General features: G+C 63.1%; 35 protein-coding genes and 2 pseudogenes (1 of these 37 running past the window's edge). 17 read left to right on the top strand and 20 right to left on the bottom strand.

Annotated elements, in window-relative coordinates:
• From QRN36_RS18890 to QRN36_RS18835, 13 genes and pseudogenes are all read left to right on the top strand, one after another.
• Nucleotides 1-854, top strand: partial view of a non-ribosomal peptide synthetase gene (locus QRN36_RS18890; protein ID WP_285425453.1) — the 3' portion only. It extends 8,875 nt beyond the left edge of the window; only the last 854 of its 9,729 coding nucleotides appear in the window; its start codon lies beyond the left edge, outside the window; the stop codon is at nucleotides 852-854.
• Nucleotides 854-17,071 carry a non-ribosomal peptide synthase/polyketide synthase gene (locus QRN36_RS18885; protein WP_285425452.1) on the top strand — a complete coding sequence of 5,406 codons (16,218 nt, stop codon included), beginning with the start codon at nucleotides 854-856 and terminating at the stop codon, nucleotides 17,069-17,071. Before QRN36_RS18890 ends, QRN36_RS18885 begins: the two co-directional genes overlap by 1 nt.
• The gene (locus tag QRN36_RS18880; RefSeq protein WP_285425451.1) at nucleotides 17,064-18,473 is read left to right on the top strand and encodes an aspartate aminotransferase family protein; all 1,410 of its coding nucleotides are present in this window, start codon (nucleotides 17,064-17,066) and stop codon (nucleotides 18,471-18,473) included. The genes QRN36_RS18885 and QRN36_RS18880 overlap by 8 nt, the downstream gene beginning before the upstream one ends.
• A 169-nt stretch (nucleotides 18,474-18,642) precedes the next feature.
• Nucleotides 18,643-20,844 carry a TonB-dependent siderophore receptor gene (locus QRN36_RS18875; RefSeq protein ID WP_285425450.1) on the top strand — a complete coding sequence of 734 codons (2,202 nt, stop codon included), beginning with the start codon at nucleotides 18,643-18,645 and terminating at the stop codon, nucleotides 20,842-20,844.
• A gap of 483 nt (nucleotides 20,845-21,327) precedes the next feature.
• Complete coding sequence (locus tag QRN36_RS18870; RefSeq protein ID WP_093459280.1) at nucleotides 21,328-21,528, top strand: MbtH family NRPS accessory protein; 201 nt, start codon at nucleotides 21,328-21,330, stop codon at nucleotides 21,526-21,528.
• Between the two features lie 37 nt (nucleotides 21,529-21,565).
• A complete protein-coding gene (locus tag QRN36_RS18865) occupies nucleotides 21,566-22,552 on the top strand; it encodes a TauD/TfdA family dioxygenase (protein ID WP_373568770.1) in 987 nt (328 codons plus the stop codon).
• Nucleotides 22,553-22,563: 11 nt separating this feature from the next.
• Nucleotides 22,564-23,397, top strand: a complete 834-nt coding sequence (locus QRN36_RS18860; RefSeq protein WP_285425448.1) for a formyltransferase family protein — start codon at nucleotides 22,564-22,566, stop codon at nucleotides 23,395-23,397.
• Nucleotides 23,398-24,204, top strand: coding sequence for a siderophore-iron reductase FhuF (fhuF, locus tag QRN36_RS18855; protein ID WP_306470473.1), 807 nt, complete (start codon nucleotides 23,398-23,400; stop codon nucleotides 24,202-24,204).
• 124 nt (nucleotides 24,205-24,328) lie between these two features.
• Nucleotides 24,329-25,153 (top strand): annotated as a pseudogene (locus QRN36_RS27650) (cache domain-containing protein); the annotation flags it as partial.
• Nucleotides 25,154-25,516: 363 nt separating this feature from the next.
• Nucleotides 25,517-26,011, top strand: a pseudogene (locus QRN36_RS27645) (methyl-accepting chemotaxis protein); the annotation flags it as partial.
• Between the two features lie 204 nt (nucleotides 26,012-26,215).
• Nucleotides 26,216-26,956: a gluconate 2-dehydrogenase subunit 3 family protein gene (locus QRN36_RS18845; RefSeq protein WP_285425446.1), complete on the top strand. Its 741-nt coding sequence runs from the start codon at nucleotides 26,216-26,218 to the stop codon at nucleotides 26,954-26,956.
• 2 nt (nucleotides 26,957-26,958) lie between these two features.
• The gene (locus QRN36_RS18840) at nucleotides 26,959-28,734 is read left to right on the top strand and encodes a GMC family oxidoreductase (RefSeq protein ID WP_285425445.1); all 1,776 of its coding nucleotides are present in this window, start codon (nucleotides 26,959-26,961) and stop codon (nucleotides 28,732-28,734) included.
• A 12-nt stretch (nucleotides 28,735-28,746) separates the two neighbouring features.
• Nucleotides 28,747-30,108 carry a c-type cytochrome gene (locus QRN36_RS18835; RefSeq protein WP_285425444.1) on the top strand — a complete coding sequence of 454 codons (1,362 nt, stop codon included), beginning with the start codon at nucleotides 28,747-28,749 and terminating at the stop codon, nucleotides 30,106-30,108.
• A 167-nt stretch (nucleotides 30,109-30,275) separates the two neighbouring features.
• Here QRN36_RS18835 and QRN36_RS18830 read toward each other — a convergent pair whose 3' ends face one another.
• From QRN36_RS18830 to QRN36_RS18800, 7 genes are all read right to left on the bottom strand, one after another.
• On the bottom strand, nucleotides 30,276-31,508 hold the full coding sequence (locus tag QRN36_RS18830) for a sugar MFS transporter (RefSeq protein WP_285425443.1): 1,233 nt from the start codon (nucleotides 31,506-31,508) through the stop codon (nucleotides 30,276-30,278).
• Nucleotides 31,509-31,671: 163 nt separating this feature from the next.
• Nucleotides 31,672-32,019, bottom strand: coding sequence for an L-rhamnose mutarotase (locus tag QRN36_RS18825; RefSeq protein ID WP_285425442.1), 348 nt, complete (start codon nucleotides 32,017-32,019; stop codon nucleotides 31,672-31,674).
• Nucleotides 32,016-32,792, bottom strand: coding sequence for an SDR family oxidoreductase (locus tag QRN36_RS18820; protein ID WP_285425441.1), 777 nt, complete (start codon nucleotides 32,790-32,792; stop codon nucleotides 32,016-32,018). Before QRN36_RS18820 ends, QRN36_RS18825 begins: the two co-directional genes overlap by 4 nt.
• Entirely contained in the window at nucleotides 32,789-33,670 is an 882-nt protein-coding gene (locus QRN36_RS18815) for an amidohydrolase (protein ID WP_285425440.1), read from the bottom strand. The genes QRN36_RS18820 and QRN36_RS18815 overlap by 4 nt, the downstream gene beginning before the upstream one ends.
• A gap of 104 nt (nucleotides 33,671-33,774) precedes the next feature.
• Complete coding sequence (locus tag QRN36_RS18810) at nucleotides 33,775-35,052, bottom strand: L-fuconate dehydratase (protein WP_285425439.1); 1,278 nt, start codon at nucleotides 35,050-35,052, stop codon at nucleotides 33,775-33,777.
• A 183-nt stretch (nucleotides 35,053-35,235) separates the two neighbouring features.
• On the bottom strand, nucleotides 35,236-36,081 hold the full coding sequence (locus QRN36_RS18805; RefSeq protein ID WP_285425438.1) for a fumarylacetoacetate hydrolase family protein: 846 nt from the start codon (nucleotides 36,079-36,081) through the stop codon (nucleotides 35,236-35,238).
• Nucleotides 36,082-36,237: 156 nt separating this feature from the next.
• Complete coding sequence (locus QRN36_RS18800) at nucleotides 36,238-36,978, bottom strand: SDR family oxidoreductase (protein ID WP_285425437.1); 741 nt, start codon at nucleotides 36,976-36,978, stop codon at nucleotides 36,238-36,240.
• 226 nt (nucleotides 36,979-37,204) lie between these two features.
• Between QRN36_RS18800 and QRN36_RS18795 the strand changes: the two genes are divergently transcribed.
• Nucleotides 37,205-37,966, top strand: a complete 762-nt coding sequence (locus tag QRN36_RS18795; protein WP_285425436.1) for a FadR/GntR family transcriptional regulator — start codon at nucleotides 37,205-37,207, stop codon at nucleotides 37,964-37,966.
• A gap of 38 nt (nucleotides 37,967-38,004) precedes the next feature.
• On the opposite strand, the gene QRN36_RS18790 is transcribed toward QRN36_RS18795, so the two are convergent.
• From QRN36_RS18790 to QRN36_RS18745, 10 genes are all read right to left on the bottom strand, one after another.
• The gene (locus QRN36_RS18790; protein WP_285425435.1) at nucleotides 38,005-38,838 is read right to left on the bottom strand and encodes an oxidoreductase; all 834 of its coding nucleotides are present in this window, start codon (nucleotides 38,836-38,838) and stop codon (nucleotides 38,005-38,007) included.
• A gap of 275 nt (nucleotides 38,839-39,113) precedes the next feature.
• A complete protein-coding gene (locus QRN36_RS18785) occupies nucleotides 39,114-40,439 on the bottom strand; it encodes an MFS transporter (protein ID WP_285425537.1) in 1,326 nt (441 codons plus the stop codon).
• A gap of 342 nt (nucleotides 40,440-40,781) precedes the next feature.
• A complete protein-coding gene (locus QRN36_RS18780) occupies nucleotides 40,782-41,063 on the bottom strand; it encodes a hypothetical protein (RefSeq protein WP_285425434.1) in 282 nt (93 codons plus the stop codon).
• Between the two features lie 100 nt (nucleotides 41,064-41,163).
• On the bottom strand, nucleotides 41,164-41,901 hold the full coding sequence (hutC, locus tag QRN36_RS18775) for a histidine utilization repressor (RefSeq protein WP_285425433.1): 738 nt from the start codon (nucleotides 41,899-41,901) through the stop codon (nucleotides 41,164-41,166).
• Nucleotides 41,902-42,036: 135 nt separating this feature from the next.
• Nucleotides 42,037-42,876 (bottom strand): amino acid ABC transporter ATP-binding protein, encoded by an 840-nt coding sequence (locus tag QRN36_RS18770; protein ID WP_285425432.1) that lies wholly within the window; start codon nucleotides 42,874-42,876, stop codon nucleotides 42,037-42,039.
• 62 nt (nucleotides 42,877-42,938) lie between these two features.
• Complete coding sequence (locus tag QRN36_RS18765) at nucleotides 42,939-43,610, bottom strand: amino acid ABC transporter permease (protein ID WP_093459262.1); 672 nt, start codon at nucleotides 43,608-43,610, stop codon at nucleotides 42,939-42,941.
• Entirely contained in the window at nucleotides 43,607-44,266 is a 660-nt protein-coding gene (locus QRN36_RS18760; RefSeq protein WP_285425431.1) for an amino acid ABC transporter permease, read from the bottom strand. The genes QRN36_RS18765 and QRN36_RS18760 overlap by 4 nt, the downstream gene beginning before the upstream one ends.
• Before the next feature lie 204 nt (nucleotides 44,267-44,470).
• Nucleotides 44,471-45,307 (bottom strand): transporter substrate-binding domain-containing protein, encoded by an 837-nt coding sequence (locus QRN36_RS18755; RefSeq protein ID WP_285425430.1) that lies wholly within the window; start codon nucleotides 45,305-45,307, stop codon nucleotides 44,471-44,473.
• A 104-nt stretch (nucleotides 45,308-45,411) separates the two neighbouring features.
• Nucleotides 45,412-46,788 carry an FAD-binding oxidoreductase gene (locus tag QRN36_RS18750; protein ID WP_285425429.1) on the bottom strand — a complete coding sequence of 459 codons (1,377 nt, stop codon included), beginning with the start codon at nucleotides 46,786-46,788 and terminating at the stop codon, nucleotides 45,412-45,414.
• A gap of 4 nt (nucleotides 46,789-46,792) precedes the next feature.
• Nucleotides 46,793-47,980, bottom strand: a complete 1,188-nt coding sequence (locus QRN36_RS18745; RefSeq protein WP_285425428.1) for an alpha-hydroxy acid oxidase — start codon at nucleotides 47,978-47,980, stop codon at nucleotides 46,793-46,795.
• A gap of 368 nt (nucleotides 47,981-48,348) precedes the next feature.
• Here QRN36_RS18745 and QRN36_RS18740 point away from each other — a divergent pair, with 368 nt between their 5' ends.
• The gene (locus tag QRN36_RS18740) at nucleotides 48,349-49,329 is read left to right on the top strand and encodes an isopenicillin N synthase family oxygenase (RefSeq protein ID WP_285425427.1); all 981 of its coding nucleotides are present in this window, start codon (nucleotides 48,349-48,351) and stop codon (nucleotides 49,327-49,329) included.
• 139 nt (nucleotides 49,330-49,468) lie between these two features.
• Here the strand turns inward: QRN36_RS18740 and QRN36_RS18735 are convergent, their stop codons facing one another.
• The gene (locus QRN36_RS18735; RefSeq protein ID WP_285425426.1) at nucleotides 49,469-50,665 is read right to left on the bottom strand and encodes an amino acid aminotransferase; all 1,197 of its coding nucleotides are present in this window, start codon (nucleotides 50,663-50,665) and stop codon (nucleotides 49,469-49,471) included.
• 337 nt (nucleotides 50,666-51,002) lie between these two features.
• Here QRN36_RS18735 and uvrB point away from each other — a divergent pair, with 337 nt between their 5' ends.
• The gene (gene uvrB, locus QRN36_RS18730; protein WP_093459255.1) at nucleotides 51,003-53,018 is read left to right on the top strand and encodes an excinuclease ABC subunit UvrB; all 2,016 of its coding nucleotides are present in this window, start codon (nucleotides 51,003-51,005) and stop codon (nucleotides 53,016-53,018) included.
• 60 nt (nucleotides 53,019-53,078) lie between these two features.
• Here the strand turns inward: uvrB and QRN36_RS18725 are convergent, their stop codons facing one another.
• Nucleotides 53,079-54,569, bottom strand: coding sequence for an MDR family MFS transporter (locus QRN36_RS18725; RefSeq protein WP_285425536.1), 1,491 nt, complete (start codon nucleotides 54,567-54,569; stop codon nucleotides 53,079-53,081).
• Between the two features lie 49 nt (nucleotides 54,570-54,618).
• Nucleotides 54,619-55,674 carry an HlyD family secretion protein gene (locus QRN36_RS18720; RefSeq protein ID WP_093459253.1) on the bottom strand — a complete coding sequence of 352 codons (1,056 nt, stop codon included), beginning with the start codon at nucleotides 55,672-55,674 and terminating at the stop codon, nucleotides 54,619-54,621.
• A 239-nt stretch (nucleotides 55,675-55,913) separates the two neighbouring features.
• Between QRN36_RS18720 and gltX the strand changes: the two genes are divergently transcribed.
• A complete protein-coding gene (gene gltX, locus QRN36_RS18715) occupies nucleotides 55,914-57,395 on the top strand; it encodes a glutamate--tRNA ligase (protein WP_285425425.1) in 1,482 nt (493 codons plus the stop codon).
• The last annotated feature ends 276 nt before the right edge of the window (nucleotides 57,396-57,671 follow it).

Raw genomic sequence — 57,671 nt, 5'->3', positions numbered from 1 at the left:
CCGATAACAACCGTTTGTATGTACTGGATTCCAGCCTGCAACTGGCGGCGCCGGGTGTGGTGGGTGAGTTGTACATCGGCGGCATCGGTGTGGGTCGCGGTTATGCCGCTCGGCCCGGGCTGACCGCCGAGCGTTTCCTGCCCGATCCTTTCGGCGAGCCGGGCGCACGCCTGTATCGCAGCGGCGATCTGGCCCGCTGGAATGCCGACGGTGTACTGGAGTACGTCGGCCGTGCCGACTTCCAGGTGAAGATCCGCGGCCAGCGCATCGAGCTGGGCGAGATCGAAAGCGTGCTGCTGGCGCAACCGGCCGTGCGCGACGCGGTGGTCAGCGCGCAGCCGACTCCCCACGGTCCGCAACTGGTGGCGTATGTGGTCGGCGAGCCGCAGCAGCGTCTGTCGGCCGACGTGCTGAAGACCGCGCTGGCGCTGGAGCTGCCGGCGTTCATGGTGCCGGCCCAAGTGATGCTGCTCGAACGCCTGCCGCGCAACGCCAACGGCAAGCTCGACCGCAAGGCGCTGCCGGCGCCTGATTGGCAGGCCCGCCGTTTCGAGGCGCCTCGCGGCGAGCGCGAAGAGATTCTCGCCGAGCTGTGGCAAAGCCTGCTGAAAGTCGAGCGGGTCGGTCGCGACGACAACTTCTTTGAACTGGGCGGGCATTCGCTGCTGGCAACACGGCTGTTGTCGCGCATTCGCGAGCGCCTGGGCGTGAGCATTCCACTGGCCCAGGCCTTCGAGGCCACCACCATCGCCGCGCAGGCCGCCCTGATCGACACCTTGCAGGGGCAGACCCTGACACTCGACCGGCTCGATGCCCTGGACGAGTTAATGAATGAGCTGGAGGAAAGCAACTGATGTCGCAACCGAGCATGACTTCGCAAAGCAAGCTGCAGGCACTGGCTACCCGCTTCCTCAGCCTGGGCGCGGCCCAGCGCCGGCTGTTTCTGGGCAAGCTGCGCGAACAGGGGCTGGATGCGTCGGCCTTGCCGATTCCTTCGGGCGTGGCCGGCGAGCGCAGTCCGACGTCGTTTTCCCAGCAACGCCTGTGGTTCCTCGAACAGCTGGAACCGGGTAACAGCACTTATCACCTGCCGGGTGCGCTGCGGCTCGAAGGCACGCTGGACATCGCAGCCGTGCAGTCAGCGTTCGAGCGCGTGGCTGAGCGGCACGCCAGCCTGCGCACGGTATTTGCCACGGCCGAAGACGGCACGCCGGAGCAAGTGATTCAGCCGCGCCAGGCGTTGCCCTTCGAGCAGCTCGAGGCCGCTGACGAAGAGGCGTTGCAGCGGCTGGCGGATGCCTTCGCCCGTCGCCCGTTCGATCTGGCGCAAGGGCCGCTCTGGCGCGTGGCACTGGTCAGGCGCGCTGTCGATGAGCATGTCTTGCTGGTCTGTCTGCATCACATCATCGCTGATGGCTGGTCGATTCAAGTGCTGTTGCTCGACTTCGTTCAGGCCTATCGCGCCTCGCTTCAGGGTGACGATCAAGCGCTGCCCGCGCTGGCCCTGAACTACGCCGACGTTGCCCTGTGGCAGCGAGCATGCCTGGACGCAGGTGAGGGTGATCGCCAGTTGGAATACTGGAAGCAGCAGCTCGGCGATGAGCCGCCGGTACTGGAACTGCCCGCCGACCGGCAGCGCCCCGCACGTCAGAGTTTTCGCGGCGCGCGCCTGCCGTTCAGCTTCGAAGCGGCGTTGTCCGGTCGCCTGCGTGAGCTGGCGAAACAGCGTGGGGTGACCGTGTTCACGGTGATGCTGGCGGCTTATCAGGTGCTGCTGCAGCGCCTGAGCGGCCAGACCGATCTGCGCATCGGCGTACCGATTGCCGGTCGGCAGCGCGCCGAAACCGAAGGCTTGATCGGCTTCTTCGTCAACACCCAGATCCTGCGCGGCGAGGTCAGCGCCGGCGCCACATTCAATCAGATCATCGACAACGTGCGCGTCACATCCCAAGGCGCGCAGGCCAATCAGGACCTGCCTTTCGAGCAGTTGGTCGATGCCTTGGCGCCTGAGCGCAGCCTGAGCCACAACCCGCTGTTCCAGGTGCTGTACAACCATCAGCAACGTCAGGACGAAGCCCTGCAGTTGATGCCTGGCCTGAAGGCGACCCTGATGCCGCTGGACAGCGGCAGCGCGCAGTTCGATCTGGCTTTGCACACGTGGGAAAACGCCGCGGGTGAACTGGCGGGTAACTGGAATTACGCCACCGACCTGTTCGAGCACGCCAGCATCGAGCGCCTGCATCAGCGTTTCGTGCAGCTGTTTGCGCAGCTGCTCGAACAGCCCGACGCGGCGATTGGTGACTTCGAACTGCTCGATGCGCAGGACCGCGCGCAACTGGCGCAGGCCAACGACACGGCGCGGGATTGGGCTGCGGATGATTGCGTTGTGCATCGCGTCTTTGAACGCCTGGCGCAGCAGCACCCGGACCGCGAGGCCCTGCGCTGTGGCGATCAGGTGCTGACCTATCGGCAACTGGATCAGCGTGCGAATCAGCTGGCGCATTACCTGCGCGGGCAGGGCGTGGGCCGGGAATCGCTGGTCGGCGTTGCGGCGTTGCGCTCCGTCGAGATGGTTGTGGCGCTGTACGCCGTGGTCAAGGCGGGTGCTGCGTATGTGCCGCTGGACCCGGAATACCCGCTGGATCGTCTGCGCTACATGCTCGAAGACGCCGGTATTGCGCTGCTGCTGAGTCATGATGCAGTCATCGACGATCTGCCGGCCGTAGACGGTTTGCAGGTGCTGAATCTGGATCGTCTGGATCTCGCCGATCAGCCCACCACCGCGCCGAACGTCGAAATCCATCCCGAGCAGCTGGCGTACATGATCTACACCTCGGGTTCGACCGGTAAACCGAAGGGCGCGGGCAACACCCACGCTGCGCTGTTCAACCGGCTGGCCTGGATGCAGGACGCTTACGCCCTCGACGCGTCCGATGCCGTGCTGCAAAAGACCCCGTTCAGCTTCGACGTCTCGGTCTGGGAGTTCTTCTGGCCGCTGATGGTGGGCGCTCGGCTGGTCATGGCCCAGCCGGGCGATCATCGCGATCCGGCGTTGCTCACTGCGTTGATCGAACAGCATCAGATCAGCACGTTGCACTTCGTGCCGTCGATGCTCGCTGCGTTCATGGCCCAGGATGATTTGTCCGGCTGTGCCTCGCTCAAACGCATCGTCTGCAGCGGTGAAGCGCTGCCCGCAGACCTTGCCCGCGACACCTTGCAGCGGCTGCCGAACGCGGGCCTGTTCAACCTCTACGGCCCGACCGAAGCGGCCATCGACGTCACCCACTGGACCTGCCGCGATGAGTCCGGCGCTGGCGTACCGATCGGGCGCCCGATTGCCAACCTGCACATCCACATCCTCGACAGCCGCCTGAACCCGCAACCGATCGGCGTGCCGGGCGAGCTGTACATCGGTGGCGCCGGCCTGGCCCGGGGATACCACCAGCGCCCTGGCCTGACCGCCGAGCGTTTTGTCGCGAGTCCCTTCGGCCACGGCGAGCGGCTGTATCGCACCGGCGACCTGGCCCGCTGGCGTGCCGACGGCGCGGTGGATTACCTCGGTCGGCTCGGTCACCAGATCAAGCTGCGCGGTCTGCGGGTGGAAATCGGCGAAATCGAATCGGCGCTGCTGGACCATCCGGCGGTGAGCGAAGCGGTCGTGGTCGCGCGTCAACTCAGCACCGGCATGCAGCTGGTCGGCTATCTGGTCCTGGAAAGCCTGGGCGCCGATGCCTTCGACGAAGAACAGCTGCGCAGCCAGTTGAAACAGCGCCTGCCGGACTACATGGTCCCGGCGCATCTGGTCACGCTGGAACAATTCCCGCTGTCGGCCAACGGCAAGCTCGATCGCAAGGCATTGCCCGAACCTCAGTTGCAACAACGCGCCTTCGAAGCGCCACTGGCCGGCGTGGAAAGCGCATTGGCCGAGCTCTGGCAGGACCTGCTCAGCGTCAAGCAGGTGGGGCGTCAGGACAACTTCTTCGAGCTGGGTGGCGATTCGATCCTCAGTCTGCAGATCGTCTCCCGCGCCAAGAAACGCGGGATTCAACTGTCGCCACGGCAGATGTTCGAGCGCCAGACCATCGCCGAACTGGCGCAGGTCGCTCAGGTGCTGGACCGCGACGCAGCGGTGGCGCAGGCGCGCATCGAATTCAACCGCGACATCCCGCTGACGCCGATTCAGCACGGGTTCTTCGAGCAACCCATGAGTCGCCGCGCCCACTGGAACCAGTCGTTGCTGCTGACGCCGGGCGAAGCCCTGCAAGTGCCCGCTCTGGCGCAGGCGCTGCACGCGCTGATCAGCAGGCACGATGCCTTGCGCATGAGCTTCGTGCGTCTGGACAACGGTCAGTGGCAGCAGCGTTATCGCCCTGAAACTCATCCGGATGCTGATCGCGCAGAACCCGTCGATGCGCTGCTGTGGCAGCGTGAAGTGAGCGCCGATCAGCTGACCGAAGCCTGCGACGAAGCCCAGGCCAGCCTTGATCTCAAGGACGGTCCGTTGCTGCGCGCTGTGCATTTCAAACTGGCCGACGGCGGCGAGCGTTTGTTGCTGGTGGTGCATCATCTGGTGGTGGATGGCGTGTCCTGGCGCGTCCTGCTCGAAGACCTGCACAACGCCTACCATCAGGCCCAGGCCGGTCTGGATATCGATCTGGGCGACAAGGGCCTGTCGTTTCAGCGCTGGGCCAATCGCTTGCTGGACTTCGCCTACAGCGATGCCGTTCTGGCCGAAGCCGATTACTGGCGCGACCTGCCTGCCGCGCCGCCACTGCCGTGCGCCAACCCGAGGGGCAGTGCGCAGCAGAGTGTGGTGCAACAGCTTCAGTTGCAGCTGGACGAGGCGCACACTCAGGCGCTGCTCAGCGAAGCGCCGGCCGCCTATCGCACGCAGATCAACGACTTGCTGCTGACCGCGCTGACGCGGGCGATGGCCTACTGGAGTGGTGAATCCCGCGCGTTGATCGCGCTCGAGGGGCATGGTCGCGAGGACCTGTTCGAGGGCCTCGACCCGTCGCGCACCGTCGGTTGGTTCACCAGCCTGTACCCGGTCAGCCTGCAGGCCCACGACGATCTCGATGCGGCGCTCAAACACACCAAGGAAACCCTGCGCGCGGTGCCTCATGGCGGCCTTGGTTATGGCTTGCTGCGTTACCTGCGCGGTGAAGCCTTGCCGGCGCTGGACGGCTGCGTGCTGTTCAACTACATGGGCCGTGTGCAGGACAGCAGCGGTCTGTTCATGCTCGCCGAGGAGAGCAGCGGCGCACAGCGCGCCGCCGATGCGCCTCTGGGCTGTGAGTTGTCCATTGACGCCCAGGTGCGCGATGGCCGTTTCAGCCTGACGTGCAGCTACAGCGGCGAGCGTCACGAGGCGGCCTCCATTCAACGCCTGCTCGATGCCTACGCCGACGCACTGGACGAGGTCATCGAGCACTGCCGCAGTCATTCGGCGGTGACGCCGTCGGACTTCCCGTCGCTGGACCTGACTCAGGCGCAACTGGATGCATTGCCGGGCGCGGCGCGCGACATCGAGCAGCTGTACCCGCTGACGCCCATGCAGCAAGGCCTGCTGTTCCACAGCGAGCTGGCCCAGACCCAAGGCGCCGATGATGCCCGAGATCTGTACATCAACCAGGTGGCGCTGGACATCGATCACCTCCCGCTGACGCGCTTCAAATCGGCGTGGGCCGCTGCCGTTCAGCGTCACCCGATTCTGCGCGCGTCCTTCCTGCGTCTGGCCGGCAGCCAACAGCCCGTGCAACTGATTCGTCGTGATGCGGCGCTGGTGGTTCGCGAACTGGAACTGCGCAGCGGCTCGCGGGCGTTGGCCGAGGTGCTCGCGGCGGAGCGGGAAACGCCGTTCCACTTGCACGAAGCGCCGCTGATGCGCGTGCTGCTGGTGCGTCAGAACGAAACACTGTGGAAACTGGTGTGGACCTTCCACCATATCCTGCTCGATGGCTGGAGCAGCGCGGCGGTGCTGGGCGAAGTGATCCAGACGGCCATGTCCGACACTGCGCCGATGCCTGCCGGGCACTATGGCGATTACGTGCAGTGGTTGCTCAGCCGCGATGCGCAGCACAGCGCGAATTTCTGGCAGCAGCATTTGGCCGGATTCGAGCAGCCGACCCTGATGGCCGCAGCCCTGACCGCGCCGACGTCGGCCACCGGCGAGCCACTGCCCGCGCAGGTGCTGGTCAGGTCGATGGACCTGGACAGCGCGCTTTTGCACAGCGCAGCCCGTCGTCAGCGCGTGACCGTCAACACGCTGATACAGGCGGTCTGGGTCTTGCTGTTGCAGCGTTACACCGGGCAAAAGCGCGTCGCGTTCGGCGCCACGGTGTCGGGCCGTTCGGCGCAGGTGCCGGGCATCGAGCGCATGCTCGGCCTGTTCATCAACACGCTGCCGCTGGTGCAGGCGCCGGAATCGCAGCAGAAGGTCGGCGACTGGCTCAACGCCTTGCAAGCGCACAACCTTGAACTGCGTGAACACGAACACACGCCGCTGTTCGAAGCGCAGCGCTACGCCGGGCACGCCGGGCGTGACCTGTTCGACAGCCTGGTGGTGTTCGAGAACTACCCGGTGGATGCCGTGCTGCGCGACAAGCAGGCAGGCGGCGTCAACCTTGGCTCGGTGGAGTTGAGCGACAAGACCCACTACCCGTTGAGCCTGGCGGTGGTGGCGGGGGAGCGGGCACACATCCACGTCAACTACCACAGCAACGTGTTCAGCGCGGACCAGATCGACCGTCTGTGCGGCCATTTCCAGAAACTGCTGGATGGCCTCTGCCGCTTCCCCGAGGCGAGTGTCGGCGATCTGTCGATGCTCACCGAGCGTGACGTCAGTGAGATGCACGCCTGGAACCGGCCGCCGTTCTCGCCCTACGCCGATCGCCCGATCCACGAACTGATCGCCGACCACGCCCGTCTGCGTCCCGACGCCATCGCCCTGGTGCATGGCGAGCAGCGCCTGACCTTTGCCGAGTTCGATCGTCGTGCCAACCAGCTCGCTCATGCCCTGAGGGCGCGCGGCATCGGCACCGAAGTGCGCGTGGCCATTGCCATGGAGCGCGGCGTCGACCTGTGGCTGGCGTTCTTCGCGGTGCTCAAGGCCGGCGGCGCGTACATACCGCTCGATCCGGATTACCCAACCGAACGCCTGCGCTACATGCTCGAAGACGGCGGCGTGAAGCTGCTGATTTCCCACGACGCGGCACTGGATCGCGTGCCGGTGGGCGACGTGCCGCTGCTCAATCTGGATCAGCTGGACGTCTCGGCTGAACCGCACTCCGCGCCGGAGGTGGTGATTCATCCGCAGCAACTGGCTTACCTGATCTACACCTCGGGGTCGACCGGCAAGCCCAAAGGCGCGGCCATCGCCCACGGCGACATCTCGATGCACATCCAGACCATCGGCGAGCGTTACCGCTTCACCGCGGAAGACCGCAAGTTCCACTTCTTGTCGATCAGCTTCGATGGCGCCCACGAAGGCTGGATGATGCCGATGTGTTACGGCGCCCGCGTGGTGCTGCGCGATCAGGAGCTGTGGAGCGTCGAGCAGACCTACGACACGCTGATTCGCGAAGGCATCACCGTCGCGTCGTTCCCGCCGAGCTACCTGCGCCAGTTGTCCGACTGGGCCGGGTTGCAGGGCAAGGGCCCCGGCGTGAAAACCTACTGCTTTGCCGGGGAAGCGTTCAGCCGCGAAATGCTGCGCGACGTCATCCGCAACCTGCAGCCGCTGTGGATCATCAACGGCTATGGCCCCACCGAAACCGTGGTCACGCCGACGCTGTGGCTGGCCGCTGCGCAAACGGCCGATTTCAGCACTGCGTACGCGCCGATCGGTGATCTGGTGGGCGACCGTCAGGGTTACGTGATGGACGCCGACCTGAATCCATTGCCTCAAGGCATCGCAGGCGAGTTGTACCTGGGCGGCGCAGTGGCGCGGGGTTATCTGGATCGTCCGGGCGCCACCGCCGAGCGCTTCCTGCCGCACCCGTTCCGCCCCGGCGAGCGCCTCTACCGCAGTGGCGACCGCGTAAGGCTGAACAGCGAAGGACTGCTGGAATACCTGGGCCGCATCGACCACCAGATCAAGATTCGCGGTTTCCGCATCGAAGCCGGTGAGATCGAAGCGGCGCTGAAGGGCTGCGACGGCGTGCGTGAAGCGCTGGTGATCGTCCGCGAGGGGCCGAGTGGCAAGCGTCTGCTGGGCTATGTCGGTGGCAACGAGCTGCACGAAGAATCGATCAAGCAACGACTTCAGCTGACCCTGCCGGAATACATGATCCCGGCACACATCGTCGTCATGCCGCGTTTGCCGCAGCTGCCGAACGGCAAACTGGACCGCAATGCATTGCCCGATCCGCAAGTCAGTTCCAGCGATTATCAGGCGCCGCAGAATGCCCTGGAACAGCAGTTGGCGTCGCTCTGGCAGATCCTGCTGGGCATCGACGCGGTAGGCCGCAACGATCATTTCTTCGAACTCGGCGGCCACTCGCTGCTGGCGATGCAGTTGATCTCGCGCCTGCGTCACGAACACGACGTGAGCGTGCCGCTGCGGGCGCTGTTCGAAGCGCCGCGCCTGGCCGATTTTGCGTCGCGCATCGCACAGCTTGACCCCGCCGACGAACAGCCGGGCAAGCCGCTGGAGCTCATGGCCCGTCACGCCACGAGCGCGGTGCAGTCGTTCGCGCAACAGCGCCTGTGGTTCCTCGATCAACTGCAACCGGGCGGCCATGCCTACAACCTGCCGGGCGCGGTGCGTCTGCGGGGTGAACTCGACGAAGCGGCGTTGCAATCGGCATTCGACGCGCTGACCGAACGGCACGAAGTGCTGCGTACACGGTTTGTGGCGGGCGATCAGGTGCCGCTGCAACAGATCGAGCCCGCCCGTGCCGTGCAGATCGAGCGCATCGACCTCAGCGCGCCGGGCACTCTGGAAGCCGATCAGGAAGCGGCGTTCAGCGTGTTGGCGCAGGATTTCGTCAAGCGTCCGTTCGACCTCTCCCACAACCCGCTCTGGCGCGTGGCGCTGGTGCGCATGGGCGCGGGTGAACAGCGCCTGCTGCTGTGCTTGCACCACATGATCTCCGACGGCTGGTCGGTGCGGGTGCTGTTGCAGGAGTTCAGCGAGCTGTACCGCGCCGCCGTTGAGCATCGCGAAGCGCAGTTGACGCCGTTGCCGGTGCAATACGCCGACTTCGCGGTCTGGCAGCGCGAGTGGCTGGCGGCGGGCGAGGGCGAGCGTCAATTGGCCTACTGGAAACAGCAATTGGGTGACGAGCACCCGGTGCTGGAGCTGCCGACCGATCGTCCGCGTCCGGCGCAGCAGAGCTATCAGGGTGATCGCCTGCTGTTCAGTTTCGATGGCGACTTCAGCCAGCGCCTGCGCGCTTTCGCCAAGGCCCGGGGCGTCACGCCGTTCATGGTGATTCTGTCGGCGTATCAGGTGTTGCTGCATCGCCTGAGCGGGCAGAACGATCTGCGCATCGGCGTGCCGATTGCCGGGCGCTCACGCCTGGAAGTGGAAGGCCTGATCGGCTTCTTCGTCAGCACTCAGGTGCTGCGCACCGAGGTGTCGGCTGAGCTGTCCTACGACGAGGTGCTGCAGCGCGCCAAGGCGCTGACGCTGGGGGCGCACGCCCATCAGGACTTGCCCTTCGAGCAGTTGGTCGAAGCCCTGCAACCGCAGCGCAGCCTCAGCCACAACCCGCTGTTTCAGGTGGCTTACGACCATCAGCAACGTGATTTCGAGCCGCTGTCCGGACTGCCTGGTGTGCAGGCCGAGGTGCTGCCCCTGGACGATGGCAGCAGCCAGTTTGATCTGGCGCTGAACACTCACGAAGACGCGGACGGTCCGCTCGGTGGCTCATGGAATTACGCCACTGACCTGTTCGAGCACGCCAGCATCGAGCGCCTGCATCAGCGTTTCATGCAGCTGTTTGCGCAGCTGCTCGAGCAGCCCGACGCGGCGATTGGTGATTTTGAACTGCTCGATGCGCAGGACCGCGTGCAACTGGCGCGGGCCAACGACACGGCGCGGGATTGGGCTGCGGATGATTGCGTTGTGCATCGCGTCTTTGAACGCCTGGCGCAGCAGCACGCGGACCGCGAGGCCCTGCGCTGTGGCGATCAGGTGCTGACCTATTGGCAACTGGATCAGCGTGCGAATCAGCTGGCGCATTACCTGCGCGGGCAGGGCGTGGGCCGGGAATCGCTGGTCGGCGTTGCGGCGTTGCGTTCCATCGAGATGGTCGTGGCGCTGTACGCGGTGGTCAAGGCGGGCGCTGCGTATGTGCCGCTGGACCCGGAGTATCCGCTGGATCGTCTGCGCTACATGCTCGAAGACGCCGGGATTGCGCTGCTGCTGAGTCACGATGCGGTGATCGACGATCTGCCCGTGATCGAAGGATTGCAGGTGCTGAATCTGGATCGTCTGGCTTTGGACGATCAGCCCACCACGGCGCCGAACGTCGAGATTCATCCCGAGCAACTGGCTTACATGATCTACACCTCGGGTTCGACCGGTAAACCAAAAGGCGCGGGCAACACCCACGCTGCGCTGTTCAACCGACTGGCCTGGATGCAGGACGCCTACGCCCTCGACGCGTCCGATGCCGTGCTGCAAAAGACCCCGTTCAGCTTCGACGTCTCGGTCTGGGAGTTCTTCTGGCCGCTGATGGTGGGTGCGCGTCTGGTCATGGCGCAGCCGGGCGATCATCGCGATCCGGCGTTGCTCACCGCACTCATCGACCAGAACCGGATCAGCACCTTGCACTTCGTGCCGTCGATGCTCGCCGCGTTCATGGCCCAGGATGATCTGTCCGGCTGTGCCTCGCTCAAGCGCATCGTCTGCAGCGGCGAAGCGCTGCCCGCAGACCTTGCTCGCGACACCTTGCAGCGGCTGCCCAACGCGGGCCTGTTCAACCTCTACGGCCCGACCGAAGCGGCCATCGACGTCACCCACTGGACCTGCCGCAACGAGCCGGGCGCTGGCGTGCCAATCGGTCGCCCGATTGCCAACCTGCACATCCACATCCTCGACAGCCGCCTGAATCCGCAACCGATCGGCGTGCCGGGCGAGCTGTACATCGGCGGTGCCGGCCTGGCCCGGGGTTATCACCAGCGTCCCGGCCTGACCGCCGAACGCTTCGTCGCGAGCCCCTTCGGCCACGGCGAGCGGCTGTATCGCACCGGCGACCTGGCCCGCTGGCGTGCCGACGGCGCGGTGGATTACCTCGGCCGGCTCGATCACCAGATCAAGCTGCGCGGTCTGCGGGTGGAAATCGGCGAAATCGAATCGGCGCTGCTGGATCATCCGGCGGTGAGCGAAGCGGTCGTGGTCGCGCGTCAACTCAGCACCGGCATGCAGCTGGTCGGCTACCTGGTCCTGGAACGCCTGGGCGCCGAAGCCTTCGACGAAGAACAGCTGCGCAGCCAGTTGAAACAGCGCCTGCCGGACTACATGATCCCGGCGCATCTGGTGACGCTGGAGCGATTCCCGCTGTCGGCCAACGGCAAGCTCGATCGCAAGGCATTGCCCGAACCTCAGCTGCAACAACGCGCCTTCGAAGCGCCACTGGCCGGCGTGGAAAGCGCATTGGCCGAGCTCTGGCAGGACCTGCTCAGCGTCAAGCAGGTGGGGCGTCAGGACAACTTCTTCGAACTGGGCGGGCATTCATTGCTCGGCATTCAACTGGTGGCGCAGATCCGGCGCGACCTCAAGCGGGAGCTGCCGCTGCGGGCGCTGTTCGAATCGCCGATGCTGGCAGATCTGGCCCATTACCTCACCACCCGCGCCGAGCAGGCCGCCATGCCCGTGCTGCTGCCGCGAAGCGAGCGTGAGTTCGCGCCGCAATCGTTCGCGCAACAGCGCCTGTGGTTCCTTGCGCAACTGGAACCGGAGAGCGCGGCGTACAACCTGCCGTGCGTCTTGAACCTCGACGGCACGCTGCAGCTCGATGCCCTGCAACGCAGCTTCGACGCACTGGCTGCGCGCCATGAAAGCCTGCGCACGTGCCTGCTTCCCGGTGAGGCCGGCGTTCCCTTGCAGCGCATTCTGCCCATCGGCAGCGTCACCGTCGCTCGCCACGATCTGCGTGAGCGCGTCACCGCGCAGGAAGATTTCGTCGCGCTGGCCCACGCTTTCATGAACCAGCCGTTCGACCTCGATGCCGAGCGCGCGCCCTGGCGGGTCGCTCTGGTGCAGCTCGCCGATGATCAATGGCGTCTGTTGCTGTGCATGCACCACATCATTTCCGATGGCTGGTCGGTGCAAGTGATGCTGGAAGATTTCGCCGCGCTGTATCGCGCTTTCTCGCGCGGGGAAGACGCGCAGTTGCCGCCGCTCAACGTGCAGTACGCCGACTACGCCAGCTGGCAGCGCGAGTACCTCAGTGGTCGCGAACGCGAGCGTCAGCTGAACTGGTGGCGCGAGGCGCTGGGTGACGAGCAGCCGGTGCTGGAGTTGCCGGCTGACCGGCCACGTCCGGCCGAACGCGACGGCAAAGGCGGGCGGCATGCTTTCGTGCTGCCGCAGGATCTGACCGACCAGTTGCGGCTGACCGCCCGGGCGCAGGATGCCACGCTGTTCATGCTGTTCCTGGCCGCCTTCGACACGTTGCTGTATCGCCTCAGCGGTCAGCGCGATCTGCGCGTCGGTGTGCCGGTGGCGGGGCGTGCCGAGGTGCAGACTCAAGGCCTGATCGGCTTTTTCGTCAACACCCTGGTGCTGCGTGCGCAGGTCAGCGGCGATCAGCCGTTCAACCGGCTGCTGGCGCAGGTCAAGGACAACCTGCTGGGCGCCCATGCTCATCAGGATTTGCCGTTCGAGCAATTGGTCGAGGCGCTGCAACCGGCCCGCAGCCTGAGCGTCAACCCGTTGTTCCAGGTCAGCTACAACCATCAGCAGCAACCGGACATGTCGCTGCTGCAGTTCGACGGCCTGAGTATCGAGGCGCAACAGTGGGACATCAAGGGCGCGCAGTTCGACCTGGTGCTCGGCACTTTCGAACATCAGGACGGCCGCATCAGTGGTTATCTGGACTACGCCACCGACCTGTTCGACGCCTCGACCGTAGAGCGTTTGTTCGGCCAGTTGCTGACCGTGCTGCGCGCCGTTTGTGCGCAACCGCAGACCGCCATCGGCGACCTGCCGCTGCTCAGTGAGGTCGACCTCGCCGCGCTGGACCAGTGGAATACGCCGCCGTTCTCGCCCTACGTCGATCGCCCGATCCATGAACTGATCGCCGACCACGCGCGTCTGCGTCCTGACGCCATCGCCCTGGTGCATGGCGAGCAGCGCCTGACCTTTGCCGAGTTCGATCGTCGCGCCAACCAGCTCGCTCATGCCCTGCGCGCGCGCGGCATAGGTACCGAGGTGCGCGTGGCCATTGCCATGGAGCGCGGGGTCGACCTGTGGCTGGCGTTCTTCGCGGTGCTCAAGGCGGGCGGCGCGTACATCCCGCTCGATCCGGATTACCCGACCGAACGCCTGCGCTACATGCTCGAAGACGGCGGCGTGAAGCTGCTGATTTCTCACGACGCGGCGCTGGATCGCGTGCCGGTGGGCGACGTGCCGCTGCTCAATCTGGATCAGCTGGACGTCTCGGCTGAACCGCACACCGCGCCGGAGGTGGTGATTCATCCGCAGCAACTGGCCTATTTGATCTACACCTCGGGTTCGACCGGCAAGCCGAAGGGGGCAGCGATTGCCCACGGCGACATCTCGATGCACATCCAGACCATCGGCGAGCGTTACCGCTTCACCGCAGAAGACCGCAAGTTCCACTTCCTGTCGATCAGCTTCGACGGCGCCCACGAAGGCTGGATGATGCCGATGTGTTACGGCGCCCGGGTGGTGCTGCGCGATCAGGAACTGTGGAGCGTCGAGCAGACCTACGACACGCTGATTCGCGAAGGCATCACCGTCGCCTCGTTCCCGCCGAGTTATCTGCGCCAGTTGTCCGACTGGGCCGGGTTGCAGGGCAAGGGACCCGGCGTGAAAACCTACTGCTTTGCCGGCGAAGCGTTCAGCCGCGAAATGCTGCGCGACGTCATCCGCAACCTGCAGCCGCTGTGGATCATCAACGGCTATGGTCCGACCGAAACCGTGGTCACGCCGACGCTGTGGCTGGCCGCTGCGCAAACGGCGGATTTCAGCACCGCATACGCGCCGATCGGTGATCTGGTGGGCGACCGTCAGGGTTACGTGATGGACGCCGACCTGAACCCGCTGCCTCAAGGGATTGCAGGCGAGTTGTACCTGGGTGGCGCAGTGGCGCGGGGTTATCTGGATCGTCCGGGCGCGACGGCCGAGCGCTTCCTGCCACACCCGTTCCGCCCCGGCGAGCGCCTCTACCGCAGTGGCGACCGCGTAAGGCTGAACAGCGAAGGACTGCTGGAATACCTCGGCCGCATCGATCACCAGATCAAGATTCGCGGTTTCCGCATCGAAGCCGGTGAAATCGAAGCGGCGCTGAAGGGCTGCGAAGGCGTGCGTGAATCGCTGGTGATCGTCCGCGAGGGGCCGAGTGGTAAACGCCTGCTGGGCTATGTCGGTGGCAACGAGCTGAGCGAGGACAGCCTGAAACGACAACTGGCAAGCACGCTGCCCGAATACATGGTGCCGCATCACATCATCGTCATGGCGCGTCTGCCGCAGCTGCCGAACGGCAAACTTGATCGCAATGCGCTGCCGGATCCGCAGCTCAACAGTCAAACGTTCGAAGCACCGCAAGGCGAGCGTGAAGAGCAACTGGCGCGGGTCTGGCAGCAATTGCTGGGCGTCGAAGCCATTGGGCGCTCGGACAGTTTCTTCGAGCTGGGTGGCGACTCGATTCAATCGCTGGCGGTGATCACTCGCTTGCGTCACGTCGGCCTGAAACTGGTGCCCAAGGACGTGTTCAGCCATCCGCGGCTCAAGGATCTGGCGCTGCGTCTGAGCGTGGTCGAGGCGAGTGCCGCGGTGCTGATCGATGAAACCCCAAGGGGCGAGGTGCCGCTGACGCCGATTCAGGCGCATTTCTTCGAACAGCCGATGACCCATCGTGCGCACTTCAACCAGGCGTTGTTGCTGGACGTCCAGCGTCCGCTAGAAGCCGATGTGCTGGAGCGTGCGCTTGAGGCCGTCCAGCGGCATCACGACGCGCTGAACCTGAGTTTCAGTCAGCACGCCGATGGGCGCTGGCAGCAGGTCTACCGCGAAGCGCCGGCGGGCGACAGCCTGTGGGTCCGCGAGGTGGCCGATGACGCCGCGCTGTCAGGGGTGTGCGAACAGGCGCAGCGCAGCCTCGATCTGGAGCACGGCCCGTTGCTGCGATTGGTACTGGCGCAGCTGCCTCACGGCCAGCGTCTGTTGCTGGTGGCTCATCACCTGGTGGTCGACGGCGTGTCCTGGCGTGTGCTGCTGGAGGATCTGGCCCGCGCGTATGCGCAATTGGCTTCGGACAGCGCCGTGAACCTGGGGCCGAAACCCGGCAGCTACCAGCGTTGGGCGCAGCAACTCGCGCTCGCGGCACGCACGCCGGAACGTGAAGCCGAGGCCGGACGGTGGCTGGCGCAGATCGGCCAGGGTGATGACGCATGGCCGGTGGACGACGCCCAGGGCCGCGCGACGCAGCAGGACCTGGAGCAGTGCGAGCTGTTGCTGGACGCGGACATGACCCGTCGTCTGTTGCGTGAAGCGCCAGCGGCGCTGGATGCGCGAATGGACGAAATCCTGTTGGCGGCACTGGCGCAGGCCCTCAGCGGCTGGAGCGGTCAGACCGGCCACCTCGTCGCGCTCGAAGGCCACGGTCGCGGAGCGCTGTCCGAAGCCTTGGACGTCGGGCGTACGTTGGGCTGGTTCACCAGCCTGTTTCCGCTGCGCGTCAAAGCAGCGCAGGACATCCGGCACACCCTGCAGAACGTGCGCGCCACCGTGCGCGGTCTGCCGGACAAGGGCGTGGGTTTCGGTCTGCTGCGTTATCTGGGGACCGATCGGGTTCGCCAGCAACTGGCTGCTCTGCCTGAACCCAAGGTGGTGTTCAACTACCTCGGCCAGTTCGACCAGGATCTGGGCGATGGCCGTTTTGCACCGGCGAATCTCTCGGCCGGTGACCTGATCGACCCGTCCACGCCGCTGAATCGCGAGCTGGAAATCAACGGTCAGGTGTTCGCCGGGCAGTTGGGTCTGACCTTCCGCTTCAGTGGTCAACGCTATCAGCGCCAAACCATCGAGCGCCTGCAGGCCGCCTACCGCACGGCGCTGGTTGAGTTGCTGGACAGTCTGCCCGTGCCTGAAGACGCCCCGGCTCACACGCAACCGGTCTTGCGCAATGGCGCGCCGAATCCGCTGATTCGCCTGAGCAGCGGTGCCAGCGACAAGCCGCCGGTGTTCTGCGTACACCCGGTCAGCGGCACGGTGGTGGGTTACTACGCCCTGGCGCGGCGCCTGTCCGCCCAGTGGGATGTGTGGGGCATCCAGAACCGTCAGGTGCTCGACGGCAATTGGCGCGACAGCTCCATCGAGCAAATGGCCCGCGACTACGTCAAGGCCTTGCTCGAACACCAACCTGCCGGGACCTACCGCCTGATCGGCTGGTCGATGGGCGGGACCCTGGTGCTGGAGATGGCCCGTCTGCTGGTGCGTCTGGGCAAGCGCGTGGCCTTCGTCGGCCTGATCGACGGCTACGTGCCGGGCGCCGGTCAGCCGCGTCCTCCGGTGCCGGAATCGACAGCGCCTGCGGTGGGCGGTGATGACGACAGCCAGGCCGACGAGCACTGGCAACAACTGCTTGGCGTCGAGCGGCACATGCGCCAGCTGGCCAATCAATGCCGGGAAATCCACACCTCGGGCGTGCCGGTCTACGCCTGGTGGGCCGAGCGGTCCCCGGAAAATAACGATAACGCACCGGCTCTTCTGGAGCAGGGCATGGGTGGGCGCCTGCAGGTTTCGGCCTGGATCGACGCCGACCACCTTTCGATCGTCCGTGATCAGCAGTTCATCACTCAGCTTGCCGAGTCCCTCGCGCAGGTCAACGAACGCCCTCAGTCACATGATTTCCAGGAGCAGGAATATGCATAGCCCACACAACGTGACGCCGATCACCGAACTGACGCCGGATGCGGCGCTGGCCCACGCCGACTACCAGTTCGCGCCGACCCCGCGGCTGGAACGTCAGGCCGCCGTGGAGTCCAACGCCCGCAGCTACCCGCGGCGGATTCCGCTGGAGCTCAAGCGTGCCCAGGGCATTCACGTGCAAGACAGTCAGGGGCGCTGGTTCATCGATTGCCTGGCCGGCGCCGGTACGCTCGCCCTTGGCCATAACCACCCGGAAGTGGTGCAGTCGATGCGCAGCCTGCTCGACGGGCAACGCCCGCTGCACACGCTGGACCTGATGACCGAGGCCAAGGACGACTTCATCAACGAGCTGTTCGCCTTGCTGCCGCCGGCGTTCGCCAAGGACGCACGCATCCAGTTCTGCGGGCCCGCGGGCACCGATGCGGTGGAAGCGGCACTGAAACTGGTGCGCACCGCCACCGGGCGCAGCAATCTGATGGCGTTCCACGGTGCCTATCACGGGATGACCCAAGGCGCGCTGGGGCTGATGGGCAATCTCGGGCCCAAGGCATACCTGGATGGCCTGGCCTCGAACGCCCAGTTTCTGCCGTTCCCGTACGACTACCGCTGCCCGTTCGGCGTCGGTGGCGAGGCCGGTGAACGCATCGGTCTGCACTACATCGAAAACCAGCTGAGCGACCCCGAAAGCGGTGTGCTGCCGCCGGCCGGCATGATCCTCGAAACCTTGCAAGGGGAGGGCGGCGTAGTGCCGACGTCGGCCCACTGGCTGCGCGAAGTGCGCCGCATCACCCGCGCCGCAGGCGTACCGCTGATCCTTGACGAGATCCAGTGTGGCGTGGCGCGGACCGGCAAGCCGTTTGCCTTCCAGCACGCCGACATCGTTCCCGATGTGCTGGTGCTGTCCAAGGCCATCGGCGGCAGCCAGCCGATGGCCGTCGTGGTGTACAACAAATCGCTGGACGTCTGGAAACCGGGCTCTCATGCCGGGACATTCCGGGGCAACCAGTTGGCGATGGTGGCCGGGTCCACCACCTTGCGCATCGTGCGCGAGCAGCAACTGGACCTGCATGCCGCTGCCATGGGGGAGCGCCTGGGCAACCACCTGCGCGCCCTGCAGAAGGACTATCCACAGATGGGCGATGTGCGCGGCATGGGGCTGATGCTGGGCGTCGAAATGGTTGACCCTGAAGGGCGCCCGGACGTGCTCGGTCACTTCCCGCAGAACGGCGAACTGGCTTCGAAAATCCAGCGTCAGTGCCTGCAACGCGGCCTGATCATCGAGGTCGGCGGCCGTCGCTCTTCGGTGATCCGTTTCCTGCCCCCTCTGATCGTCACCACTGCGCAGATCGACCAGATCGCCGACATCTTCGGCGCCGCCGTCCACGCCGCCGTTCATCAACGCTGACCCCTACGTTTGTAACAGCAATGACACCAGGGATGGCTTTTTGCTGTTACACGTAATATTAATAGTAATGAGAATGTTTCTTTGTTACATTTTTCACGCTTTTTTGACACGTTTGGTCAAACTTTGAGGCGAGTGCCTCGTGTGATTTTCAAAGGGAGGGGGCGTTCGGATGGCTAGCAACAACAAGGGACAATTCAGGGTAAAAGCCTTGGCAGCGCTGGTTGCCACGGTCGCGTGTCAGGGGTTGGCATGGGCTGAAGAGGCACCTGCCACGCCCGCGAAGCGATCAACGATTCAATTGCAGAACTCGGTGGTGAGCGGTGAAGCGCCGGTGCAAGAACAGGACGTCGGTTACCAGGCCAAGAACAGCACCGCGGGCACTAAAACCAGCACTCCATTATCAGAAACGCCGCGTTCTGTATCGGTGGTGACACGTCAACGCATTCAGGACCAGGGCTCGCAGACCCTCACCGACATCCTCGGTTATGTGCCGGGTATTTTCGCGCCGCCGTTTGCGGTCGGCGACGGTCTGGCCGGCGACCTGTTTTCCATCCGCGGTTACAACGCCACCGACTACGGCTACGGATTGCTCAAGGACGGCCTGCGTCTGCAAGGCAACCGTTATGACACCACCACCGAGCCCTATGGTCTGGAACGCACCGAAGTGTTCCGTGGGCCGAGTTCGATTCTGTACGGTGAAAACGCGCCGGGTGGCCTGGTCAACCTGGTCAGCAAACGGCCGACCGAAACCGCGCAGGGCGAAGCCAAGTTCAGCTATGGCAGCAACAATCGCCGTCAATTGGGCCTGGACGTGTCCGGCCCGCTGACCGATGACAACCGCATTCTGGGGCGCATCGTCATGCTGGGTCGCAATGCCGATACCCAGGTTGACTCGGTACCGGACGACCGTCTCTACATCGCCCCCTCGATGACCTTCAATTTCGATGAAGACACCGCCCTGACGTTGCTGTCGTCGTACCAGCGGGATCGCACCAAGCTGCTGCTGGGCTATCCGGCCGCAGGCACGTTGCTGAACAACCCGAACGGCAAGATCGGCAAGGACCAGTTCAACGGCAACCCGAACTGGGACGACTTCGAGCGTGAGTCCTGGACGCTGGGGTATGAGTTCAGCCATCAGCTCAATGAAAACTGGCAGTTCCGGCAGAACTCGCGCTACATGGAGTCGCGCGTGGATCGGCATGAGACCTGGCCCGGGAACTTGAGCAATGGCGGGTTTGGCAGCACCATCGTGGGTTATCAGTCTTACGATCGTGACAACAAATCCATCGCCTATTCAGTGGACAACCAGTTCGAAGGGCACTTCACCAACGGCGCGCTGGAGAACACCGTGTTGCTCGGTGCGAGCTATGATCGTACCTCTTACAATCAGGATTGGGCCGCAGGGGTAGGAGCGGGCTTCGACGTCTTCAATCCGGTGTTCCCACCTGGTAAACCAGGCACCCCTCTTACTGTCCAGAACTCTCAGCTGGATCAACAGATGTACGGCCTGTACAGCCAACTGCAGAGCAAGTACGAAAACTGGATCTTCTTGCTGGGCGGCCGTCAGGATTTCGTGAACAGCAAGTACCGCAACCGTGAAGGCACTATCAGTGGTGTGTCCGATCTGGACGGCTGGGATCACCGGTTCAGCTGGCAGACCGGCGTGATGTATCAGTTCGAGAACGGTATCTCGCCTTACGTCAGTTACTCGACGGCGTTCACGCCGGTGCAGCAGTCTTCGCAGCCCAACGGCGAACTGCTCGATCCGATCCTCAGTCACCAATACGAGGTGGGGTTGAAGTATGAACCGGCTGGTTGGAATACCACCTTCAGCGCCGCTGTGTTCCAGTTGACCAAGACCCATGATGTGGTGGCCGGCAGCAACGGTTTCAGCCGTCAGGTGGGGGAGAGCGAGTCCAAGGGTCTGGAGCTTGAAGCGAACAGTGACATCACCCCGAACCTCAGCCTGACCGCGTCTTACACTTACACCGACGCGCGGGTGACCAAGGATGCGCCGGGGTCGTTGTTCGAGGATCATCAATTGACCGGTATTCCGCGTAATCAGGCGTCGACCTGGGCGACTTATCGTTTCCTCGAGGGGCCGTTGAGCGGTTTCCGTCTGGGCGGTGGTGTGCGCTATTTCGACAATACGTTCGCGTATACCGCGCCGACGCTGTACGGCAAGCTGAAAACCGGGGATGTCACGCTGGTGGATGCGTTGGTGGGCTACGACATCGACAAGCATTGGTCGGTGGATGTGAACGCGAAGAATCTGTTCGACAAGGAGTACGTCAGTGGTTGCAACAATGCCGGGCGTTGCTACTGGGGTGAGGAGCGCACTGTGATGGGGACGGTTGCGTTTCGTTGGTGATGTGATTGGGTAATCGCGTAGTCGGGCAGGGGTCTGGCTGACGCCAGACTGGTTTCGCCTTTGGCGAGTTACTTGGAAAAGCACCCCAAGTAACCAAGGGTGCTTGCTCCTGGCTGGGTTCCTCCTTCGTCGGAATTCCCTCACTCCGACGACGCTCCGTGGGCCCGCCGCCATCCGCCATCCATGGCGGGTGGCGGCTCTCGCGGCATCCATGCCACTCGGCCCACTGCGCGTCGCCTGCGCTCGGCCTGCGCCCAAGTCGCGATGTGTGGCGTTTGGGCGTTTGCGTTCGAAGATCAAGATCAAAATCAAAATCAAAATCAAAAACAAAGGCTGTGGCGCGAATTTATGCGCGGATGGTCGTTTGGGCGATGGAGGCGCCTCTCTGATTTTTTCATCGAACCACTAATCATCCCGCTCGCTTGATCGTCTTTTAGATACGGCCGCCTGCACGCGGCGATTCAACATTGACGAGGTCCTCACATGAGCTTTGACGGCGAAAACACTCAGTTCCGCGTAGTCATCAACGACGAAGAGCAATACTCGATCTGGCCCGACTACAAGGCGATTCCCGATGGCTGGAAAAGCGTCGGCGTCGAGGGCGACAAACAGACCTGTCTCCAGTACATCGAAACCACCTGGACCGACATGCGTCCCCTGAGCCTGCGCAAGGCCATGGCCTGACAGAACCCATTCCCTGCGGAGCGTCTTGCCCATGAATATGCGCATGCTTACGCCACATCAGCTTCATGTCGAAACCGGCTTCCCGCTGCGGGTCTACCCCGCTCAGACCGGTGCAACGCTGGCGGCCGAGTTCGACAATCTGCGCGGCGTGGTCGAGCAAATGCTTGAACGCGACGGTGCGATTCTGTTCAGCGGGTTTGCCAGCGACGGCGTCGAGGGCTTTCAACGGTTCGCCGCCGCCTTCGGGCATCCTTTGCTCAACTACGAATTCGGCTCGACCCCACGCAGCCAGGTCGACGGCAAGGGCGTCTACACCTCCACCGAATACCCGGCGCACCGCTCGATCCCGCTACACAACGAGCAGGCCTACACCACCGAATGGCCCATGCGCATCTGGTTCTACTGCGCCAAGGCCGCGGCCAGCGGCGGCGAAACCCCCATCGCCGACAGCCGCGAAGTCTTTCGTCGGGTGAATCCGGCGTTGCGCAAGCGCTTCCAGGACAAACGCCTGATGTACGTGCGCAATTACGGCAACGGCCTGGACCTGACGTGGCAACAGGTGTTCAACACCGACCGCCACAGTGACGTCGAAGACTACTGCCGCAAGCGTGGGATCGAGTGTCAGTGGAACGAGGACGGCGACCTGCGCACCCGTCAGTCGGTGCAGGGCGTGGCGCAGCATCCACGTACCCGGGACTGGGTCTGGTTCAATCAGGCGCATCTGTTCCACCTGTCCAACCTGGACCCTGAAATGCAGGAAATTCTGCTGGACACCGTCGGCGAAGAAGGACTGCCGCGCAACGTGTATTACGGCGACGGCAGCCCGCTGGAAGAGGACGCGCTGGCGGAAATCCGCGGCGTGCTCGCCGAGTGTGAAGTGGTCTTTCCGTGGAGCACGGGCGATGTGCTGATGCTCGACAACATGCTCACCGCGCATTCGCGCAAGCCTTTCAGTGGTGAGCGCAAGGTGGTGGTGGCGATGGCCGAAGGCGTCGACGGCAACACGCTGATCAATACCCCATGAGTCCGGAATTCATGCAAAAAACCAAACTTGTTTACGTCTGGTCGTTGCGTAACGCATCGGCCGACAAGGCCGGCCAGTACGTGGATTACCATGGCGAACGGCGCTACATGAAATCACCGCTGGAGTATCTGGCCTATGCGCTGGATCACACACCATTGGGCGATCACTACTCGCTGGAAGCGGTGCTTTGCGACGATGACCCGGCGTCGGCCCGCGATCGGGAGAACATCAAGGACTACGGCTTTACGCCGGGGCAGGGCGAGCATTGGTTCTATCCGCCGCAGCTGACCGTGCAAGGGCGTCTGATGAACGACCTGCTGGAAAACGTGCCGTCGTCCTATCGTGCGTTGCCGTTGGGAGACAGTCAGCGGCCGGCGGGCAAGTCCGATTTCGAGCGTCGCCTGGGCCAGCGGCTGCACGCGCTGCAGGCCGAGGTCGTGGTGCTTGACGGGCTGCTGGTGATCCTCGATGAGCTGGTGCGGCCTGGCGCCGATTTTCATCGTCGCATCGTCAATATTCACCCGGGGATCACCCGTCTCGAGTCGCCGTATGAGCGTCGCGGCGCTTACGCGACCCTCGATGCCTTGTACGGCGCGAAAGGCAAAAAGGTGATCGACTGGACGACCCGCGAAACCATCGACATTCCGGTGGTGGACATGACCGGCGCCTCGTTCCATTACGTCGACAACGGGATCGATTCGGGTGAGGTCATCTTCGATGTGCTGGACACCCCGATCGCGCCGGACGACACCATCCTGGAACTGCGCTGGAACAACTTCAACAACAGCCTGTTTCCGGCACTGGAGCAGGGGTTGTGGGTGTTGGCGCGGCGTCAGCCTCATTAATTGCCGTCGCGCCCGAGCGGCGTCAGCCAGGGCGATCATGCCGTGATCCCTGCGCTGGCGCCGTTGTTCATTGCCGACTTCGAGCACTACCGCGAGGTGCTGGTGCTCGCGGACGATCCGCGTCCGGGCGTGCCGCTGCGCACGTTGTCGAGCGCCGGATACCTGGGGCCGCTGCTGACCCGCTTCGGCACCCGCTACCACGTGCCGGACCTGCGCGGGGTGGCGTCGATCTGGTCCAAATACTACTTCATCAAACTCATCCCGCCGGTGGTCGCGGCGTCCTTGCTGCTTGACCGCCGCTTGCCGCTACACCTCGACCACCTGCACGTAGTGCTCGACGACGAACAGTTGCCCGTGGCGTTCAAACTGCCCCACGAAGGTGAGCGCTGGGCACCCGCGCCGGCCGACGCTTTTCAGCGTTTTGACGCGTTGATCGAAGGCCATCTGCGGCCACTGATCGACGCCTTGGCCGGACACGCTGGCGTCTCGCCCCGAGTGCTGTGGAGCAATGCCGGCAATTATTTCGAGTGGCTGCTGGGGGTGCTCGCTGGCGCAATGCCCGGAGCGGACCTGAAAGACGGGCACGCGTTGCTCAACGCCCGGACCACGCCCGATGGCCGCCGCAATCCAATGTATCAGCCTGTACGCTACATGTCGGTTGATGGCCAGTCAGCGCTGATACGCCAGCGTCGCGTGTGCTGCGTGCGTTATCGGGTGGATGATTTGCCTCATTGCGAGAACTGTCCACTGAGTGCAAGCAGGCGAAACGGTGATGCCGGGCCACACCTGATTTCAACCGGTTTGTAGCGTGTACGTGCGATAAAAATGCCATTGCTGATTTACCTGACGTCAAAAAGCCAGTAAAACCTTTCAAGTTGTATGACCTCTTGCCGATAGGTAAAGACCACATGACTGGAAGGTGTTTTCCCCCATGAAGCTTACCGTCAAGAGCAAGCTGCTCTGTCTTGCCATCATTCCCGCCCTGCTTTTCGCGCTGATTCTCAGTGGCGTGGCCGCGTGGATGCTGCAAAGCAGCGCCGATCAGGAAATGAAAGAAACCCGCGAGCAACTGGTCGAGCGCAATCGCCAGGTGTTGCAGAACTACGTGCAGGTGGCGCTGACCACGATCAAGCCGTTGCACGACGCATCCGCTGCCGGTGACATGGCCGCGCGGGACAAGGCGCTGGAGTTGCTCAAGCCGATGAAATACGGCGATGACGGTTACTTCTTCGGCTACGACACCAAGGGCGTGCGGATCTTCCGCGGCGACAGCCCGGCCGGCGTCGGCAAGAGCTTCTGGGACACGCGCGATCCGGACGGCACCTACCATTACCAGACCTTCGTGGAAGTGGCGAAAAACGGTAAGCATTACATCGATTACGCCGCGCCCAAGCCAGGCGATGAAGCCGTTCAGGTGCCCAAGCTCGGTTACACCGTGTACCTGGACAAGTGGGACATGGTGCTGGGCAGCGCGATCAACATGGACGACATCGATGCCGCCATGGTGAAGGAGCAGCAGGCAGTCACTCAGCGCACCCACACCATCCTGACCAGCGTGTTCGTCGTCACTCTGGTGCTGTTGCTGGTCACCGCTGCGGCAGGCATCTGGACCGCCAACGGCATCGTCCGTCCGCTGCGCGTGCTCAAGACCAACCTGGATGACATCGCAGCCGGCGACGGCGACCTGACCCATCGTCTGGTGGTCACCAGCCGCGACGAGCTGGGCGATCTGGCGACCTCGTTCAACCTGTTCGTCGACAAGATTCACGCCATGGTCCGGCAGATCGCGCAGATGACCACCGACCTTGCCGGCCTGGTGGAACAGGCCACGCAGCAGACCTTGCGCTCGGAGCAGGCGATGCAGCGTCAGCGAGAGGAGACCGATCAGGTCGCCACCGCGATTCACGAAATGTCTGCGGCCGCGCAAGAAGTCGCGAGCAGTGCGCAGCGTGCCGCCGAGGCTGCTTCGCAGACCGATGAGCAAGGGCAGGCCGCGCGTAAAGTGGTGGGGACCAGCATCACTGGCATGAGCTCGCTGGTGAACGACATCCGCCTGAGCGGCACCAGCCTGGACAGCCTGCAGCAGGACGTGCGCTCCATCGTTTCGGTGCTGGACGTGATTCGCTCGATCGCCGAGCAGACCAACCTGCTGGCGCTCAATGCCGCCATCGAAGCGGCGCGCGCCGGAGAAGCCGGGCGCGGTTTTGCCGTGGTCGCCGATGAAGTTCGCGCGCTGGCCAGCCGTACGCAGCAAAGCACGCAGGAAATCCAGGGGATGATCACCCGACTTGAAACGGGCACCCATGCCTCGGTCGAAGCCATGCGTCGCTCCACCGAAGCCGGCGAAGGCGCCAATCAGAAGACCAACGAGGTCGGCGTCTCCCTGGATTCCATTTCCACGCTGATCGGCACCATCAACGCCATGAACGCGCAGATCGCCAGCGCCGCCGAGGAACAGACATCGGTCGCTGAAGAGATCAACCGCAGCGTGCACCAGATCGCCGGTGCCGTGGAAAACCTCGCCGAAGAAACCGAACAAAGCTCGCGCACCATGCGCGACGTGTCTGCGCTGGGCGGCAATCTCAGCGCGCTGGTCCGCCAGTTCAAGATCTGATGAATCGTTTAACCCCGCCGCTCGGGTAGAACCGGGCGGCAATAACTGGTTTAGTGACGCGCAAATACTTAGCCAGGCAATGATTAGCTGGCAATCGAATTTCCCTGCGCGCGACCTTTCAGGCTCGCTGCGTCGGGAGATCCATAAGAAGAAACCACAAGAAAAACGAAGCACACCCGTGTTCAGTCTCAGGAGAAGTGAAAGATGTTCGATGACGACACCTCCCCGGCGCGTCGCGATTTTCTACGCAAGTCGCTGACGCTCATCCCCGTCGTAACCCTGGCCAGTGCAGGCCTTCCTTCCAGTTCATTCGCGCAGACGCCGGCCAGCGATGCCGGGCAAACGCCTTCCGCCGTCCCGGGCGGTGGGTACAAACCGACCTTCTTTACCCCGCAGGAATGGGCGTTTGTGATCGCCGCCTGCGACCGTCTGATTCCCTCCGACGCTGTCGGCCCCGGCGCCGTTGAGCTGGGCGTCCCCGAGTTTCTCGATCGCCATATGCAGACGCCTTACGCCAATGGTGGCATCTGGTACATGCAGGGCCCGTTCCTCGAAGCCGAACCGGAATTCGGTTATCAAGGCCGCCTGAACCTGCGCGAAACCCTGCGCATCGGTATCAAGGCGATGGACGCCAGTTGCAAAAAGACGTTCTCCGGCAAGGCCTTCGCCGAGTTGTCCCACGCCCAGCAGGAAGAACTGCTCAAGGCGGCCGAGGGCGGCAAGCTGGTGCTGGAAGACATCTCCTCGAAGCTGTTTTTCACCAACCTGTTGAACGAGGTGCGCAACGGCTATTTCGCCGACCCGTCCCACGGCGGCAACAAGAACATGGGCGCCTGGAAGATGATCGGCTACCCCGGCATGCGCGCCGATTACATGGACTGGGTCACGGTGCGCGACAAGCCGTACCCGCTGCCGCCCGTCGATCTGGCCGGACGGAGGGGATAATCATGGCGAACGCAAAACCGAAAGTGGATGCCGTGATCGTCGGCATGGGATGGACCGGGGCGATCCTGGCCAAAGAGCTGACCGATGCCGGTCTGCACGTGGTGGTGCTGGAGCGCGGCGCCGATCGAGACACGCAGCCTGATTTCGCCTATCCGAAAGTGGTCGATGAGCTCGAAGGTTCGGTGCATCGCCGCTACCTGCAAAGCCTGTCTCAGGAAACCGTCACCGCCCGGCACAACCTGACCTCGACGGCCGTGCCGTATCGGCAGATGGGCTCGTTCAAACCCGGCACCGGCGTCGGCGGCGCGGGCAGTCACTGGTCCGGCTGCCATTTCCGCGCGCTGCCGGAAGATTTCAAACTGCGCAGCAACGTCGAGCAACGCTACGGGGCGAAATTCATTCCGTCGGACATGAGCATTCAGGACTTCCCGGTGACTTACGAGGACCTGGAACCGCATTTCGATCACTTCGAATACGTCTGCGGCACCTCCGGCAAAGCCGGCATCATCAACGGCGTCAAGCAGCTCGGCGGCAACCCGTTCGAGGGCTCGCGCTCGCGTGAATTCCCGCTGGGCCCGAACCCCAATTACCTCGGCGCCGAGATGTTCTACAAAGGTGCCCGCGAGATGGGCTGGGACCCTTATCCGATCCCGGCATCCAACGCTTCGGCGCCTTATGTCAATCCTTACGGCTGCCAGATGGGGCCGTGCAACGCCTGCGGTTTCTGCAGCGACTACGGCTGCCTGAACTACTCCAAGGCCAGCCCGAACATCAGCATTCTGCCGGTGCTGCGTCAGCGCAAGAACTTCGAGCTGCGCACTCACGCGCAGGTGCTCAAGGTCAACCTCGACAGCGACGGCAAGAAAGCCACGGGCGTGACCTACCTCGACGCCCAGGGCCGTGAAGTCGAGCAGCAGGCTGACCTCGTCTTGCTCTGCGCGTTCTCGCTGTACAACGTGCACCTGATGCTGCTGTCCGGCATCGGCAAACCGTATGATCCGCAAACCGGTGAGGGCACGGTCGGGCGCAACTACTCGTACCAGAACCTCAACCGCGTGGTGCTGTTTTTCAACAAGGACGTGCAGGCCAATCAGTTCATCGGAATCGGGGGTGCCGGCACCACGATGGACAACCTCAACGGCAATCAGCTGGACAACGCTCAGGCCGGTTTCGTCGGTGGCGGGATCATCTGGGCTCGTCAGCCGGGCGCCGGACCGGTGCGTGGCATCAACGTACCGCCGGGCACGCCGAACTGGGGCACCGCATGGAAACAGGCGGCCAGCGATGCCTTCCGTCATTCGTTCTACTTCGAAGTGCAGGGCGCCTGCATGTCCTACAAACAGCATTACCTGAGCCTGGATCCGACCTACAAAGACGGCTTCGGCCGGCCACTGTTGCGCATGACCTTCGACTGGCACGACAACGAGGTCAAGGCCTCTCAGTTCCTGGTGGGCAAGGCCATGGAGATGTCGAAGGTGCTCAATCCGACGGCGCTGTCGGGGGACGCCAAGAAACCCGGCGAGCACTACAACATCACCAAGTACCAGAGCACCCACACCTGTGGCGGCGCGATCATGGGCAGCGATCCGAAGACCTCGGCGCTCAATCGATACCTGCAATCGTGGGACGTGCACAACGTGTTTGCCATCGGCGCCAATGCGTTCCCGCAGAACAACGGCTACAACCCGACCGGCATGGTGGGTGCGCTGGCGTACTGGTCGGCCAAGGCCATTCGCGAGCAGTACCTGAAAAACCCCGGCCCGCTGGTTCAGGCATAAGGAGAAACGACCATGAAAAAGTTTCTCTTGAGCCTGGTATCACTGGCGGTGGTGGTGTTCGTCGCGCTGCTGGTGTTCGCCTTCTGGCCGACGACAACCCCGACGCTTGCGGCTGCCGGGGATGCCGATCAGGCCGCGTTGATCGAGAAGGGCCGCTATCTGGCCGACGCAGGCGACTGCACGGCGTGTCATACCGCGAAAGGGGGCAAGCCGTTCGCCGGTGGACTGCCGATCGCCTCTCCCATCGGCACGCTGTACAGCAGCAACATCACGCCTGACAAAGCCACCGGCATCGGCAATTACACGCTGGATGAGTTCGACCGTGCCGTCCGCCATGGCATTGCCGCCAATGGCAGCAGTCTGTACCCGGCCATGCCATATCCGGCCTATGCGCGGACCAGCGATGACGACATGCGGGCGCTGTATGCCTACTTCATGCAGGGCGTGGCGCCGGTTACTGCCCAGAACCGCGCCAATGATGTGCCGTGGCCGTTGTCGATGCGCTGGCCGCTGGCGATCTGGCGCAAGGTGTTCGCACCTGCGCCGCAAGCGGTCGTCTTCGATGCCAGCCGTTACAAGGATCCGCAGATCGCACGCGGCGCCTATCTGGTGCAGGGACTGGGACACTGCGGCAGTTGCCACACGCCGCGTGCATTGACCTTGCAGGAGAAAGCGCTGGATGAGTCGGGCGAGGCTTATCTGTCGGGCGGTCCGGTGATCGACGGCTGGCTGGCGGTCAATCTGCGGGGCAATCCCGCGGACGGTCTGGGCAGTTGGACCCGCGATGACATCGTGGCGACCTTGCGCAGCGCACGCAGTACCACCCACGCGGTACTGGGTGGCGCGATGGGCGATGTGGTGGTTCACAGCACCCAGCACCTCAACGATGCAGACCTGCAAGCCGTCGCCGCCTACCTGAAAACCCTGCCGCCGACTAAGGATCAGGTCGCAAGCTTCAACGCTGATCCGGCCACGGCCAAGGCGTTGGCAGCAGGGCAGGAAGACAGTCGCGGCGCCGAGCTGTATGTGGACAACTGCGCGGCCTGTCACCGCACCAATGGTCAGGGCTACGAGCGGGTGTTCCCGAAGATCGCGGGCAACTCATCGGTGCTGTCGCAAGACCCGGTGTCGATGATCCGTCTGGTGCTGGCGGGCAGCAAGCTCCCGGCCACTGCAACGGCGCCTTCGGAACTGGGCATGCCGGGTTTCGCCTGGCGACTGTCGGATGAGGAAGTGGCGCAGCTGCTGACCTTCATCCGCAGCAGTTGGGGCAACCAGGCGCCGGCGGTGAACGTCGAGGAGGTGACGAAGCTTCGGGCGACCCTGCCCAAGGAATCGCCAGCGGTGAGCCGCACGGACATCGCCAAGCCTTGAGGTCCGGCTCTCACTCAGCCTGAATCTGATCGTTCCCACGCCCTGCGTGGAACGATCATTGACTGGCACTTCGACCTGCAGGACCGCATCACGCTGCACTGTCGTGGCTGATAACCCTGTAGGACCGGCTGAAGCCGGTCCTACAGACCGCGCCGGCAAAGACCCGATTACGCCTCCCGCCCGCGCAACCCGCTCTTCCCGTAAAACGCCACCACCACAAAACACCCCAATGGCAGCAGATACGCCAGCGCCGTCGAGAAGTGGTCGGCGACCAATCCCATGAAATACGGCATCAGCGCGCCGCCGACGATGGCCATGATCAGGAACGAGCTGCCACGTTTGGTGTGGGGGCCCAGGTTTTTCACGCCCATGGCGAAGATGGTGGGGAACATGATCGACATGAAGAAAAACACCGCGATCAACGCCACCACGGACACGCTCTCGACACCGCTGACCACCACGGCGCACAGCGCGACGTTGATCCACGCATAGACCATCAGCAGCCGCTGGGCGGGGATACGTCCCATCAGCCAGGTGCTGAAGAAACGCCCACACATGAAGCAGATCATCGCCACCGACAACAGATAGGCAGCGGTCTGGCTGGTCATGCTCGCCCAATGCTCGGTGACGTAGTTGATGAAGAACGCGCCGACGCCGACCTGTGCCGCCACGTAGAAAAACTGAGTCACGACGCCGCCGACGAATTCACGGTGCTGCCACAGCGTCTTGCTGTCGCTGCGCTGAATCCCGGATTCCTGCTCACGCAGATCGGGCATCGGCGTGCGGGCGAAGAGGGCGGCGACCAGCAATACGATCACCGCGATTACCACGTAGGTCGTCTGCAGCGAGCTGTTGTCAGTGGCCGCCTGGGCGCCGCCGAAGAACAGCGCGCCGCCGAGCAGCGGGCCGACGAACTGGCCCAGGCCATTGAACGACTGCGCGAGGTTGAGCCGGCGCTCGGCGCCTTTGGGGTCGCCGAGCACCGTGGCGTAAGGGTTGGCTGCGGTCTCCAGGCATCCCAGCCCCAGCGCGATGACGAACAGCGCGAACAGGAAGAACGGAAAGCTCGCGGCACTGGCGGCCGGCATGAACAGCAGCGCGCCCGCGGCGTAAAGGCACAGCCCCAGCAGAATCCCGGCCTTGTAGCCGAAGCGGTCCATCAGAAACCCGGCGGGCAGGGCGATGATGAAATAGGCGCCGAAGTAGGCCGCCTGCAACAGGCCGGACTGCGCCTTGCTGACATGCAGCGTTTCCTGGAAGTGCTTGTTCAGGACGTCGAGCAGGCCATAGGCCAGGCCCCAGAGAAAAAACAGGCTGGTGACCAGCATCAACGCCATCCGCACCGATGGCTCGGCGCGACGGTACACTTGGGTTTCGACTTTCGTGTCTTTGGTCAACATGACGCTCTCCTATTGTTTTTGTTGGGGCGTGAAACGTGACGGTGGGTGATGCATCGATTCCTGTAGGAGCGCGCTTGCCCGCGATATCAGTGGGTCAGCCGACACGTGTGGGTCAGGCTGAGTGCATCGCGAGCAAGCTCACTGCTATAGATTCAGAACGTTATCAAGGCTGCTCCGCCAGACTGAAAATCCGCTCCATGGGCTGCCATTTGTTGCCCGGTTCGGTCCAGGGTGTCGGCTTCTGGAAAGCCCACATCAGGTCTTCCCATTCCTGCACTTTGGGGTTCTCGACAGCGGCCTTGTCCATCGCTTCGGCACTGAATTCTCTGGTGGTTTCCATGACCATGAACAGCCGCGTGCCCAGCCGCCAGATCTGCATGTCGAGCACGCCCTGTTCGCGCAGGTGAGCGGCGATCTCTGGCCAGATCCGCGCGTGCAGGCGTTGATATTCGGCAATCGACGCGGGGTCGTCGGCCAGGTCCAGCGCCAGGCACAGTCGCTGCGCGCTCATGTCAGCGCCCGGTCCAGATGGGTGTAACCGCCATCGACCACCAGCCATTGTCCGGTGGTGTGCGAGGCGCGCGACGACAACAGAAACAGCACGCTGTCGGCGATTTCGGTCGGCGTGGTCATGCGCTTGCCCAGCGGAATTTTCTCGACGATCTTCGCCAGCTTCGCCTGTGGGTCGGTAAAGCTGTCGATCCAGCGCTCATACAACGGCGTCATCACTTCCGCCGGAATCACCGCATTGACCCGCACGCCATCCTCGAGCAATGAGGCCGCCCACTCGCGAGTCAGCGAGAGCTGCGCACCTTTGGACGCGGTGTAGCCGCTGGTGCCGCCCTGGCCGGTCAGGGCCGTCTTGGAACCGATGTTGACGATCGCACCCTGGCTCGCTTTCAGCGCCTCGACGCACAAATGCGCCATCAGGTAGTAATGGATCAGGTTCTTTTCCAGCGACTCGATGAACGCCTCGCGTCCCGCGTCCAGCCCGACGTTGTCGTTGACCCCGGCGTTATTGACCAGCCCGTCGATGCGCCCGAAACGTTCGAGCACGCTGCTGACGGCGGCGGCACATTGCGCTTCGTCGCGCAGCTCGACCTGGACGAAGAGGCTTTGCGGCTGGCGCTGATCGAGCTGTGCAGCCAACGGCGGGGGCAGCGGCTGGTTGGCGAAGATCACCGGGATCGCGCCTTCTTCGGCCAGACCCAACGAGATGGCGGCGCCGATGCCCGAGCCGCCGCCGGTCACGATGATGACTTTGTCTTGCAGGTGCAGATTCATGGGCAGTTTCCTTGCAGGCCATAAAGGCGGAGGGCAGTGCCGCCACGGATCGCCGCCTGTTCGTCGGCGGACAGCTCGCGCAGGGCGCTTTCGAATAAGTGGTGGACGTCGCCGTAGCTGCCGGCCAACTGGCACACCGGCCAGTCCGAGCCGAACATCAAACGCTGCGGACCGAACAGCTCCAGCGCAAGGTAGAAGTACGGCAGCAGCTGCACGGGTCGCCATTGCTGCCAGTCCGCCTCGGTGATCAGCCCCGAAAGCTTGCAACTGACGTGGGGCAGGGCCGCAAGCGGGCTGATGCGGTCGGCCCAGGCCAGCGGGTTTTCCTGCGACAGATCGGGTTTGCCAAGGTGATCGAGGATGATGTGATGGTCGTCGTGACGTTTGCAGAACTCGGCAGCGGCCGGCAGATCGGCGTCCTTGATCAGCAGGTCGTAGCTCAGTTCGCGGGCTTGCAGCAGACGCATGCCTCGGGCGAACGCCGGGTCTTGCATGAACAGCGAAGGCGACGGCTCGTCCTGGATCAGGTGGCGCATGCCCACCAGCTTGCGGGCCTGCGACCAGCTTTCCAGCTGGCGTTCCAGATCCGTCGCGCGCAAATCGACCCAGCCGACCACACCGACGATCCACGGATACTCATCGGCCAGCGCCAGCAGCGCATCGGTCTCATCGCTGCATTGGCGGGCCTGCACGGCAACGCAGCCGTCCAGGCCGTGCGCATCGAGTAACGGCTTCAGGTCCTGTGGTTGAAAGTCACGACGCAGCAGGCCGTGACGATCGTCGATCCACGGATACTCCTGCGCCTGGTAACGCCAGAAATGCTGATGAGCGTCCAGGCGTAACGCGGCCGCCGGGTTGCTCAAGTGTCGGGACGACATTGTTGTTGTACTCCGTCCGTTTTCGTTGCCTGTCACATCTCATCTGCTGGCGCGAGCAAGCTCACTCCTGCAAGGGATAAGCGCTTGATCAGGTAAAAGCAGGATCAGCCCCGATACGCATACTGTTTCCTCGACGCCTCTTTCATCTGGATCGAAAACCCTGGCGCCGAGGGTGGCATGTACGCCGCATCGCGGATCACGCAGGGGTCTTCGAAGTGTTCATGCAAGTGATCGACGAACTCCACCACGCGGCCTTCGTGAGTCCCGGCGATGCACAGGTAATCGATCATCGACAGGTGCTGCACGTACTCGCACAGCCCGACGCCGCCGGCATGCGGGCACACCGGCAGGTGATATTTGGCAGCCATGAGCATGACCGCCAGCACTTCGTTGACCCCGCCCAGGCGGCAGGCGTCGATCTGCACCACGTCGATGGCTTCACGCATGATCAGTTGCTTGAAGACGATGCGGTTCTGACACATCTCACCGGTGGCGACTTTTACCGGCAGTACGCCGAGTCGAATCTTGCGGTGGCCTTCGACGTCATCCGGGCTGGTCGGCTCTTCGATGAACCAGGGCTTGGCAAAGGACAGCTCGCGGACCCAGTCGATGGCGGCGTCGACTTCCCAGACCTGATTGGCATCGATCATCAAATGCCGATCCGGACCGAGCACTTCGCGGGCGATGCGCACCCGGCGAATGTCGTCCTGCAGGTCGCGACCGACCTTGAGCTTGATGTGCGAAAAACCGCCGTCGACGGCTTCCTGGCACAGCCGGCGCAGTTTGTCGTCGGGGTAGCCCAGCCAGCCGGCAGAGGTGGTGTAGCAGGGATAACCCTTGGCCTGCAGCGCTGTCAGGCGCTCGGCCTTGCCCTTGGCGCGATCACGCAGCAAGGTCAGTGCTTCGTCCGGGGTGATGCAGTCGGTGATGTAACGAAAATCGATGCAGCGCACCAGTTGCTCGGGGCTCATGTCGGCCACCAGTTGCCACACCGGCTTGCCCTCGGCCTTGGCCCACAAGTCCCACGTGGCGTTGACCACCGCGCCGGTCGCCAGGTGGATGGCGCCCTTGTCCGGGCCGATCCAGCGCAACTGGCTGTCGCTGGTGACGTGCCGCCAGAAGCGCCCCATGTCTTCGGCGATCCACTCAAGCTTCAGGCCGACCATGACGCCGGACAGCGCCTTGATCGCCGCGCAGCAGATCTCGTTGCCACGGCCGATGGTGAAGGTCAGGCCATGGCCCTGCAATGCGGGATCATCGGTTTCAAGAATGACGTAAGCGGCGGAGTAATCCGGGTCGGGGTTCATCGCGTCGGAGCCGTCCAGCGACTGCGAAGTGGGAAAGCGAATGTCTTCAACGCGCAGGGCGGTGATGGTCGTCATGGCGGATCCCTTTGGAATTGTTGTTGGGAGGCAGTGAGTCTCGGATGCAGCGGTCATCCGGCGGAAGTGAGTGCTCACGACGAGGCCGGTCCGCGCGTTTTCTGCGGTCCGGACGACGCCTTCGTGAGCGTGCTCACTGCCCTCCGTGCAGCGCCGTCGGTCGGTGCGACGGCGCCATCCTGATCAAGCGTCGACGGTCAGTTGCTCCTGTTCACCCAAGCCTTCAATGCCCAGGCGCATGCGCTGACCGGCGCGCAGGAATACCGGCTCCGGCTTGATGCCCAGGCCCACGCCCGGCGGCGTTCCGGTGGAAATCACATCACCCGGTTGCAGGCTCATGAACTGGCTCAGGTAGCTGACCAGTTTCGGGATCTGGAAAATCATCGTGCGGGTATTGCCGTTCTGGTAACGCTTGCCGTCCACTTCCAGCCACAGGTTGAGCTGATGCGGATCGGCGATCTCATCTTTGGTCACCAGCCACGGGCCGGTCGGGCCGAAGGTGTCGCAGCCCTTGCCCTTGTCCCAGGTGCCGCCGCGTTCGATCTGGAATTCGCGCTCGGAGACATCGTTGATCACGCAATAGCCGACCACGTGATCCATCGCATTGGCTTCGTCGATGTAGCGGCCGCCCTTGCCGATCACCACGCCCAGCTCCACTTCCCAGTCAGTCTTTCTGGAGTTGCGCGGGATCTCGACATTGTCGTTCGGGCCAATGATCGCGCTGGTCCACTTGTTGAAAATGATCGGTTCCTTCGGGATGTCGGCGCCGGTTTCCGCCGCGTGGTCGGCGTAGTTCAAGCCGATGCAGATGAACTTGCCGACCTGACCCACGCACGCACCGATGCGCGGTGAGTCCTGCACCAGCGGCAGACTGGCCGGGTCCAGCGCCTTGAGCCTGGCGATGCTTTCCGGGCTCAGTGCCGGGCCTGACACGTCATCGATGAATTCCGACAGGTCGCGAATGCCTCCGTCTTTGTCCAGCAGGGCCGGAAGTTCTTTGCCTGGTTCGCCGTAACGCAGCAGTTTCATTGGATGTCCTCGTTTGAATGATGAATCAGCATGGGGTCTCAGCCCGTATAGGTGTGCTTGCTCGCGAGAGCGTCGTATCAGCCACCGCTTGCGAAACAGACATATCGCATCGCGAGCAAGCTCACTTCTACAGGGGGCAGGTAGGCGTGGGTGAGTTCAATTACTCCATCCACCATCGATGATCTGTGCCGTACCGGTGGTGAACCCGCTGGCAGGGGAGCCGAGGTATAACGCCAGTTGCGCGATTTCCTGCGGCGTACCCAGGCGGCCCATGGGCTGGCGGGCCTCGAACGCAGCGTACACATCGGCCTCGTCCCGCTGCTCGCGGGCCGCCTGTTCGGCCACCCGCTGACGCAATGACGGCGACTCGACGGTGCCGGGGCAGATGCAGTTGCAGCGGATGTTCTGACCGACGAAGTCGGCGGCGACCGAGCGAGTGATGCCGATCACGGCGGCCTTGCTGGCGCAGTAGGCGAAGCGGTTGGGAACGCCCTTGATGGCCGAGGCCACCGACGACATATTGATGATCGAGCCGCCGCCGTTGGCCAGCATCGCGGGCAGGAACGCCCGAATCATCTTGTACATGGCCGTGACGTTGAGGTCGAACGCGAAATTCCAGTCTTTGTCCGAACACTCCAGAATGTTGCCGCTGTGCACCACGCCTGCGCAGTTGAACAGTACATCCAGTGCGCCGATCTCAGCGGCCAGTTGCTCGATGGCGCGGTGGTCGGTGACGTCGAGTACGTGTTTGTGCACGCCCTGCAGGGTGTCCAGCGCGGCGCCGTTGATATCGACCGCAAAGACTTCCGCGCCGGCATTCAGATAAGCCTCGACACTGGCTTGACCGATGCCTTGAGCTGCGGCAGTGATGAGCACGCGCTTACCGGTAAGGTCCATGATGCATCCTTTGTTTTTATTGTTGAGGCGACCGTGGTCGGTCTGATGGTCAGGCCATTCAACGCGTGCCAGGGGAGTTGAGCCGAACCCTTCCGGGTTTGCTATCATCCGCTCGTCACAGGCGTACAATGGTCAGGCCATTGGTCCTGTTTTTAGCACTTGTTTTCGGCCTCAACAAGGTCATTTTCATGCCGGACAGCCATCTTCATCTTTGAGCCGAGTGCCCATGCCAATCCAAGCTATTGATAACCAACGGCTTTACCGCCAGATCGCCGATCAGCTTCGGGCCTTGATCGACAGCGGCGAATTTCCGCCCGGTAGCCGATTGCCCGCCGAACGAGAGCTGGCCAAGTTATTGGGTGTCAGTCGAGCGTCGGTGCGCGAGGCGATGATCGCGCTGGAAGTCATCGGCCTTGTCGATGTGCGCGTCGGGAACGGCGTACTGGTGTGTGAGCCACCGGTGCAGTCGCTGTCGGATGAACCGGTGATGACCCAGGCGACCCGCGATCAGTGGAAAGACGTCGATCCGGAGCTGGGCATCGAGGTGGATTTCAGTGCGGAAATTCCGCCGTTCGCCTTGCTCCAGGCGCGCCGTCTGATCGAGCCGGAGACCGCGGCGCTGGCGGCGCAGAACGCGAGTGATGAAGAGCTGGAGTCGATCCGCGAAGCCTTCGAGCGCAACACCCGCGACAACCGCGAACATTCCCACACTCATCCGGGCGACCGGCTGTTCCATATCCGCATCGCCCAGGCGTCGGGCAACCCGGCGTATGCGCTGATGATCCAGCACTTGCTGGGTCATCAATACGGCAGCATGTTCCAGCGTCTGCAGGCGCATTACACCTCGGACGACATGCCGTTCCGCTCGGAGCACGAGCATCGTTTGGTTCTGCAGGCGCTGCAGAACCGTGACCCGCACGCCGCGCGGCAGGCGATGGCCGATCACCTGGATGAAGTGATCCGGATCTTCAGTCGCGGCGGGGCGTAACCGTCGCCGCGGCTGCAGACCCTCTCAACCGTGGTCAGTCATGCGTCGGTGGAGAGCGTCACCGCTTCCCACGCGGCAATTTCCGATTCCAGCAGGGCCAGCTTGTCCCGCACCAGTTTCAACGCATCGCTGCCGAGCAACAGGTGGGCAGGCGGGTTTTCGCTGTCGATCAGTTTCAGCATGGCGTTCGCCGCTTTCAGCGGATCGCCGATCTGTTTGCCGCTGCGTTCCTCCCGGGCCTTGCGGATCGGGTCGAAGGTTTCGTCGTAATCGGCGATCTGGCGAGGCGAGCGTTGCATCGAACGACCTGCCCAATCCGTGCGAAACCCGCCTGGCGCCACTGCCGTGACGTGCACGTTGAACGGCTTGAGCTCTTTGCCCAATGCTTCTGAAATTCCTTCCAGCGCGAACTTGCTGCCGTTGTAGTAGGCGATGCCCGGCATGGTGATGAAGCCGCCCATCGATGTGATGTTGAGAATGTGGCCTTTGCGACGCTGACGAAACAACGGCACGAAGGCTTTGGTGATCGCGACGGCGCCGAACACATTGACGTCGAACTGGCGGCGCAATTCGTCCAGCGACGACTCTTCCAGAATGCCTTCGTGACCGTAGCCGGCATTGTTGACCAGCACGTCCACCGGCCCGAACGCTTTGTCGACGTTGGCGATCACGGTGTCGATGGCGTCGAATTCGGTGACGTCCAGCAGCACACCGTGGGCGCGGCCGTTCGTGTGGGATTCAAATTCGGCCAGTGCTTCCTGGGTGCGCAGGGTGCCGATCACGGTGTGTCCGGCGGCCAGCGCCTGCTGCGCCAACGCTTTGCCGAAGCCACTGCTGACGCCGGTGATGAACAGGGTTTTGGTCGTGGTCATGTCGTTTCCTCACAAGGCAGATGTCGTTGCTCGATAACGCCATATTAGAAACCTCGGGCTGCGAAGCGCTGTACCAGTCCTCCGGGATGATTGCCTGATCCTGCACGGGGCGACATCACCGATCATTGCGCGCGAGCACTTGCAGGACCAGCTTCAGCCGGGAAGGGGCCGGTGCGTTGGGTGGAGATGCAGCGGCTGGAAATCAGTCTTCGCGGGCAAGCGCGCTCATGCAGTGACAGAGCGGGTGCGAGCGCCTGCGAACGGGCGTGCAGCGTTCAGGTTCGGGGGTTGGCCGAGTTCTTGGTCACCAGCCGCAATCCACTCGCCACGCTGCCCACGGCGGCGAAACCGGCGCCAATGCTCAAGGCCAGCACCGGGCCGTGTGCGCTGGAGATGCCGAAGCTCAACGCGACCAGCGCCGCGCCTGTCGCCTGACCGATCAGCCGTGCCGTGGCGATGGTGCCGCTGGCGCCGCTGGAGCGCTCCTTGGGGGCGCTGGTCATCAGGGCTTTCTGGTTGGGCGCCTGGAAGAAACCGAAGCCGATGCCGCAAAGGATCATCCGCAGCACGATGGACACAACGCTGGCGTCGGCCGGCATGGTCGCCAGCGAGATCATCCCGCCGCACAGCATGGCCAGGCCAATGCCGCCCAGCAGGCCGGGTGGGTAGCGGTCCGACATGCGCCCGGCGAACGGCGCGATCATCGCCACCACCACGGACCATGGCGTCATCAGAAACCCCGTCTGCACCGGGTCGCGGCCGAGCGTGGTTTCAAAAAAGAATGGCAGTGACACGAACGCCAGCCCTTGGGTGGCGAACGAGCAGAATGCGGTCAGCGCCGACAGGGCGAACATCGGCCGCTTGAGCAAGTCCAGCGGAAACATCGGTGCAGGATGGCCCGCCTCGCGCTTGAGCATCGCCGCGCCGCCCACCAGAAACACCGCCAGCGCAATCAGCACGCTGCTCATGGAGCCCAGCTGCGCCGCTTGGCTGAGCGCGAAAATCAGGGCGCCGAAGGTGATCACGTTGAGGATCGCGGTCACCCGGTCGAAGGTCAGGCTGCCCGGCCGGGTGGCAGGCAGGGAGTTCCAGGCGAAGACCAGCGCGAACACGCCGATCGGCAGGTTGATCGCGAACAGCCAGGGCCAGTTGGCGACTGAGAGCACCAGCGAGGCGATGGTCGGGCCGATGGAAAACGAGGTGCGGACGACCAGCGCGTTCATGCCCAGACCGCGACCGAGGCGTTCGTGGGGGAAGATTGAGCTGATCAGCCCGGCATTGACGCTCATGATCGCGCTGGCGCCAATGCCCTGCAGTACGCGGGCGATGGTCAGCGTCGGCAACGACCAGGAAAACGTACACAGCGCCGACGACACCACGAACAGGATCAGGCCACCCAGATACACTTTGCGCTGCCCCAGCACGCCGCCTAGCGCGGCGAACGGCAACAAGGTGGCGACGGCGGCGAGTTGGTAGGCATTGATGATCCACACCGATGCGGCAGGCGAGGCGTGCAGGTCGGCGGCGATGGCGGGGAGTGCGGTATTGGCAATGGCTGTGTCCAGTGTCGCCAGGGCGATGGACAGCAGAATCGCGACCATGCCGCGAAACTCGCGAGAGGTCAGTTTATCGTTGACGCGTGGGGAATCCTGAGTGGCGGGCTGGACCATTATCGACAACGCTCCGAGAGAGGCGACAGGCGGGTCTGCAAGCACAGACGAAAGCGTGATGGTGCCGGTTCGGCAGGGGGCTGTGCAATGGGCAATGCTTGAGTTTGAGCGGTTCGCGCGTTTGACGGACTGTCGAGAGGCGTCGAAAACGGGTAAAAGCGCGCTTGCCAGCGAAGCGTTCATCTCATCCGATCAAGCTGCAGCTGACGCAGCATTTGTTCGGATCATGAGTGTCTTCGCGGGCAAGCGTGTCAATGTAGAGCGCGGGGGTGCTTAGCCCGCCGGCGCATCGATATCCCGGTCAGTCTCTCCCGTCTGGTTTTCTTCTTTGGTGGTGTCCGGAGACTCATGCTCTTCGGGCTCGAAGTCAGGCGTGAAGCTGTTTTCGCCGGACAGATTGCCGTTGTTCTCCTGGCTCTGCGCACCGTTGTTGCTCTGACTCTGCGCGCCGCCCTGTGCAGGCGCCTTGTCCTGACCCATCTGGTTATCCGGGGTATCCGGGTCAATGGCCGGGTCGTTGCGTTCGCCGTTCTGCTGATTATTCGGGTTAGCCATATCCACCTCTTCGGTCATGCCCTGTTCAAAGGGCTTACAGATATCGATGGCGCCGCCTTGCAAGCGTTCGATCAATCTGCCGACTGGTTGCCAGCGCGGCTCAGCTGTCTCGATAGGCGCCCGTCACCGGCAGGCGGCTGCCGAGGCGATAGCGCGAGGAGGGATGCACCAGCCGCACGAAGGTGACCACGCGCCCGCTGTTCCACGTCCGGCGCAGCAACACCAGACACGGCTCGCTGGCGTCGATCTGCAACAACCTGCGCTCCTCGGCGCTCGGGTGACTGGCTTCGACGATGTGCTCCATCTCGTCCGGTTGAATGATCTGCAGCAGATAGCGCGCCGACTGCAACGTGTCACCGAATGGCTGCTCGAGAAACGCCGGGGCGGTCTGCGGATTGACGTAGCGATCTTCCAGCTGCACCGCGACGCCGTCCTCGTAATGCACGCACAGCAGATGAAACACCGACGCACCGGTCGTCAGGGACAGCGCAGCGGCGATCGGCATCGAAGCGGCTTCCCGACCCAGATGCAGCACCTGGCAGTGATAGCGATGACCGCGCGCGACGATCTCGTCGGCGATGTTGGTGATGTGCAGCAGGTTGGACTGCGGCTTGCTCTCGGCCACGAACGTGCCGACCCCGGTCACCCGCAGCAGCCGGCCTTCTTCCGTCAGTTCGCGCAAGGCGCGATTGACTGTCATGCGCGACATGCCCAGTTCCAGCACCAGACGGTTCTCCGACGGAATCAGGTCGCCGGGCTTCCATTCCCCGGACACCAGCTTGCCGTGCACGAACTCCTTGGCCTGCCGATACAGGGCCTGCGGTGCCGGCTTGTCCATCATTGACCTCCTTAACGCAGTACGGTCCGGATGATCACCTGCAGGAGCGCGCTTGCCCGCGATCACGACGGGTCTGCGCCATCCTGTCTCAAGATCTTACGACCGGTTCCCGGCCGATCGTGGGCAGGCGCGCTCTTACAAGATCAGCGCTTGCTGTTTGCCGTCCTGCCAGAATGCGTTGCGGTCCAGGTAGTTCTGCAAAAACTGCTGCAAACGCGGCTGTTCCGCGTTGTGGAAAATCTGCTGCGGCGTGCCGCGCGCGACCACTTCGCCCTGATCGAGGAAAATCACCGAGTCGGCCACCTGCGCAGCGAAACCCATCTCGTGGGTCACCACGACCATGGTCATGCCTTCTTTGGCGAGCGTCTTCATCACTTGCAGCACTTCGCCCACCAGTTCCGGATCCAGCGCCGAAGTCGGCTCATCGAACAGCATGATGTGCGGCTCCATCGCCAGTGCCCGGGCGATCGCCACGCGCTGCTGCTGACCGCCCGACAACTGCGCCGGATAGGCCTGGGCCTTGTGTGCCAGACCGACCTTGTCGAGCATCGCCATGCCACGGGTGTTCGCTTCGTCTGCGGGCAGTTTGCGCACGCGGCGCAAGGCTTCGCAGACGTTGCCGATCGCTGTCATGTGCGGCCACAGGTTGAACTGCTGGAACACCATGCCGACGTTGCGCCGCACCTGATTGATCTGCGACTGCGGAGCACGACGGCGACCCTTGTCGGTCTCCTGCCAGCCGAGCAACTGGCCCTCGATGCGGATCTGGCCTTCGTCGTATTCCTCGAGAAACGCCATGCTGCGCAGCAGGGTGCTTTTGCCCGACCCGGAAGGGCCGATCAGGCACACCACTTCGGAGCGGCGCACCTGCAGATCGATGCCTTTGAGCACGCGCAGGTTGCCGAAGCTTTTGCCGACCCTGTCCAGCGTCAGAATGGTTGGCTGCTCGCCGGGCGCTGTTGCCGAAGTCTTCATGCTTTCACCTTGTTTCTCGCGTGTGCTGGCGGACACGGGGCCGCTGGGAATCAGGAAACTGTTCATCGTGGTTGCTTGTTCATGAAGCGGCCGACGCGGGTTTCCAGGAGCATGCCCAGCCGCGAGCACAGCTCCACCAGAATCAGGTAGCCGATGCACAGCATCAGCAGGGTTTCGACGAACGCGAACGTCTCCGAGCCGATCCCGGTGAGCACCATCGTCAGCTCCGGAATGGTGATGATCGACAGCACGGCGGTTTCCTTGCACAGCACGGTAATCATGTTCACCAGCGCCGGAAGGATGATCACCAGCATCTGCGGGACCTGGATGCGCCAGATGCATTGCAGGCGGGTGATGCCCAGGCAATCGGCGGCTTCCAGTTGCCCGCGGGCGACCGAGTCGAAGCCGGAGCGGAAGATTTCGGCAAAGTACACGCTGCCATAGACGCCCAGGCCCAGAATGCCGGCCGGAATGGGGTCCAGGCTCAACCCGAAGGACGGGCCGCCGTAGTACACCAGAAACAGTTGCACCAGAAACGGCGTGCTGCGGATCAGCTCGATGAACACCCTGAGCGGCGCGCGCACGACGTTGTTGCCGAATACCTGTGCCACGGCGATCAACATGCCCAGGGCGATGCCGAGCACGACGCCGCTGCTCCACGTGGCGAGGGTGACCATGAAGCCCGAGCCGATGTCGCCCAGGTGGTCGGTGATGATGGTCGGATCGAAGATCATGCGGTCTCCTCCTTGAGCCGACGCTCCAGCACGCTGCCACAGAAGGCCAGCGGAATGTTGATCAGGCAATAGAAGCCGGCCAGCATCAGGTAGTCCTGAACGAACATGTAGTCGCTGGCGGCGAGGTTCTGCGCGGTGCGCGTCAGATCGGCCAGGCCCACCACCGACACCAGTGACGATGCCTTGATCAGCAGGATCATTTCATTGACCAGCGCCGGCAGCGTCAGGCGTACGGCCTGAGGCACACGGATGCGGATCAGCATCTGGCTGGCGCTCATGCCGAGCAACCCTGCGGCTTCGAGCTGGCCGCCCGGAATGGCGAGGAAACCGCCGCGCATGATTTCCGCGATGTAAGCGCCCGCCGCCAGCGACAGGCCAATGATCGCGGCCACCGTGGGCGACACGTTGGGCAGGCCGATGCGCGGCAGGAAGTAATAAATGAACAGCAACTGGACCAGCAGCGGAATGCCGCGGAACACGAAGATGTAAGCGCCGCCCAGACGGCGGAGCAGGGGAATCGGGGACAGACGCAGGCTGCCGACGACGATGCCGATGACGAAACCGAACGCCAGCGCGGCGATGGACACCTGCAACGTCACCCACAGGGCGCCGAGCAATAAAGGTGCGTTCTGCTGCAGCAAGGGCCAATCGAACACGTTGTGACTCCAGCTATCTCGAACGGGTGGCGTTGCACGTGTAGGAGCGTGGCTTGTCCCGCGATCGGCTGCGAAGCAGTCGCAAGTCCATGTCTCCCGGCGGCACCTGAAACACCGCATGGGTAGACTTTACGACGACTTCGTCGCCGGTCGCGGGACAAGCCGCGCTCCTGCAGAGGGGCGTGGCGTTGCTGAGCGCGCGCTTTACCACGTCGGCTCGAAATCACCCTTCGGCACGTCCATCTCCGCACCAAGCCATTTTTTCTGCAGGGCGGCGAGGCGGCCGTCGTCGTGCATCCTGGTCAGGGCTGCGTCCAGCGCCGCGATCAGGCTGTCGGCATCGGCGTCCTTGCGGCCCAGGTACGCGAAATAGGATTTCTTGCCGAACGGCGGCTGCACCACTTTGTACAGATTGGCTTTCTGGGCAGCGACGTAAGAGATGTTCGGCAGCGAGTTGGCGACGGCGACGATGCGCTTGGCCGCGAGGTCAGCGTAAGCCTGGTTGTTGTCGACGTATTCGCGAATGGTGACCTTCTCCGGCAGGGTCGCGGCGAAGGCTTTGAGCTCTTCGAGTTGCGCTGACCCTTTACCGGCACCCACGGTTTTGCCGGCGATGTCTTCAGGCTTCTTGATGCTGTCGTCCTTGGCCCCCGCCATCAGCGCCACAGTGGCTTCGGCAATGGGCGAAACGAAGTGATAGCGCTCTTTGCGCGCCTTGGTGACGATGATCGGGCCGGCAACCACGTCGAATTTCTTCGCTTCCAGCCCTGGCAGCACGCTCGGCCAAGGCAGATCGAGGAACTTGATCTTGACCCCCAGCTCCTTGCCCAGCTCCTCGAACAACTCGGCGTTCAGGCCTTTCTGTTTGCCCCCATCGAGAAAGTCGAACGGGGCAAATTGCATTTCGGTGCCGACAACCAGCTCACCGGCTTTCTTCACGTCGGCCAACTGGTCCGCCTGCGCCGCGATGGAGAAAGCCGTCAGCGCCGCCGCGATGCTCAGGCTTTTGAACGTCTTACTGAAAAGAGAATCGAGTCGCATTGTGTAACTCCTTCAGATGCAGTGTTGTCGTCGTGAGGTGGGGCAGATGTGCTACGGGTGCTGCAGTTAGCGTGCCATACCGGTATATACAACCGGCCGGCCGTTCAGCCGAAGATCTTGCCCGGGTTGAGAATGCCCTTGGGGTCCAGGCTGTTCTTCAGCGCGACCATCGTCTGCATGGCGTCCGCACTGACGGAGTGGTGAAGAAACTCGCGCTTGAGCAGGCCGATGCCATGCTCGGCGGACACCGCCCCGCCCAGCTCGCCGACCGCGCTGTAGACCAGTTCTTCGATCTCGAACACGGGCGCAGGCTGAGGCAGCGAATGGCAGTCCACCGTCAGGTGCAGATTGCTGTCGCCGATGTGGCCGAAATACACGCTGCGGTTGCCGGGCCAGCGCAGGTCCAGGCGTTCGCGGCACAGGTCTGCGAACTCACCGATCTGGCCAATGGGCAGGCTGATGTCGAAATTCAACGGCGCCAGGCGCACCGGAAACTCTGCGGTCGCTTCACGGATCTTCCACAAGCTGCGCGCCTGGGCCTGCGAGCTGGCAAGGATGGCGTCAACCACTTCGCCCGCATTGAGGGCGGCTTCCAGTGTCTGCTGCAGCGCTTCATCGCTGGCCGAGGATTCGAGCAGGACGTAAAGCGGGTGATGATCCGGCATGGGCGAAACCGGGTTTTCCAGCCAGGACACGCCCATGCGAAAGAAGTCCTGCCACATCAATTCGTACGCCTGGGGCGTGCCGACGCTGCGCTGGATGCGCCGCAGCAAGGCGACGGCGCTGGGGTAGTCGGGCAGGGCGCAGAGCAACGTGGTGGACTGGCCCGGCTGTGGCGCCATCTTCAGCACCGCGCGGGTAATCACCCCAAGGGTGCCTTCGCTGCCGATGAAGCACTGTTTCAGGTCATAGCCGCAGTTGTTCTTGATCATCTTGTTCATCAGGTTCAACACACGACCGTCGGCCAGCACGACTTCCAGGCCCAGCACCAGGTCGCGGGTCATGCCATAACGGATCACTGCGTTGCCGCCGGCGTTGGTGGCGATGTTGCCGCCGATCTGGCAGGAACCGCGCGCGCCCAGGTCCAGCGGAAACAGAAAGCCGGCGTTGGCGACAGCGTGCTGAATGTCCTGCAGAGCGGTACCGGCCTTGACCGTGACAGTGGCGGCCGCGGCATCGATTTCTTCGATGCCCTGCAAACGATCCAGCGACAGGGCGATGTCCGTCGCCCTCGGCACCGCGCCGCCCGCCAGCCCGGTCATGCCGCCTTGCGGGACGACCGGTTGACCTGCAGCGTTGCAGATGCGCAGGGCGGCGGCGACCTGTTCGGTGTCTTTAGGCAGGAGCAGCGCTGCCGGGCAGGTGGGGGCGTGGCGGGTCCAGTCGCTGTAGTGACGCTGACTGATCGAGTCGCCCGTCAGCACCTGCCCGTCGCCCAGGGCGTCGCGCAATCGGGTGAGGGTCTGTTGCAGGTCGTTCATGACATCAACTCACGGAAAAGGTCGCGTCGCGCTGGCGGCTGGCGCGCAACTGGTTCAGGTCCGGCTGCCCGAGCAGGGTCAGGGCCAGACGCAATTCATGACTCAGCAGATCAAGGGCGTGACCGGCACCCGCCTGACCGCCCACGGCGACGCCATACAGCGTGGCGCGGCCCAGCAGGACTGCATCGGCGCCCAGTGCGCAGGCTTTGAGAATGTCGGTGCCGCGCCGGATGCCGCTGTCCAGAAGAATGCTCAGCTTGCCTTTCGCGACCTCGGCGATGGCTGGCAGGCAATCGAGACTGGCAGGCACGCCGTCGAGCTGGCGTCCGCCATGGTTGGTCACCACAACGCCATCGAGCCCAAGCTGCACGGCGCGTTCGGCGTCCTCAGGATGCATCACGCCCTTGAGCAGCAGCCGATGAGGCCAGCGCTCGCGCAGGCGGGCGAGAAACTCCCAACTCAGCTGCTTCTCCATCTTCGCGCCGATGAAATGCGCGGCGCCGGCTGCGTTGCGTTGATCGGCAGGCAAGTAGCGATCCAGATTGGCCATGCTCGGCATGCCGTGGGGCCACAGCGTCTGCCGGATCCAGCGCGGATGGCGCAAGACGTCCAGCTTGTTGCGCAGGCTCAGTTGGCGCGGACGGGCGAAATTACGTCGGTCCCATTCGCGATTGCCGAGCAGAACGGCGTCGGTGGTCAGCAGCAAGGTCTTGCAACCCACGGCGTCGGCGCGTTGCAGCAAGTCTTCCTGCACGGCGGGGTCGCTCATGCTGTAAAGCTGAAACCAAAGATCGACGCCCGGAACGGCCTGGACGATCTGCTCCATCGAAGTGGTCGAGACCGTGCTCAGGGAGAAGGGCAGCCCGCGCTCGGTGGCGGCGCGCGCCAGGTGGATATCGGCGTCGCGAAACAGCATGCCGTTGTAGCCCGTGGGCGCGATGGCCATCGGCAGGGTTTTGTGCTCGCCGAGTAGCATGCGGTGCGTGTCCGGCGACTCGCCCGGCACCAGCGTTCGGGGCAACAGGCTGACCTCGGCGAACGCCTGGCGATTGCGCGCCAGCGTCAGTTCTTCCTCGGCGCCGCCCTCAAGGTATTCCCAGGCGAAATGCGGCAAGCGACGACGGGCCATATGGGCCAGTTCGGCGATGCTGTGCGCACGATTGAAATCAGTGCCGGCGTGATAACGACGCATGAATGTCCTTGGTCGAGCTGTATAGACAGCCGACGCAAGATACAGGCCAGTTCAGCGCTGGAGGCTGGGTCTCGGGTTGCCAACGATCTCGCAGCAGAAAAGCCGAAAGGATGTCACCAAAAGTTGCACCGATTGCGTTCCCGTGCCCATTGATGGGGCGTCCAGAAACTTCATGCCGCCCGGTTCGCTCCATCTGCACAGGCACGTACGATGTTCCGCGATTGCGGTGGTCAGCCATTGATTGCCTGTCTGACACACCGCAATCGCGGGCACGCATGGCCCTGCAGACTCCCGCGTCTCATGCACGGCATATTAAATGCTTCACCTGTCTATACAGCTTGCCGATCCTTTCGTAGACAGGAGTTTGCATGACCGTTCACAGCAACCCCGCATCCATCAGCCTCCCGCTGATCGACATGGCCGGTGTCCGAGAAGGCGACCCGTCGGCGATCGCGCGTGCCGGAGAGGCCATCCGCAAGGCCTGCAGCGAAACCGGGTTTTTCTACATCATCAATCACGGCGTGCCGCAGAAGGTGATCGACGCCGCCATGGCTGCGGCGAAGACTTTTTTTGCCTTCCCGGCGGAGGTCAAGCGTCAGGTCGCGGTCAACAAACGCCATCGCGGCTGGCACGCGCTGGGCGGGGCGCTGATGTACGAAGCGACCAAGCCGGACTTCAAGGAATTCTTCAGCATGGGCTTGGAGTTGCCGGAAGACGATCCATGCGTGTTGGCGGGGGAGGCGCTGCGCGGGCCCAACCAGTGGCCGGATTTCATGCCCGAACTGCGTCTGGCGCTGGATGCGTATTACGAAGAAATCGGCGAGGCCGGTGCGGACTTGCTCAAGGCGGTCGCGGTGGGACTGGGCATTGCTCCGGCGTTTTTTGAGCCCAAGTACGGCAAACGCCTGCAACGCACGCAGATGGTCTATTACCCGCCGCATCCGCCGAGGGCTGAGACGGATCAGTTCGGCGTGGCGCCGCACACCGATTACGGCTGCATCACGCTGTTGTATCAGGACAACAGCGGCGGCCTGCAAGTGCGCGAGCTGGGCAGCAACAGTTGGATCGACGCGACGCCGATGGAAGGCAGCCTGGTGGTCAACGTCGGCGATCTGCTGGCGCGCTGGTCCAATGACCGTTTTCGATCGACGCTGCATCGGGTGATCAACACGTCGGGGCACGAGCGGTATTCGATTGCGACTTTCTATGACCCGACCTACGGCGCGGTGGTCGACCCCTGTGATCTGGGCATCGATTCCGCATCCAGCCTTTATCCACCCGTGGCGGCAGGCGATTACATCCTCAAGCGGATCGACGACTCCATGGCGTATCGCAGGAAAGCGCAGTGATTAGGGCCATGAGCCGATGCATTCGATTGGATGAACGCGAGCAAGCGCGCTCCTGCGGGGTTGTGTGTCGAGCACAAAAAAGGGGAAGCAGACATCAATCTGCTTCCCCTCATGCCGTTTCCGGCTTGCCGCCGCTGTTTCAGATCACTGCCAGAATCGCCTGGGTCACCGCTCCGATGTTGCGCGTGTTCAGCGCTGCAACGCAGATGCGGCCGGTGTCCAGCGCGTAGATGCCGAACTCGTTGCGCAGACGATGCACCTGCTCGGTGGTCAGGCCCGAATAGGAAAACATCCCACGCTGACGCGCGACGAAGCTGAAGTCCTGGCCCGCGGCATTGTTCGCCAGACGTTGGGTCATCTCTTCACGCATGCCACGAATGCGCAGGCGCATTTCTGCCAGCTCGTCTTCCCATTTCTGACGCAGCTCAGGGCTGTTCAACACCGCGGCAACGATGGTCGCGCCATGGGTCGGCGGGTTGGAGTAGTTGGTGCGGATCACACGCTTGACCTGCGACAGAACGCGCGCGGTTTCTTCTTTGGAGTCGGTGACGATCGACAGCGCGCCGACGCGCTCGCCATACAGCGAGAACGATTTGGAGAACGAGCTGGAGGCGAAGAACGTCAGGCCGGAGTCGGCGAACAGGCGCACGGCGGCGGCGTCTTCGTCGATGCCATCACCAAAGCCCTGATAGGCCATGTCCAGGAACGGCACGTGGCCTTTGGTTTTCAGGACCTCAAGGACTTTTTTCCAGTCTTCCAGGGTCAGGTCGACACCGGTCGGGTTGTGGCAGCACGCGTGCAACACGACGATGGAGCCCGCCGGCAGATTCTGCAGGTCTTCCAGCATGCCCGCGCGATTGACGTCATGGGTCGCGGCGTCGTAATAGCGATAGTTCTGCACCGGGAAGCCGGCGGTTTCAAACAGCGCGCGGTGGTTTTCCCAGCTCGGGTCGCTGATGGCGACGACCGCGTCCGGTGACAGCTGCTTGAGGAAGTCGGCACCGATTTTCAGCGCGCCGGTACCGCCGACGGCCTGCACGGTCATGACCCGGCCCGAGGCCAGCAATGGCGACTCGGCACCGAACAGCAGGGTCTGCACGGCCTTGTCGTAGGCTGCGATGCCATCGATCGGCAGATAGCCGCGGGGTACGTGTTGAGCGACACGAATCTCTTCTGCTTCGGCAACGGCACGCAGCAGCGGAATTTTCCCTTCTTCGTTGCTGTAAACGCCTACACCCAGGTTGACCTTGGTCGTACGGGTATCAGCGTTGAATGCTTCGTTGAGGCCCAGGATAGGATCGCGTGGTGCCATTTCGACAGCGGAGAACAGGCTCATTTTTGCGGCAGCTCTGAATGGGGAGTGAATGGGTAGCATCGCTCCGGCCGAATGCACTAGAGCGGTGCACAAACGGGGAGCTAGTATAGAGGCCATCGCCGACGGGGGCGACAGGTCAGGGGCGGTTTTTTCGAGGTATTTCCGATTATTTCCCGACCATTAGTCATGTCGCGCGGACTAATGTCCTGACGACGGCTTGAAAGCCGGCGATGACGACTCCATTTGTAGTCCCATCACTTCCTTTCACGTGCGTCTTTTCCTTTGGCGGGATCAGCCGTCCGCGCTCATTACGCCCCGGCCAGACGTCATGCTGTGGGGGCGAACACAGAGGTACGTTATGTCCGAGTTCCAACTCGTTACCCGTTTCGAGCCGGCCGGGGATCAGCCGGAAGCCATTCGTCAGCTGGTCGAGGGCATCGACGCCGGGCTGTCGCACCAGACGCTGCTGGGTGTGACCGGCTCAGGCAAGACGTTCAGCATTGCCAACGTCATTCAGCAGGTCCAGCGCCCGACCCTCGTGCTGGCGCCGAACAAGACCCTGGCCGCTCAGTTGTATGGCGAGTTCAAGGCGTTCTTCCCGAACAACGCGGTCGAGTACTTCGTCTCTTACTACGATTACTACCAGCCGGAAGCTTATGTGCCTTCGTCCGACACCTTCATCGAGAAGGATGCGTCGATCAACGACCACATTGAACAGATGCGCCTGTCCGCGACCAAAGCCCTGCTGGAGCGCAAGGACGCGATCATCGTCACCACGGTGTCGTGCATCTACGGTCTGGGCAGTCCGGAAACCTACCTGCGCATGGTGTTGCACGTCGATCGCGGCGACAAACTCGACCAGCGTGCCTTGCTGCGCCGTCTGGCGGACTTGCAGTACACCCGCAACGACATGGACTTCGCCCGCGCGACCTTTCGCGTGCGCGGGGACGTGATCGACATTTTCCCCGCCGAATCGGACCTCGAGGCCATTCGCATCGAGCTGTTCGACGATGAGGTCGAAAGCTTGTCGGCCTTCGACCCGCTGACCGGTGAGGTGATTCGCAAGCTGCCGCGCTTTACCTTCTATCCCAAGAGCCACTACGTGACGCCGCGCGAGACGCTGCTGGACGCGATGGAAGGGATCAAGGTCGAGCTGCAGGAGCGGCTGGAGTACCTGCGCGGCGCCAACAAGCTGGTGGAAGCGCAGCGCCTGGAACAGCGCACCCGTTTCGACCTGGAGATGATCCTCGAGCTGGGCTACTGCAACGGCATCGAAAACTATTCCCGCTACCTGTCCGGTCGTCCCGCAGGGGCGCCGCCGCCCACGCTCTACGATTACCTGCCGGCCGATGCGCTGCTGGTGATCGACGAGTCCCACGTCAGCGTGCCGCAAGTGGGCGCCATGTATAAGGGCGACCGCTCGCGCAAGGAAACCCTGGTGGAATACGGCTTCCGCCTGCCGTCGGCGCTGGACAACCGGCCCATGCGATTTGACGAGTGGGAATCCGTCAGCCCGCAGACCATCTTCGTTTCGGCCACGCCCGGTCCTTATGAAGGCGAGCACGCTGGGCGCGTGGTCGAGCAAGTCGTCAGGCCGACCGGCCTGGTCGACCCACAGATCGAAATCCGTCCGGCGCTGACTCAGGTCGACGATCTGCTGTCGGAAATCAAGAAGCGCGTCGAACTGGAAGAGCGCGTGCTGGTGACGACGCTCACCAAGCGGATGTCCGAAGACCTCACCGACTACCTGGCCGATCATGGCGTGCGCGTGCGTTACCTGCACTCGGACATCGACACCGTGGAGCGGGTGGAAATCATCCGCGATCTGCGCCTTGGCACCTTCGACGTGCTGGTGGGGATCAACCTGCTGCGCGAAGGCCTGGACATGCCCGAAGTGTCGCTGGTAGCGATTCTCGATGCCGACAAGGAAGGCTTCCTGCGCTCCGAACGCTCGCTGATCCAGACCATCGGCCGCGCGGCGCGCAACCTCAACGGCCGGGCGATCCTGTACGCAGACAACATGACCGGCTCGATGGAGCGGGCCATCGGCGAGACCGAACGCCGTCGCGACAAGCAGATCGCGTTCAACCTCGCCAACGGCATCACGCCCAAAGGCGTGGTCAAGGACATCACCGACATCATGGAAGGCGCCACCGTCCCCGGCTCGCGCAGCAAAAAACGCAAAGGCATGGCCAAGGCCGCCGAGGAAAACGCCAAATACGAAGCAGAGCTGCGCTCACCCAGCGAAATCACCAAGCGCATTCGCCAGCTGGAAGAGAAGATGTACCAACTGGCTCGGGATCTGGAGTTTGAAGCAGCGGCGCAGATGCGTGATGAAATCACCAAACTGCGGGAGCGGTTGTTGGCGGTTTGAGTGTTTGATGCTGCTCGCACGGTTCTACGCGCCGCATAAGGCTCGATGAGCTGGATGGCGTCAATGCGCAGCCCCACCCTTGAAGCCCGACGGCAGCTTTTTGGTCAGCATCACCGCCACCATGCTGATCCCTAGCGCGATCCCGACAAAGTGAAACGCGTCGTTATAGGCCATGATTGCGGCCTGTTGGTGGGCGATTTCGCTGAGCTTGCCCAGTGCCGCCGTCTCGTTGCCCAATCGGTCGGTCAGTTGCGTCAGGCGCTCGGCCACCTGCGGGTTGGCGGGGGAGATGGATTCTCGCAGGTAATCGAAGTAGGTCTTGGTGCGGGCGTCCAGCAGCGTGGCCAGCAAGGCGATGCCGATGGCACCGCCCAGGTTGCGCAGGATGTTGAACAGGCTCGACGCTGAACCGGCGTCCTGCGGCTGAATGAATGCCGTGGCGATCAGTGAGACGGTGACCATGATCAGTGGCTGCCCGAGGGCGCGGACAATCTGGATGTGGTTAAACTGCGGCCCGGCAAAGTCAGGGTTGAGCACGCCTGACGAAAAGCTGGCAATGCCGAACAGGCCAAAGCCAAGGGTGCACAGCACTTTGGGGGAGATGACCTTCATCAACTGTGGCACCAGCGGAATCAAGAACAGCTGCGGCACGCCCATCCACATGATCACTTCGCCGATCTGCTGGGCGTTGTAGCCTTGCACCTGCGCCAGGTACAGCGGCAGCAGATAGATCGAGCCGTACAATCCTACGCCCATGCCGACGCTGGAAATACTCGACAGTCCGAAGTTGCGGTTACCCAGAATGCTCAGGTTGATCAGCGGTCTGGGTCGGGAAAACTGGATGATCACGAACGTGATCAGACTGAGCAGGGCGACGCTGCCCAGGCCCACGATCAGCGTCGACTCCAGCCAGTCCTTGCGATGCCCTTCTTCCAGAAACACCTGCAGGCAGCCGAGGCCGACGCCGAGGGTCACGATGCCGGCGTAATCGGTGCTTTTGAGCAGTTCCCAGTGCGGCGCTTTCTTTTCCAGTCCGTAGAGCAGCCCGGCAATCATCACCAGGCCAGGCGGAATATTGATGTAGAAAATGTATTCCCAACCGAAATTCTCCGTCAGCCAGCCTCCCAGGGTCGGGCCGATGGAGGGCGCGAAGGTCGCCGTCATGGCGAACAGCGCCATGCCTTTGGCGCGGTGGTGTTCGGGGAGTTTGATCAGCGTCAGGGTGAACGCCAGCGGGATCAGCGCGCCGCCGGTAAAGCCCTGCATGGCGCGGAACACGATCATGCTTTCCAGGCTCCAGGCCATCGAGCAGAGCAGCGAAGACAGCAGAAACCCCACCGACACCCACACCGCCAGACGCCGCGCCGAGAGCAGCTGCACCAGCCAGGCGGTGAGCGGGATCATGATGATCTCGGCCACCAGATAGGAGGTGGAAATCCAAGAGCCTTCTTCAAGGGTCGCCGAGAGCGCGCCTTGAATGTCCTTGAGTGACGAGTTGGTGATCTGGATGTCCAGCACCGCCATGAAGGCGCCGAGCATCACGCTCATCACTGCAATCCAGTCGCGCCGGGTCGGCTCACCGACCGGACGTATCAGCTCGTCACCGGCCACTGTGCGGGTCGTTCGCCGGCTTGATGTTGACCGAAACGGTCACCGACATTCCCGGGCGAACCTTGCCATGCAGAGGGTTATCCGGCGCGAACGTCAGCTTCACCGGAATGCGCTGCACGACTTTGGTGAAATTGCCCGTCGCATTATCCGGCGGCAGCAGGCTGAACTGCGCGCCGGAGGCGGCGAACAGGCTGTCCACCCGCCCTTGAATCGGCGTGCCCGGAAAACTGTCGAAGGTCAGTTCGGCCGGCTGACCGATTTCCATGTGCTCGATCTGCGTTTCCTTGAAATTGGCCTGCACCCAGATGTCCTCATCAGGCACCACCGACAACAGGTAGGCGCCAGCCTGAACGTACTGACCGTTGCGGGCGGCACGCTGGCCGATCAGGCCGCTGATCGGTGCATGAATTTCAGTACGCTGCAGGTTGATCTGCGCCTGAGCCAGGTCGGCGCGGGCGTTGGCGATCTGCGCGTCCAGGCGCTTGATGTCGGCGTTCAGCGCATTGACTTGCTGGCGTTGGCTCTGCGCATCGGCCTGGGCCTTGGTGACTTGCGAGCGCGCGACGCTGCTGTCGGCGGTCATGGTCGTCACCTGCGCTTCGGAGACGAACCCCGGCGTGCGCAGTTTCTGCAGGCGGGCCAGGTCGAGCTGCGTACGACCCAGCGTCGCCTGATTGGCCTGCACCTGAGCGTCGCTTGCGGCAATCAGGCTCGCCTGCTGAGTCAGCTTGCTTTGCGCTTGCAGGCGCTCGGCTTCACGCGTAGCAAGGGTGGCCTGCGCCCGCTCGATGGCCAGCCGGAAGTCGTCGGGTTCCAGACGCACCAGCAATTGCCCCTGCTGCACAGGCTGGTTGTCCTGCACCAGCACCTCGCTGATCCGCGCGCCCAACTGACTGGAAACGCGCGTGATCTCGCCCTGCACGTAAGCATTGTCGGTGGATTCGTAGAACCGGCCCTTGAAGTACCACTGGGCGAAGAAGGCGAGGGCGATCAGCAGGACCACCCCGAGAAAGATGAGCAGGCGGCGTTTGAGTTGGGCGGGCATGGTCGTTCTGAATTATTAGAATGTAAGCAAATTTATCAGCATTCGCGATTGGACACCTAGCCGCCGTTGGAATAATGACTGGAAGTGATATTTCGGTATTCAGTCGGGTGGAGCCATGCCGCGCTGACGCTGCGGGATGTCACCGGGCCGATTCTGTCCGCCATGCCGAGCTGGCGCTGGAGCCGCGACGGCTGCGCCTGTTAAGATTCGCGGCTTGTTCGATCTATTCGGAATTTTCCATGACCACCGTTCGTACCCGCATCGCGCCATCGCCCACCGGCGACCCTCACGTTGGCACGGCTTACATCGCACTGTTCAACTACTGCTTTGCCAAGCAGCACGGCGGCGAATTCATCCTGCGCATCGAAGACACCGATCAGCTGCGCTCGACCCGCGAGTCCGAACAACAGATTTTCGACGCACTGCGCTGGCTCGGCATCGAGTGGAGCGAAGGCCCTGATGTGGGCGGCCCGCATGGTCCGTATCGCCAGAGCGAACGCGGCGACATCTATAAGAAGTACGTCCAGGAACTGGTCGACGCCGGCCACGCCTTCCCGTGCTTCTGCACCGCCGAAGAACTGGACCAGATGCGCGCCGAACAGATGGCACGCGGTGAAACCCCGCGTTACGACGGCCGCGCACTGCTGCTTTCCAAGGAAGAAGTCGCGCGCCGTCTGGCCGCGGGCGAGCCGCATGTGATCCGCATGAAGGTGCCGAGCGAAGGAGTGTGCATCGTGCCGGACATCTTGCGCGGCGAGGTCGAAATCCCGTGGGATCGCATGGACATGCAAGTCCTGATGAAGACCGACGGCCTGCCGACGTACTTCCTGGCCAACGTGGTCGACGATCACCTGATGGGCATCACCCACGTGCTGCGCGGCGAGGAGTGGCTGCCTTCGGCGCCGAAGCTGATCCTGCTGTACGAATATTTCGGCTGGGAAAAACCTGCGCTGTGCTACATGCCGCTGCTGCGCAACCCGGACAAAAGCAAGCTCTCCAAGCGCAAGAACCCGACCTCGGTCACGTTCTACGAACGCATGGGCTTCATGCCTGAGGCGATGCTCAACTACCTGGGCCGCATGGGCTGGTCGATGCCGGACGAGCGCGAGAAGTTCTCGTTGCAGGAGATGGTCGATAACTTCGACCTGAATCGCGTGTCTCTTGGCGGCCCGATCTTCGACATCGAGAAGCTGTCCTGGCTCAATGGTCAGTGGCTGCGCGAACTGCCGGTGGAAGCGTTCGCCGCCCGCGTGCAGAAATGGGCGTTCAACAGCGATTACATGATGAAGATCGCGCCCCACGTTCAGGGCCGTGTCGAAACTTTCAGCCAGATTGCACCGTTGGGCGGGTTTTTCTTCGCCGGCGGCGTGACCCCGGACGCAAAACTGTTCGAGCACAAGAAGCTGTCGCCGGAGCAGGTGCGTCAGGTCATGCAACTGATCCTGTGGAAGCTCGAGTCACTCCGTCAGTGGGAAAAGGACCGAATTACGGGCTGCATCCAGGCCGTCGTCGAGCACCTGGAGCTCAAGCTGCGTGACGCGATGCCGTTGATGTTCGCTGCCATCACCGGTCAGGCGAATTCGGTATCGGTGACCGACGCCATGGAAATCCTCGGGCCGGACCTGACCCGTTTCCGTCTGCGCCAGGCCTTGGACCTGCTGGGTGGCGTGTCGAAGAAAGAAAACAAAGAGTGGGAAAAGCTGCTGGGCGCCATCGGCTGAGGCATTGTCGGCCCTGAGCGGGATGCCCAGGGCCGACAAGTCCCTCGAATTCGAAGGGGCAAACCGGGGGAGGGCGGTAAGTGATTGTTATCCCGGAAAATTCTTTTGAAATTTGTTGAAAAAGAGTTTGACAGGTATCGGGACCGCACTTAATATGCGCCCCGTCCACACGGCAACACAGAAACACGGCGGCAACGCAGCGTTATCTGAGAGTGTAATGTGGGGCTATAGCTCAGCTGGGAGAGCGCCTGCATGGCATGCAGGAGGTCAGCGGTT

Source organism: Pseudomonas sp. efr-133-TYG-103a, from assembly GCF_030209235.1.
Lineage (GTDB): Bacteria > Pseudomonadota > Gammaproteobacteria > Pseudomonadales > Pseudomonadaceae > Aquipseudomonas.
This window is presented reverse-complemented; position numbering and strand designations above follow the sequence as displayed.

Excerpts from the sequence above, each read along its gene's own strand:
- QRN36_RS18885 (WP_285425452.1), top strand. The coding sequence starts at position 854 with ATGTCGCAACCGAGCATGACTTCGCAAAGCAAGCTGCAGGCACTGGCT.
- QRN36_RS18880 (WP_285425451.1), top strand. The coding sequence starts at position 17,064 with ATGCATAGCCCACACAACGTGACGCCGATCACCGAACTGACGCCGGAT.
- QRN36_RS18875 (WP_285425450.1), top strand. The coding sequence starts at position 18,643 with ATGGCTAGCAACAACAAGGGACAATTCAGGGTAAAAGCCTTGGCAGCG.
- QRN36_RS18870 (WP_093459280.1), top strand. The coding sequence starts at position 21,328 with ATGAGCTTTGACGGCGAAAACACTCAGTTCCGCGTAGTCATCAACGAC.
- QRN36_RS18865 (WP_373568770.1), top strand. The coding sequence starts at position 21,566 with ATGCGCATGCTTACGCCACATCAGCTTCATGTCGAAACCGGCTTCCCG.
- QRN36_RS18860 (WP_285425448.1), top strand. The coding sequence starts at position 22,564 with ATGCAAAAAACCAAACTTGTTTACGTCTGGTCGTTGCGTAACGCATCG.
- QRN36_RS18845 (WP_285425446.1), top strand. The coding sequence starts at position 26,216 with ATGTTCGATGACGACACCTCCCCGGCGCGTCGCGATTTTCTACGCAAG.
- QRN36_RS18840 (WP_285425445.1), top strand. The coding sequence starts at position 26,959 with ATGGCGAACGCAAAACCGAAAGTGGATGCCGTGATCGTCGGCATGGGA.
- QRN36_RS18835 (WP_285425444.1), top strand. The coding sequence starts at position 28,747 with ATGAAAAAGTTTCTCTTGAGCCTGGTATCACTGGCGGTGGTGGTGTTC.
- QRN36_RS18830 (WP_285425443.1), bottom strand. The coding sequence starts at position 31,508 with ATGTTGACCAAAGACACGAAAGTCGAAACCCAAGTGTACCGTCGCGCC.
- QRN36_RS18825 (WP_285425442.1), bottom strand. The coding sequence starts at position 32,019 with ATGAGCGCGCAGCGACTGTGCCTGGCGCTGGACCTGGCCGACGACCCC.
- QRN36_RS18820 (WP_285425441.1), bottom strand. The coding sequence starts at position 32,792 with ATGAATCTGCACCTGCAAGACAAAGTCATCATCGTGACCGGCGGCGGC.
- QRN36_RS18815 (WP_285425440.1), bottom strand. The coding sequence starts at position 33,670 with ATGTCGTCCCGACACTTGAGCAACCCGGCGGCCGCGTTACGCCTGGAC.
- QRN36_RS18810 (WP_285425439.1), bottom strand. The coding sequence starts at position 35,052 with ATGACGACCATCACCGCCCTGCGCGTTGAAGACATTCGCTTTCCCACT.
- QRN36_RS18805 (WP_285425438.1), bottom strand. The coding sequence starts at position 36,081 with ATGAAACTGCTGCGTTACGGCGAACCAGGCAAAGAACTTCCGGCCCTG.
- QRN36_RS18800 (WP_285425437.1), bottom strand. The coding sequence starts at position 36,978 with ATGGACCTTACCGGTAAGCGCGTGCTCATCACTGCCGCAGCTCAAGGC.
- QRN36_RS18795 (WP_285425436.1), top strand. The coding sequence starts at position 37,205 with ATGCCAATCCAAGCTATTGATAACCAACGGCTTTACCGCCAGATCGCC.
- QRN36_RS18790 (WP_285425435.1), bottom strand. The coding sequence starts at position 38,838 with ATGACCACGACCAAAACCCTGTTCATCACCGGCGTCAGCAGTGGCTTC.
- QRN36_RS18785 (WP_285425537.1), bottom strand. The coding sequence starts at position 40,439 with ATGGTCGCGATTCTGCTGTCCATCGCCCTGGCGACACTGGACACAGCC.
- QRN36_RS18780 (WP_285425434.1), bottom strand. The coding sequence starts at position 41,063 with ATGGCTAACCCGAATAATCAGCAGAACGGCGAACGCAACGACCCGGCC.
- hutC (WP_285425433.1), bottom strand. The coding sequence starts at position 41,901 with ATGGACAAGCCGGCACCGCAGGCCCTGTATCGGCAGGCCAAGGAGTTC.
- QRN36_RS18770 (WP_285425432.1), bottom strand. The coding sequence starts at position 42,876 with ATGAAGACTTCGGCAACAGCGCCCGGCGAGCAGCCAACCATTCTGACG.
- QRN36_RS18765 (WP_093459262.1), bottom strand. The coding sequence starts at position 43,610 with ATGATCTTCGATCCGACCATCATCACCGACCACCTGGGCGACATCGGC.
- QRN36_RS18755 (WP_285425430.1), bottom strand. The coding sequence starts at position 45,307 with ATGCGACTCGATTCTCTTTTCAGTAAGACGTTCAAAAGCCTGAGCATC.
- QRN36_RS18750 (WP_285425429.1), bottom strand. The coding sequence starts at position 46,788 with ATGAACGACCTGCAACAGACCCTCACCCGATTGCGCGACGCCCTGGGC.
- QRN36_RS18745 (WP_285425428.1), bottom strand. The coding sequence starts at position 47,980 with ATGCGTCGTTATCACGCCGGCACTGATTTCAATCGTGCGCACAGCATC.
- QRN36_RS18740 (WP_285425427.1), top strand. The coding sequence starts at position 48,349 with ATGACCGTTCACAGCAACCCCGCATCCATCAGCCTCCCGCTGATCGAC.
- QRN36_RS18735 (WP_285425426.1), bottom strand. The coding sequence starts at position 50,665 with ATGAGCCTGTTCTCCGCTGTCGAAATGGCACCACGCGATCCTATCCTG.
- uvrB (WP_093459255.1), top strand. The coding sequence starts at position 51,003 with ATGTCCGAGTTCCAACTCGTTACCCGTTTCGAGCCGGCCGGGGATCAG.
- QRN36_RS18720 (WP_093459253.1), bottom strand. The coding sequence starts at position 55,674 with ATGCCCGCCCAACTCAAACGCCGCCTGCTCATCTTTCTCGGGGTGGTC.
- gltX (WP_285425425.1), top strand. The coding sequence starts at position 55,914 with ATGACCACCGTTCGTACCCGCATCGCGCCATCGCCCACCGGCGACCCT.